The organism is Streptomyces sp. NPDC058812 (genome assembly GCF_042744565.1).
Taxonomy (GTDB): Bacteria; Actinomycetota; Actinomycetes; order Streptomycetales; family Streptomycetaceae; genus Streptomyces; species Streptomyces thinghirensis.
In genome coordinates this window covers 178918-236588 of record NZ_JBHYOB010000011.1, presented here as the reverse complement: position 1 = coordinate 236588, position 57671 = coordinate 178918, and the positions used below count along the sequence as shown (strand labels likewise).

The 57671-nt window shown below is 68.5% G+C and carries 44 protein-coding genes, 1 tRNA gene and 3 pseudogenes; 24 read left to right on the top strand and 24 right to left on the bottom strand.

Annotation, left to right across the window (positions count from 1 at the left end; translation table 11 throughout):
* Nucleotides 1-312: 312 nt before the first annotated feature.
* The 3 genes from ACFW48_RS23845 (at nt 313) to ACFW48_RS23835 (ending at nt 13779) form a co-directional block, all read left to right on the top strand.
* The gene (locus tag ACFW48_RS23845; RefSeq protein WP_386317656.1) at nt 313-6624 is read left to right on the top strand and encodes a protein kinase; all 6312 of its coding nucleotides are present in this window, start codon (nt 313-315) and stop codon (nt 6622-6624) included.
* Between the two features lie 67 nt (nt 6625-6691).
* A complete protein-coding gene (locus ACFW48_RS23840; protein WP_386317654.1) occupies nt 6692-9613 on the top strand; it encodes a DEAD/DEAH box helicase in 2922 nt (973 codons plus the stop codon).
* Nucleotides 9613-13779, top strand: coding sequence for an Eco57I restriction-modification methylase domain-containing protein (locus ACFW48_RS23835; RefSeq protein ID WP_386317652.1), 4167 nt, complete (start codon nt 9613-9615; stop codon nt 13777-13779). Before ACFW48_RS23840 ends, ACFW48_RS23835 begins: the two co-directional genes overlap by 1 nt.
* A gap of 47 nt (nt 13780-13826) precedes the next feature.
* On the opposite strand, the gene ACFW48_RS23830 is transcribed toward ACFW48_RS23835, so the two are convergent.
* The 4 genes from ACFW48_RS23830 to ACFW48_RS23815 form a co-directional block, all read right to left on the bottom strand.
* The gene (locus tag ACFW48_RS23830) at nt 13827-14018 is read right to left on the bottom strand and encodes a hypothetical protein (protein ID WP_386317650.1); all 192 of its coding nucleotides are present in this window, start codon (nt 14016-14018) and stop codon (nt 13827-13829) included.
* A 14-nt stretch (nt 14019-14032) separates the two neighbouring features.
* A complete protein-coding gene (locus tag ACFW48_RS23825; RefSeq protein ID WP_386317648.1) occupies nt 14033-14881 on the bottom strand; it encodes a helix-turn-helix domain-containing protein in 849 nt (282 codons plus the stop codon).
* A 428-nt stretch (nt 14882-15309) separates the two neighbouring features.
* On the bottom strand, nt 15310-15789 hold the full coding sequence (locus ACFW48_RS23820) for a hypothetical protein (protein ID WP_386317646.1): 480 nt from the start codon (nt 15787-15789) through the stop codon (nt 15310-15312).
* A gap of 148 nt (nt 15790-15937) precedes the next feature.
* A complete protein-coding gene (locus tag ACFW48_RS23815; RefSeq protein WP_386317644.1) occupies nt 15938-16645 on the bottom strand; it encodes a hypothetical protein in 708 nt (235 codons plus the stop codon).
* A 260-nt stretch (nt 16646-16905) separates the two neighbouring features.
* Between ACFW48_RS23815 and ACFW48_RS23810 the strand changes: the two genes are divergently transcribed.
* Together ACFW48_RS23810 and ACFW48_RS23805 are read left to right on the top strand one after the other, a co-directional pair.
* On the top strand, nt 16906-19338 hold the full coding sequence (locus ACFW48_RS23810; protein WP_386317642.1) for an AAA family ATPase: 2433 nt from the start codon (nt 16906-16908) through the stop codon (nt 19336-19338).
* Complete coding sequence (locus ACFW48_RS23805; protein ID WP_386317640.1) at nt 19335-19883, top strand: hypothetical protein; 549 nt, start codon at nt 19335-19337, stop codon at nt 19881-19883. Before ACFW48_RS23810 ends, ACFW48_RS23805 begins: the two co-directional genes overlap by 4 nt.
* Nucleotides 19884-19914: 31 nt before the next feature.
* On the opposite strand, the gene ACFW48_RS23800 is transcribed toward ACFW48_RS23805, so the two are convergent.
* A complete protein-coding gene (locus ACFW48_RS23800) occupies nt 19915-20511 on the bottom strand; it encodes a hypothetical protein (protein ID WP_386317737.1) in 597 nt (198 codons plus the stop codon).
* A gap of 146 nt (nt 20512-20657) precedes the next feature.
* On the opposite strand from ACFW48_RS23800, the gene ACFW48_RS23795 reads away from it, so the two are divergent.
* Together ACFW48_RS23795 and ACFW48_RS23790 are read left to right on the top strand one after the other, a co-directional pair.
* Nucleotides 20658-22523, top strand: a complete 1866-nt coding sequence (locus ACFW48_RS23795; RefSeq protein ID WP_386317638.1) for a DUF4357 domain-containing protein — start codon at nt 20658-20660, stop codon at nt 22521-22523.
* Nucleotides 22520-23731 (top strand): McrC family protein, encoded by a 1212-nt coding sequence (locus ACFW48_RS23790; RefSeq protein WP_386317636.1) that lies wholly within the window; start codon nt 22520-22522, stop codon nt 23729-23731. The genes ACFW48_RS23795 and ACFW48_RS23790 overlap by 4 nt, the downstream gene beginning before the upstream one ends.
* Before the next feature lie 16 nt (nt 23732-23747).
* On the opposite strand, the gene ACFW48_RS23785 is transcribed toward ACFW48_RS23790, so the two are convergent.
* The 3 genes from ACFW48_RS23785 to ACFW48_RS23775 all read right to left on the bottom strand — a co-directional run bounded on the left by ACFW48_RS23785 (nt 23748) and on the right by ACFW48_RS23775 (nt 27554).
* Entirely contained in the window at nt 23748-25406 is a 1659-nt protein-coding gene (locus ACFW48_RS23785) for an N-6 DNA methylase (RefSeq protein WP_328312102.1), read from the bottom strand.
* 434 nt (nt 25407-25840) lie between these two features.
* Complete coding sequence (locus ACFW48_RS23780) at nt 25841-26323, bottom strand: NUDIX hydrolase (protein WP_328312104.1); 483 nt, start codon at nt 26321-26323, stop codon at nt 25841-25843.
* A 10-nt stretch (nt 26324-26333) separates the two neighbouring features.
* Nucleotides 26334-27554: a helix-turn-helix domain-containing protein gene (locus ACFW48_RS23775; protein WP_386317633.1), complete on the bottom strand. Its 1221-nt coding sequence runs from the start codon at nt 27552-27554 to the stop codon at nt 26334-26336.
* 215 nt (nt 27555-27769) lie between these two features.
* Here ACFW48_RS23775 and ACFW48_RS23770 point away from each other — a divergent pair, with 215 nt between their 5' ends.
* The 7 genes from ACFW48_RS23770 (at nt 27770) to ACFW48_RS23740 (ending at nt 34934) form a co-directional block, all read left to right on the top strand.
* Complete coding sequence (locus tag ACFW48_RS23770) at nt 27770-28663, top strand: aminoglycoside phosphotransferase family protein (RefSeq protein WP_386317631.1); 894 nt, start codon at nt 27770-27772, stop codon at nt 28661-28663.
* A gap of 80 nt (nt 28664-28743) precedes the next feature.
* A complete protein-coding gene (locus ACFW48_RS23765) occupies nt 28744-29994 on the top strand; it encodes a methionine adenosyltransferase (RefSeq protein ID WP_386317629.1) in 1251 nt (416 codons plus the stop codon).
* Nucleotides 29994-30920, top strand: a complete 927-nt coding sequence (locus tag ACFW48_RS23760) for a phosphotransferase (RefSeq protein ID WP_386317627.1) — start codon at nt 29994-29996, stop codon at nt 30918-30920. The genes ACFW48_RS23765 and ACFW48_RS23760 overlap by 1 nt, the downstream gene beginning before the upstream one ends.
* A complete protein-coding gene (locus tag ACFW48_RS23755) occupies nt 30917-31627 on the top strand; it encodes a histidine phosphatase family protein (protein WP_386317625.1) in 711 nt (236 codons plus the stop codon). Before ACFW48_RS23760 ends, ACFW48_RS23755 begins: the two co-directional genes overlap by 4 nt.
* A complete protein-coding gene (serS, locus tag ACFW48_RS23750; protein ID WP_386317623.1) occupies nt 31620-32912 on the top strand; it encodes a serine--tRNA ligase in 1293 nt (430 codons plus the stop codon). Before ACFW48_RS23755 ends, serS begins: the two co-directional genes overlap by 8 nt.
* A 1-nt stretch (nt 32913) precedes the next feature.
* Nucleotides 32914-33936: a glycosyltransferase gene (locus ACFW48_RS23745; RefSeq protein WP_386317621.1), complete on the top strand. Its 1023-nt coding sequence runs from the start codon at nt 32914-32916 to the stop codon at nt 33934-33936.
* A 188-nt stretch (nt 33937-34124) separates the two neighbouring features.
* Nucleotides 34125-34934, top strand: coding sequence for a hypothetical protein (locus ACFW48_RS23740; RefSeq protein ID WP_386317619.1), 810 nt, complete (start codon nt 34125-34127; stop codon nt 34932-34934).
* A 1003-nt stretch (nt 34935-35937) separates the two neighbouring features.
* Here the strand turns inward: ACFW48_RS23740 and ACFW48_RS23735 are convergent.
* The 3 genes and pseudogenes from ACFW48_RS23735 to ACFW48_RS23725 form a co-directional block, all read right to left on the bottom strand.
* Nucleotides 35938-36334: pseudogene (locus ACFW48_RS23735) on the bottom strand (hypothetical protein).
* Nucleotides 36335-36373: 39 nt separating this feature from the next.
* A pseudogene (locus tag ACFW48_RS23730) lies at nt 36374-36601 on the bottom strand (hypothetical protein); the annotation flags it as partial.
* A 7-nt stretch (nt 36602-36608) separates the two neighbouring features.
* Nucleotides 36609-37505, bottom strand: a complete 897-nt coding sequence (locus tag ACFW48_RS23725) for a hypothetical protein (protein ID WP_386317617.1) — start codon at nt 37503-37505, stop codon at nt 36609-36611.
* A gap of 74 nt (nt 37506-37579) precedes the next feature.
* Here ACFW48_RS23725 and ACFW48_RS23720 point away from each other — a divergent pair, with 74 nt between their 5' ends.
* Nucleotides 37580-37915 (top strand): hypothetical protein, encoded by a 336-nt coding sequence (locus tag ACFW48_RS23720; RefSeq protein WP_252545243.1) that lies wholly within the window; start codon nt 37580-37582, stop codon nt 37913-37915.
* Nucleotides 37916-38355: 440 nt separating this feature from the next.
* Here the strand turns inward: ACFW48_RS23720 and ACFW48_RS23715 are convergent.
* The 3 genes and pseudogenes from ACFW48_RS23715 to ACFW48_RS23705 all read right to left on the bottom strand — a co-directional run bounded on the left by ACFW48_RS23715 (nt 38356) and on the right by ACFW48_RS23705 (nt 39923).
* A pseudogene (locus ACFW48_RS23715) lies at nt 38356-39156 on the bottom strand (IS5 family transposase).
* Between the two features lie 254 nt (nt 39157-39410).
* On the bottom strand, nt 39411-39650 hold the full coding sequence (locus tag ACFW48_RS23710) for a hypothetical protein (RefSeq protein WP_386317615.1): 240 nt from the start codon (nt 39648-39650) through the stop codon (nt 39411-39413).
* A gap of 9 nt (nt 39651-39659) precedes the next feature.
* A complete protein-coding gene (locus tag ACFW48_RS23705; RefSeq protein WP_386317613.1) occupies nt 39660-39923 on the bottom strand; it encodes a TnsA-like heteromeric transposase endonuclease subunit in 264 nt (87 codons plus the stop codon).
* A 431-nt stretch (nt 39924-40354) separates the two neighbouring features.
* On the opposite strand from ACFW48_RS23705, the gene ACFW48_RS23700 reads away from it, so the two are divergent.
* From ACFW48_RS23700 to ACFW48_RS23685, 4 genes are all read left to right on the top strand, one after another.
* Nucleotides 40355-41041 carry a DUF317 domain-containing protein gene (locus tag ACFW48_RS23700; protein WP_386317611.1) on the top strand — a complete coding sequence of 229 codons (687 nt, stop codon included), beginning with the start codon at nt 40355-40357 and terminating at the stop codon, nt 41039-41041.
* A gap of 321 nt (nt 41042-41362) precedes the next feature.
* Entirely contained in the window at nt 41363-41590 is a 228-nt protein-coding gene (locus ACFW48_RS23695) for a hypothetical protein (RefSeq protein ID WP_386317610.1), read from the top strand.
* A gap of 93 nt (nt 41591-41683) precedes the next feature.
* Nucleotides 41684-42382: a hypothetical protein gene (locus ACFW48_RS23690; protein ID WP_252545247.1), complete on the top strand. Its 699-nt coding sequence runs from the start codon at nt 41684-41686 to the stop codon at nt 42380-42382.
* A 24-nt stretch (nt 42383-42406) separates the two neighbouring features.
* A complete protein-coding gene (locus tag ACFW48_RS23685) occupies nt 42407-42874 on the top strand; it encodes a hypothetical protein (RefSeq protein ID WP_310433218.1) in 468 nt (155 codons plus the stop codon).
* A gap of 145 nt (nt 42875-43019) precedes the next feature.
* On the opposite strand, the gene ACFW48_RS23680 is transcribed toward ACFW48_RS23685, so the two are convergent.
* The 5 genes from ACFW48_RS23680 to ACFW48_RS23660 form a co-directional block, all read right to left on the bottom strand.
* Complete coding sequence (locus ACFW48_RS23680; RefSeq protein ID WP_386317608.1) at nt 43020-44729, bottom strand: relaxase/mobilization nuclease domain-containing protein; 1710 nt, start codon at nt 44727-44729, stop codon at nt 43020-43022.
* 1 nt (nt 44730) lies between these two features.
* Nucleotides 44731-45369: a plasmid mobilization protein gene (locus ACFW48_RS23675; protein WP_386317606.1), complete on the bottom strand. Its 639-nt coding sequence runs from the start codon at nt 45367-45369 to the stop codon at nt 44731-44733.
* A gap of 32 nt (nt 45370-45401) precedes the next feature.
* Nucleotides 45402-46733: a hypothetical protein gene (locus ACFW48_RS23670; RefSeq protein WP_386317604.1), complete on the bottom strand. Its 1332-nt coding sequence runs from the start codon at nt 46731-46733 to the stop codon at nt 45402-45404.
* 88 nt (nt 46734-46821) lie between these two features.
* Nucleotides 46822-47520: an ATP-binding protein gene (locus ACFW48_RS23665; RefSeq protein ID WP_386317735.1), complete on the bottom strand. Its 699-nt coding sequence runs from the start codon at nt 47518-47520 to the stop codon at nt 46822-46824.
* A complete protein-coding gene (locus ACFW48_RS23660) occupies nt 47517-48437 on the bottom strand; it encodes a hypothetical protein (RefSeq protein WP_386317602.1) in 921 nt (306 codons plus the stop codon). Before ACFW48_RS23660 ends, ACFW48_RS23665 begins: the two co-directional genes overlap by 4 nt.
* 484 nt (nt 48438-48921) lie before the next feature.
* Here ACFW48_RS23660 and ACFW48_RS23655 point away from each other — a divergent pair, with 484 nt between their 5' ends.
* From ACFW48_RS23655 to ACFW48_RS23640, 4 genes are all read left to right on the top strand, one after another.
* Nucleotides 48922-49179: a helix-turn-helix transcriptional regulator gene (locus tag ACFW48_RS23655; protein ID WP_256904143.1), complete on the top strand. Its 258-nt coding sequence runs from the start codon at nt 48922-48924 to the stop codon at nt 49177-49179.
* Between the two features lie 74 nt (nt 49180-49253).
* Complete coding sequence (locus tag ACFW48_RS23650) at nt 49254-49634, top strand: helix-turn-helix domain-containing protein (protein ID WP_386317733.1); 381 nt, start codon at nt 49254-49256, stop codon at nt 49632-49634.
* Between the two features lie 48 nt (nt 49635-49682).
* Entirely contained in the window at nt 49683-51218 is a 1536-nt protein-coding gene (locus ACFW48_RS23645) for a LacI family DNA-binding transcriptional regulator (protein ID WP_386317600.1), read from the top strand.
* Between the two features lie 152 nt (nt 51219-51370).
* Nucleotides 51371-52213 carry a PE-PGRS family protein gene (locus ACFW48_RS23640; protein WP_386317598.1) on the top strand — a complete coding sequence of 281 codons (843 nt, stop codon included), beginning with the start codon at nt 51371-51373 and terminating at the stop codon, nt 52211-52213.
* Here ACFW48_RS23640 and ACFW48_RS23635 read toward each other — a convergent pair.
* The 5 genes from ACFW48_RS23635 to ACFW48_RS23615 all read right to left on the bottom strand — a co-directional run bounded on the left by ACFW48_RS23635 (nt 52143) and on the right by ACFW48_RS23615 (nt 56950).
* Nucleotides 52143-53642, bottom strand: a complete 1500-nt coding sequence (locus ACFW48_RS23635; protein ID WP_386317596.1) for a PE-PGRS family protein — start codon at nt 53640-53642, stop codon at nt 52143-52145. The two genes, ACFW48_RS23640 and ACFW48_RS23635, sit on opposite strands and share 71 nt — an antisense overlap.
* A 230-nt stretch (nt 53643-53872) precedes the next feature.
* The gene (locus ACFW48_RS23630; protein WP_125514183.1) at nt 53873-54661 is read right to left on the bottom strand and encodes a DUF1883 domain-containing protein; all 789 of its coding nucleotides are present in this window, start codon (nt 54659-54661) and stop codon (nt 53873-53875) included.
* A gap of 258 nt (nt 54662-54919) precedes the next feature.
* A tRNA-Pro gene (locus ACFW48_RS23625) sits at nt 54920-54993 on the bottom strand.
* A 67-nt stretch (nt 54994-55060) separates the two neighbouring features.
* The gene (locus ACFW48_RS23620; RefSeq protein WP_386317594.1) at nt 55061-55810 is read right to left on the bottom strand and encodes a Pr6Pr family membrane protein; all 750 of its coding nucleotides are present in this window, start codon (nt 55808-55810) and stop codon (nt 55061-55063) included.
* A 213-nt stretch (nt 55811-56023) separates the two neighbouring features.
* Entirely contained in the window at nt 56024-56950 is a 927-nt protein-coding gene (locus ACFW48_RS23615; protein ID WP_386317592.1) for a metallophosphoesterase, read from the bottom strand.
* A gap of 111 nt (nt 56951-57061) precedes the next feature.
* On the opposite strand from ACFW48_RS23615, the gene ACFW48_RS23610 reads away from it, so the two are divergent.
* Entirely contained in the window at nt 57062-57526 is a 465-nt protein-coding gene (locus ACFW48_RS23610; RefSeq protein WP_386317590.1) for a GatB/YqeY domain-containing protein, read from the top strand.
* Nucleotides 57527-57671: the final 145 nt, after the last annotated feature.

Below are 57671 nucleotides of genomic sequence, written 5' to 3'. Positions count from 1 at the left end.
CCGGTCGCGGAGGCCGTTGACCTGGTACCGCTGCGTCGGCTCCCTCCCCTGTCGCGACACATGTGTGAGGCAGGGATTCTGCTGGTCTGAGCCCGTTTCGCCGAACGCTCGTGGTCGTACGGGGGTGGCTCGTGAAGCCGAAATGGCCCGCACGAACAGTCGATGTGTTGACGATGCTAACAGGCTGACACTTGTTCATTTCCTGACTTTCGTGTACGTTCCTTCTGTGGGTGCTCCGTCTGTCACGATGAGCACGCCCACCACATGGGGAAAACGCGTGCCCTCGGCGGGGCCGCACGGGGAGGCAGCAGCATGAGTGAAGGTTCCGAGACGGTCGCCGGGCGGTTCCGCCTGCTGAGCTACGTCGACTCGGGAAACATGGGTGAGGTTCACCGCGCCGAGGACCTGGACGAGGCCGAGGACTCTCCCGACCGCTTCGTCGCCCTCAAGCTCATCCGCCGCCGCCGCTCGGGCACGCTGGTGGAGACCCGCACCGACCCGAAGGCGGTGGAGCGGTTCGCGCGCGAGGTGCGCATCATGCATCTGCTGAGCCACCCCAACCTGCCCCGCACGATCGACGGCGGGGTGGACGAGACCAACGGCGACCTTCCCTTCCTGGTCATGGAATTCCTGGACGGGCATCCACTCGCCGACCTCGTGGCGGAGGAAGGGCAGCTTCCGGTGCCCTGGGTCGCCGCCATCGGGGCACAGATGGCCGACGCCCTGGCCGCCGCTCACGTTGCCGGCGTGGTCCACCGGGACCTCAAGCCCCGCAACGTGATGCTCACCCGTGGTGGCGCAGTCAAAGTCCTCGACTTCGGTATCGGCCGGATTGTCGACGATCCCGACGGCACCAAGCTGACCAGCACGGGAGTGACCGTCGGCACGGCCCGCTACATGGCGCCGGAACAGTTCGAGGGCAGCCTCGTCACCCAGGCCGCCGATCTGTACGCCCTTGGGTGCATGCTGCACGAGACGCTGCTGGGGAACCCGCCCTTCATGGGCAACACCGCCTTTGATTTCCGCGACAAGCACGTCAATCAGGAGCCGACGCCGGTACGTCTGCTTCGTTCTGATGTGCCGGAGGCGCTGGCCCGCCTTGTGGACCGTCTCCTTGCGAAGAACCCCGCCGACCGCCCTGCTGACGCGGTCGCCGTCCGGGATGCGCTGCTTCCTTTCGTGGCGGAGGGCAGCACTCTTCCTGTCTGGCAGGACTTCGACCCGGTGAAGTGGCTGCTGCGGCCGGCCGACGAGGCCGTCTCGGTCACCGAGCCGCGGTCTTCCGAGCCGGCGGCACCGGAGCCCGTGAAGCGTTCCTTGTCCGGCTCGGGCATGGACGTCTTCGGTGTGCACGAGCAACTCATCAAGGACTACCGCTCGTTCACCGAGGGCGGCACCGTGATCCGGGACGAACGCATCAAGGACTTCGTGAAGAAGGACCTCGATGACAAATCGCAGTGGCCCAACCCTTGGCTGTCGCTCAATCCCTTCTTCGCTTCCGCCGGAACGGTCGCGGAACTCGCCGCGCAGAAGGTCCTGCAAGAGGAGTGCGCGAAGATCTTCCAGGCGGGGAAGTCCGAGAACTCCACCGTGTGCGACGGCCGCTCGCTCACCCTGCACCGTCACCAGCGTGCGGCGATCGACGCGGCCGCGGCCGGCGTCTCCTACGTCCTGACCACCGGCACCGGTTCCGGCAAGTCCCTCGCTTACATGGTCCCGATCGTCGACCGGGTTCTCAAAGAGCGGAAGCAGGCCGGGCCCGATGCGCCCAAGAGGGTGCGGGCCATCATCGTCTACCCGATGAACGCCCTCGCCAACAGCCAGCTCAAGGAGCTGGAGAAGTACCTGCGCAACGGTTACGGCGTCGGCAACGAGCCGGTCACCTTCGCCCGCTACACGGGCCAGGAGGACGACGAGACCCGCAGGAAGATCCGCAAGAACCCCCCGGACATCCTGCTCACCAACTACGTGATGCTGGAGCTGATGCTCACCCGGCCCGACGACCGCGACAGCCTCGTGGCCATGGCCGAGGGACTGCAGTTCCTCGTCTTCGACGAACTGCACACCTATCGGGGTCGGCAGGGTGCGGACGTCGCCCTGCTGATCCGCCGGGTGCGTGACGCCTGCCGCGCCGACGATGTGCAGTGCATCGGCACCTCCGCGACGATGTCGACCGAAGGCAGCCTGGAGGAGCAGAAGAACGTGGTGGCCGACATGGCGACCAAGCTCTTCGGCACGAAGGTCAGCCCCGAGCACATCATCGGCGAGACCCTGGTCCGCGCCACCGGCGAGACCCCGACCGTCGTACCCGCCGCGCGCCTCACGGAGACCGCCGCCCCGCGCGCCTACGCCGACCTCGTGACCGATCCTCTCGCGCGCTGGATCGAGACGTACTTCGGTCTCGGCACCGACGAGGCCACGGGGCAGCTTGTGCGTCAGAAACCCCGGAAGATCGAGGAGGCCGCCGTCGTACTCGCGGCGCAGAGCGAGGTGCCGGAGAAGCAGTGCGCGGACGCCCTTCGGGCCACGCTGGAAGCGGGCTCGCAGGCGTACCACCCTGTCACCGAACGCCCCTTGTTCGCTTTCCGGCTCCACCAGTTCCTGTCCAAGGGCGACACCGTCTACGTCACCCTGGAGAACAAGGCCGACCGCCACCCCACCCGTGACTACCAGCGGGTCCGTCCGGGCACCGACGGACACGTCCTGATGCCGCTCGCCTTCTGCCGTGAGTGCGGTCAGGAGTACCTCACCGTGTGGCGTACGGAGAAGGACGGCGAGGTCCGCTACGAGCCGCGCCGCGACACCTCCGCCACCGGGGGCCGCGCCGGTGACGGCTACCTCTACCTCGACACGGACCGCTATCTGCACACCCCTCCCTGGCCCCAAACCCCGGAAGAGGCCATCGCTGACCGGCGGCTGCCCGAGTCCTGGCTGGAGATCGACGACAGGGGCCAGGAGGTCGTCAAGAAGTCCTACCGGGACCGGCTGCCGCGGGCGGTCACCGTCGATCCGTACGGAATCGAGTCCAAGGGCGAACTGCACGTGGCGTTCATCCCCGCCCCGTTCCTGTTCTGCCTGCACTGCTCGGTCTCCTACGAGCAGACCCGCGGGAAGGACTTCGCCAAGCTCGCCACCTTGGACCAGGAAGGCCGCTCCTCGGCGACCTCGCTGATCTCAGCATCCGTCGTGCGCTCGCTGGACAGCGTGCCGGAGGCGGCGCTCCCCAAGGCGGCACGCAAGCTCCTCACGTTCGTCGACAACCGGCAGGACGCCTCCCTCCAGGCCGGCCACTTCAACGACTTCGTCCAGGTCACCGAATTGCGCGGAGCGCTGTACCGGGCCGCCGTCGCCGCGGGCACGGACGGTATCCAGCATGAAGAGCTGACCTCCCGGGTCTCCAACGCCCTCGCCCTGGAGCCCGTCGTGTACACGGGCGAGTCCGACCTGCCCCCGCGGCTGGCCGCCGCCGCGGCGAGGACCCTGCGGGATGTGATCGCTTTCCGGCTCTACCTCGACCTGGAGCGCGGCTGGCGTGTCACCATGCCGAACCTGGAGCAGACGGGACTCCTGGAGATCGACTACGCCGACCTCCAGTGGGTCGCCGAACGCCAGGACCGCTGGGAACAGGCGCACCCCTCCCTGCGTGAGGCAGACGCCTCCCTGCGCGCCGAGATCATGAAGGCGCTACTCGACGAGATGCGCCGGTCTCTCGCCATCGACGTCCAGTACTTCCGTGACGACTTCGACTCGCTCCAGAGCGCCAGCGAGGAGAGGCTGGTCGACCCGTGGGTCCTCTCCAAGAGCGACACGCCCAAGGTCGCCACCGCCTATCCCCAGCCCTCGAAGCCCGGGATGGACCGGGCGGGACTGTTCCTGTCCGCGCGCGGCAAGTACGGAAAGTACCTGCGCCGCACGCATCGCGGGTTCGACAGGAACATGGACCCTGCCGACCTGCAGACAGTCATCGAGGATCTGCTGAAGGTCCTCAGGAACGCCGGGCTCGTGACCGAGGTGCCCGTGGCCCCGCAGAAGGCCGGGCGCTTCCGCAAGCCGTCGACGACCGCCACCGGTTACCGGGTGTCGGCCGCCTCCATCATCTGGCGGGCCGGCACGGGCGAAACCGGTGCCCATGATCCCCTCACCCGTACGTACGCCAGCGGCGACGGCCCGCGCGTCAACGCCTTCTTCCGCCAGCTCTACCGCGAAACGGCCGACGGCCTGTCCGGCCTGTTCGCGCGCGAGCACACCGCGCAGGTCGACCCCGAGGACCGGCAGAAGCGGGAGGAAGCCTTCAGCAAGGCCGAACTCAAGCTGCTCTACTGCTCCCCGACGATGGAGCTGGGCGTCGACATCTCCTCGCTCAACGCCGTCATGATGCGCAACGTCCCTCCCACTCCGGCCAACTACGCCCAGCGCAGCGGCCGTGCCGGGCGCAGTGGCCAGCCCGCCCTCGTGACCACCTACTGCGCCACCGGCAACAGCCACGACCAGTACTACTTCCGCCACTCCGCCCGCATGGTGGCCGGCGCCGTCGTCCCGCCACGCCTGGACCTGGCCAACGAGGACCTGGTCCGCTCGCACCTCCAGGGCATCTGGCTCGCCGAGGCCGGACTCACGCTGGGGCGGGCCATTCCGCAGATCCTCGACATCGCCCACGGCGAGACCTCCGGGAGCCCGGCTCCTGGCCTCGCTCTCCGCGACGACATCCTGGCCGCCTCCCACGAGCCCGGCGCGCAGTCCCGCACGGTGGACGCCGCCCGGCGCATCCTCGGCCCGCTGCTGCCCCAGTTCGGTGAGACCACCTGGTGGGACGAGCGGTGGATCGAGGACGCCGTGCGCAAGGCGCCGCGCAACTTCGACCGGGCCTTCGACCGCTGGCGCGACCTGTACCGGGCGGCCCTCGTCGACCAGTACGTGCAGAACAAGCGGGTCCTCGACCACACCCTGACCGAGGGCGACCGGAGGCAGGCGTTCCGGCGCCGCACCCAGGCCGAGACCCAGCTCAACCTGCTCAAGAACGAGAGCCCGGACAACCGCTCCGTCCTGTCCGACTTCAACCCCTACCGCTACCTCGCGTCCGAGGGCTTCCTGCCCGGCTACTCCTTCCCCCGGCTGCCGCTGGCCGCCTTCATCCCCACCCGGGGTGGCCGTCAGGGCGACGGGGACTATCTCCAGAGGCCCCGCTTCCTCGCGATCCGCGAGTTCGGCCCCGGCGCGCTCATCTACCACGAGGGCGCCCGCTACCAGGTCACCCGCATCCAGCTGCCGCCCGACTCCTCCGGCGACATCTCCACCAGCGAGGCCCGCCGCTGCGCCCACTGCGGCTACCTCGACGAACCCGAGCAGCGCCGGGACAAGTGCGAGATGTGCGACAAGCCGCTGGGTGCGCCCACCTACAACCTGCTGCACCTGCACACCGTCTACACCCAGCGCCGGGAGCGGATCTCCTCCGACGAGGAGGAGCGCCGCCGGGCCGGATTTCGGCTGGAGACGTCGTACCGCTTCCGGCGGCACGGCACGCGCAGGGGGCGGCAGGATGCCCGGGTCGCCGACTCCGCCGGTCCGCTCGCCACGCTCACCTACGGTGACTCCGCCACCGTCCGCATCACCAACGTCGGCAGGCTGCGCGCCAAGGACAACGAGCCGGCCGGCTACTGGCTCGACCCCACCGACGGGCGTTGGATGAACGAGCGGGACGCCTCCGACGCATCAGGCGACTCCAGTGAGATGCCTGTCATCGACGAGGACGGCAAGGAGAAGCGCCGCAAGAAGCGGGTCATCCCGTTCGTCGAGGACCGCCGCAACATCCTCGTCGTCACCCTTGACGAGCCGCTGCCGGACCCGGTCGCCCTGACGTTGATGTACGCCCTGGAGCGCGGCATCGAGACCGCCTTCGAGCTGGAGGACTCCGAGCTGACCAGCGAACTGCTGCCGCCGGCCGACGGACCGCGCGACCGGCTGCTGTTCACCGAGGCCGCCGAGGGAGGCGCGGGCGTCCTCCGGCGGCTCCAGGCCGAACCGCAGGCTCTGGCCAAGGCAGCCCGGCAGGCTCTCGCCATCTGCCACTTCGATGAGCACGGCGGGGACGAGAAGGGACCGCACCCCGACCGGCCCTGCGCCCGAGGCTGCTACGAGTGCCTGCTGACGTACGGCAACCAGCTCCACCACGGCGTGATCGACCGCGGCTTGGTCACCGCCCTGCTGCTACGGCTCGCGTCCGCCGAGGCGACGAGCGAGAGGCGCGGCGAAACGACCACCGATCAGCACCAAAGGCTGGTGGCGGCTTCCGCCGCCGCGACCACCAGTGCGGCCCCACAGCTCACCTCGGTGGAGACGGAGTTCCTGACCTGGCTCAGGGAGCGCGGCCTCCGGCTGCCCGACGAGGCGGGGATCACGGTCCCCGAGGCCGACGCCCGCCCGGACTTCGTCTACCGGATGCCGGGGGTCAACCTCGCCGTCTTCCTCGGCGGCGCGGACGCCGAGGAAGACGCGGCGCGGGATGAGGACGCCGAGGAGCGGCTGTACCTCGCCCGGTGGGACGTCATCCGCTTCCCGGAAGGAAGCGACTGGGACGCCATCGCCGCCGAGCACGCCCGTTACTTCGGCCTCGGCCCGTCCTCATGACAGCCCGCCCGCACCGTCCGCCCCGCCCGGCCGTGGAACCGGCTGACACCTCCGCGAGGAAGCCCCGATGAAGCACACCTACACCCCCGGCTCCCTGGTCACCGCCCGTGGCCGCGAATGGGTCGTCCTTCCCGACAGCGAGCCCGACCTGCTGGTGCTGCGTCCCCTGGGCGGCTCCGACGACGACATCTCGGCCGTCTTCCCCGCGTTCGAGCAGGTACGGGACGCCCAGTTCGCGCCCCCGTCCCCGGCCGACCTCGGCGATCAGCGGGCGGCCGGGCTGCTGCGCTCCTCCCTGCGGATCGGCTTCCGCTCCGGCGCCGGACCGTTCCGCTCCCTCGCCGGCATCGCCGTGGAGCCCCGCGCCTACCAGCTCGTCCCTTTGCTGATGGCCCTGCGGCAGCACACCGTACGGATGCTGATCTCCGACGACGTCGGAATCGGCAAGACCATCGAGGCGGGCCTGATCGCGAAGGAACTCCTGGCCCAAGGTGAGGCCAAGGGCCTGGCCGTGCTCTGTTCGCCCGCCCTGGCCGAGCAGTGGCAGGAGGAGCTGCGGACCAAGTTCGGCATCGACGCCGAACTAGTCCTCGCCTCCACGGTCTCCCGCCTCGAACGCGGCCTGGACCTCGGCCAGTCCCTGTTCGACCGGTATCCGCACGTCATCGTCTCCACGGACTACATCAAGTCCACCCGGCACCGCGACGACTTCGTACGGCACTGCCCCGACCTCGTCATCGTCGACGAGGCCCACACCTGCGTCGCCGCCGACGACACCGTCTCCACCCAGAACCAACTCCGCTACGAGCTGCTGCGGCGCATCGCGAAGGACCCGGACCGGCACCTGCTGCTCGTCACCGCGACCCCACACAGCGGCAAGGAGTCCGGCTTCCGCAACCTCCTCGGCCTGGTCCGTCCGGAACTGGCCGACGTGGACCTGGAGACGGACCGCGGACGACGGCTCCTCGCCCAGCACTTCGTGCAGCGCAAGCGTGGCGACGTACGCCAGTACCTCACCAAGGAGAGCGGGCTCGCCGACGACAGCCTGGCCGAGAAGACCGCGTTCCCCTCCGACCGTAAGTCCAAGGACGAGAAGTACAAGCTGTCTCCCGCCTACCGGGCGCTGCTCGACGACGCCATCGCCTACGCGAGCGAACGCGTCCAGGCTGCTGGTGAGCAGGGGCGGCGCGAGGCGCGTATCGCCTGGTGGTCCGCGATCGCCCTGCTGCGCTCCCTGGTCTCCTCGCCCCGGGCCGCCTCCCAGACCCTCTCGACCCGCTCGGCCGCGGCCGTCGCCGCCAGCGCCGAGGAGGCCGACCGGCTCGCCGCCCCGCTGACCCGGGACTCCGCCGACAGCGACGCCCTGGAGGGCCTGGACGCGGCTCCCGGCGCGGAGACCGACGGCGCCGGAGCCCGCCTGGCCGACCTCGCCGAACGGGCCGCCGCCCTGGAGGGTCCGGAAGCCGACCTCAAGCTCGCGGCTCTCGTCCGGCACCTCAAGGTGCTCCTGAAGGACGGCTACCACCCGATCGTCTTCTGCCGGTACATCCCGACCGCCGAGTATGTTGCCGAGCACCTGGAGAAGAAGCTCGGATCCAAGACGGTCGTCAAGGCCGTCACCGGCACCCTCTCCCCGCAGCAGCGCCTCACCCGCATCGAGGAGCTGGCGACACTCGCGGGCGACGACCCCGCCGCCCGCCGCGTCCTCGTCGCCACCGACTGCCTCTCCGAAGGCGTCAACCTCCAGCACCACTTCGATGCCGTCGTCCACTACGACCTCGCCTGGAACCCCACCCGCCACGACCAGCGCGAAGGCCGAGTGGACCGGTACGGGCAGAAGCGCGACGAGGTCCGCGTCATCACCCTGTACGGCATCGACAACGGCATCGACGGCAAGGTCCTCGAAGTCCTCATCGCCAAGCACCGTCAGATCCGCAAGGACCTCGGCATCTCGGTCTCCGTCCCCGACGAGGCGTCCTCCGGCGTGACCGACGCCATTGTCGAATGGCTCCTGATGCGCGGCCAACAGCCCGAGCAGGAAGGGCTGTTCGCCGTTGAGGAACTGAAGACGGTGGATGCGAGGGCCGCCGAGTTGGAACGCGAGTGGAACTCCGCCGCGGAACGCGAGACGACCTCCCGCTCCCGCTTCGCCCAGCGCGCCATCCACCCCGAGGAGGTCGCCCGCGAGGTCGCCGCCATCCGCGACACCCTCGGCCGTGCGGACGAGGTGAGCGGCTTCGTCCGGCACGCACTGGCCGCCCTCGAAGCACACGTCGTCGAAGCCGGCGACGGATCGGGCGACTTCACCGCCGAGGTCAGCGGAGTCCCTGCCGGACTGCGCGACGCCCTCGCCCCCGTAGCGGGCGCCGAGGCGGTCGAGTCCGGGCGGCCCATCCCGTTCCGCACCACGGCGGCCGTGGCCCGCGGCGAAGCCGCCCTCGTCCGCACCGACCCCGTCGTCGGAGCGGTCGCGGCCCACGTCCTCAACGCGGCCCTCGACACCGAGGCCGCCGGCCGTCGCCCCGCCCGGCGCTGCGGGGTGGTCTCCACGGAGGCCGTGACCGTCCCCACGACTCTGCTCCTGGTCCGCTACCGCTTCCACCTCACCCTGCCCTCCCGGCAGGGCAAACAGAGGATCGTCGCCGAGGACGCCCGCCTCCTCGCCTACCAGGGATCGGCGAAGAACCCGGTCTGGCTCCCCGAGGAACAGGCCCTGGACCTGCTCACCGCTGAGGCCGCCGAGAACACGGACGACTACTTCCAGGAACGGACGATGCGCCGCACCCTCGGACAACTGGACGCGGTACAGGACCACATGACGGCCTACGGCGACGAACTCGCCGCAGAGCTGCACGAGTCCCACCGGCGGGTCAGGCGCGCATCCGACGAAATCGTGCAGGGCCTGAAGGTGACCGCCCAGCAGCCCGCCGACATCCTCGGCGTCTACGTCTACCTGCCCCCGATCACCGCAGACGGAGAGGCCGCCTGATGTCCGCCACCACCCGCAACCAGGTCTTCTCCGCCGTCCACACCGTCGGCGGCCTGCTCCCCGCCGACATGCTCGTCCGCATCTCGGAGAGCAAGGAGGGCAGGGACGTCCCGGGTTCCGGCCCCGCCGACTACCACGTGACCGGCCCTCGGCGGTCGGTGCGCGACGAGGCCGAGCGCCACTGGGACTACCTCAAGGCCGTCTGGCGCGAACTCCGAGAGAAACTGCCGGTCAGCGCCGAGGCCGACCTGCCCGCCGACCCGACCGGCCTCGCCGTCGGCCAGTGGCTGGAGCCGCTCTTCAACGAGCTGGGCTTCGGCCGGCTCACCACGGTCGCGGTCGGCGAGTACCGGGCCGACAGCGACCCGGAACGCGTCTTCCCCATCAGCCACAGCTGGCACCACGTGCCCGTCCACATGGCCGCCTGGAACGCCCTGCTCGACAAACGGCCCGGCGGCGTGGGCACCGTACCCCCGCACTCCCTCCTCCAGGAGTGCCTGAACCGGCGGGAAGCCCACCTGTGGGGCGTTCTCACCAACGGCCGACAGCTGCGCCTGCTGCGCGACTCGAACGCCCTGGCCACCGCCTCGTACGTCGAGTTCGACCTCGAAGCCATCTTCGACGGTGAGCTGTTCAGCGAGTTCGTCCTGCTCTACCGGCTGCTGCACGTCTCCCGCTTCGAGACCGGCGAAGCGGGGGTGCCGTCCGCGTGCTGGCTGGAGCAGTGGCGTACGGAGGCGATCGCCTCGGGCACCCGGGCGCTCGACCACCACCGCGACGGCGTCCAGCGGGCCATCACCACTCTCGGCACGGGCTTCCTGCGCCACCCGGCCAACGCGGACCTGCGCGACAACCTGGACGCCGACCGCTTCCACGCGGCCCTGCTGCGCCTCGCCTACCGAATGATCTTCCTCTTCGTCGCCGAGGACCGCGAAGCCCTCCACCACCCCGACGCGAGCGACGACGCCCGCAAGCGGTACGCCAAGTACTTCAGCTCCGCTCGCCTGCGCCGTCACGCCCTGCGTCGCCAGGGCACCGCGCACGCCGACCAGTACGCCGCGCTGCGCATCGTCCTGGACGCCCTGGGCCGTGAGGACGGCCGGCCCGAGCTGGGACTGCCCGGCCTCGGCGGCCTCTTCGACGACATCGCCGCCGACGAACCCCTGCGGGACTGCGCCCTGTCGAACGCCTCCCTGCTGGAGGCGGTGCGCCACCTCTCCCGCGTACGCGACGAGAAGACTGCGCGCTGGCGGCCGGTGGACTACCGCAACATGGGCTCGGAGGAGCTTGGCTCCATCTACGAGTCCCTGCTGGAACTGGTCCCCAAGCACAGCGCCACCGAGCGCTCCTTCGAGCTGGTCAACCGGCTCGGCAACGACCGCAAGAAGACCGGCTCCTACTACACCCCCAGCTCGCTCATCGAGACCCTGCTCGACTCCACGCTCGACCCGGTGATAGACGATGCCCAGAAGCGTGGGGAGCAGGCCGCCACGGCGGCGGGCGAGCCCGACCCGTCGGAAGCGATCGTCCGCGAGCTGCTGTCGCTGACGGTCTGCGACCCGGCCTGCGGTTCGGGCCACTTCCTCGTAGCGGCGGCCCGCCGCATCGCCAAGCGGGTGGCGGCGGTACGCGAGAGCAACCCGGAACCGCCCCCCGTCGCCGTACGCACCGCCCTGCACGAGGTCGTCGCCCGCTGCGTCTACGGCGTGGACCTCAACCCGATGGCGGTCGAACTGGCCAAGGTCTCACTGTGGTTGGAGGCCCTGGAGCCGGGGAAGGCGCTGGGCTTCCTGGACGCGCACATCAAGCACGGGAACGGTCTGGTGGGCACCACGCCCACGCTGATGCTGGGCGGCATCCCGAACAAGGCGTTCAAGGCCGTCGAGGGGGACGACGAGAAGTACGCCAAGTTCCTGGAGAAGCAGAACGACCAGGAGCGCAAGGGCCAGAGCGGCCTTTTCGAGGTGGTCGTGGAGACGAAGGTCTCCAACACCGCCTTCGCCTCGGGTCTCCGCCGGATCATCGCTGCCCCGTCGGGCAACTTGCGGCAGGTACACGCCCAGCAGGCGGCGTACGAGAAGTGGCAGGACGAGAAGGAGTACGTCCACGCCCGGCACATCGCCGACGCCTGGTGCGCCGCGTTCATGTGGCGCAAGACCAAGGACGCCCCAGCCCCCGTCACCCACGAGGTGTTCCAGGCCCTGCGGGACCCCGAGGCCCGGTCGGCCTCGAAGGCGACCCACGACGAGATCGATGCGCTGCGCGACCTGTATCGCTTCTTCCATTGGCACCTGGAGTTCCCGGAGGTCTTCACGGTCCCGGAGCAGGCCGACGCGGCGACGGGCGACGCCGTGGACCCGGCCACGGGGTGGGCGGGCGGCTTCTCTTGTGTGGTGGGCAACCCGCCGTGGGACAAGGTCGACTTCGAGGACAAGAAGTACTTCAGCGTGGTCGAGCCGGCGATCGCGGCCATCGCGGGCACGGCGCGGCGTACGCGGATCGCGGAGTGGGAGGCCGAGAACGAGGAGGCCGGGAACGAGGAGGCGGGGAGGCGCTACCGGACGGCGCGGCGGGCGGTGAAGTCCACGTTCCTGTTCGCGGGGGGCTCGGGGGCGTTCCCGCTGTGTGCGAAGGGGCTGACGGCCAAGGGGGTCAACTCCCTTCAGACGGATCAGTTGTTCGCGGAGCGCTTCGCGACGATCGCCGCGCCCAGGAGCCGCTTCGGCTGCATTCTTCCCACGGCGATCGCGACCGGCGCGGGGTCGCAGTACCTGTTCAGCGACTTCACCCGGCGGGGGGCGGTGGCGGCGCTGTACGACTTCGAGAACCGCAAGCCGCTCTTCGTGGGGGTGCACGCCAGCTACAAGTTCTGCCTGCTCTCCCTGGCCGGAAGGGACCTACGCGAGCCTGCGGCCCGCTTCGCGTTCTTCCTGGAGGACCCGGCGGATTTGGATGATGCGGAGCGGGTGTTCGCACTCAGCCCAGAGGAGGTCGCCCTCATCAATCCCAATACGGGGACGCTGCCGATCTTTCGGACGCGGCGGGACGCGGATCTTACGGCGGCGATTTACCGGCGTATTCCGGTGCTGTGGAACGAGACAGAGCGGGGTGGCAATCCGTGGGGGATCACCTTCAAACGGCTCTTTGACATGACCGACGACTCCGACCTCTTCCGTACCCGCGAGAAGTTGGAGGGGGAGGGCTGGGAGCTGACCGGCAATGTGTTCGCGCAGGACGGGAAGCGGATGCTGCCCTTGTACGAGGGCAAGATGGCTCACCACTTCGACCACCGCTGGAACAGCTACTACGACACGGGCAACGAGGATCGCCGACGCCTCAACCTGGCGGAGAAGCAGGAGGCGTCGGCTGCCGCCATGCCCCGGTACTGGATCGCGGATGAAGGGCTCATCCCGACCACCAGGAAGGGCAAGGAGGTCGAGGTTCCTGGGATCGAGGTACGTCTGAATGAACTGGGCTGGGAGCGGGATTGGCTTTGCGGATGGAGGGATGTCTGCCGATCGACGGATGAGCGCACGGCAATTGCAACGTTCCTGCCGCGTACTGCCGTCGGGCACAAGTTCCCATTGATGCTCTCCACTGCATCGTCTGCCCTCGTCGCCGCGCTGATCGCTGCTCAGAGTTCTCTCGTTTTTGACTACGTGAGCAGGCAGAAGATCGGCGGCACCAGCATGGGGCTCTTCATCTGGAAGCAGTTGCCGGTACCGAGTCCAACCACAGTTGAGCCGCACACGCGATTTCTTACACCGAGAGTGCTTGAACTCCTTTACACAGCGCTTGACATGGGTCCTCTCGCCCGCGACCTCGGTGATACGGCCGAGCCCTTCCGCTGGGATGAGACCCGCCGAGCCCAGATCCGTGCCGAGTTGGACGCGTACTTCTTCCACCTCTACGGCGTCAGTCGCGAGGACGCGGACTACATCCTGGAAACCTTCCAGACCGAGCCCAAGGGCGGGCTCAAGCACAACGAGATCGCCAAGTACGGCCACTACCGCACCAAGGATCTCGTCCTCGCCGAGTACGACCGCATGGCCGCAGTCGGCGTAAGCCTCACCGCGCCCCTCGTGGACGGTGAGAACTACACCTCCACGCTCACCCCGCCGCCCGGCCACGGCCCGCGTCACCCCGCCGAGGTCGAGGTCGCTTGACGAGCGCGGTCCGGGCGGGCCCCATCGCTGATTGCCTGCCCGGACCGCTACAGCAGGTGATCGGCCTTGCCGGCCTTGATGTCCCGGATGAGGGTGCGCAGGGCCTCCCGTGTGTCCGTCAGGTACGTCTCCTCCTGCCCCGCGACCGCGATGTACGCATTGTCGTCGGCGTCGATGCCGACGCGGAAGCAGTTGGAACTCTCCGCGCAGAAGGGCTCTTCCCACGTGATGTCGGACACGGCGTGTTCTCCTGTCAGGCTTTGGCGAGGCCGAGTATGAAGTCGCGGGACTTGCTGGAGCTGAACGATGTTGCTTCCATCCAGTCCAGTTGGGCACGGTACTTGTCGAGTTGAGCGGGGGCATGGGTGAACCCGGGTCCGTGAGCGGAGTCGAGCTGCACTGTGTCGAGTTGGGGAACGATCCCTTCGGCGTAGACGAGCGCCTGCCCCGCTCCGGGGAACGCCCCGGAGGAGAACGGCACCACCCTCACGTCCACATGGCTCAGCTCGCTCATCTCGCACAGATGGTCCAACTGCGCTCGCATGACCTTCATTCCGCCGAACTCGATCCGCAGCGCCGCCTCATGGATATACGCGGTGTAGGAGATCGGCTCGGGTCGGTGGAGCACCTGCTGTCGTTGCAGGCGCAGCGCGACCCGAAGTTCGATCTCATGGTTCGACAGCGCTGGCAGAGCAGCGTTGCCCACGGCCCTCACGTACCCGTCCGTCTGAAGCAGGCCGGGCGCATGGAGGAATACTCCGGCCCGAACGGAGGCGGCATGCCACTCCAGTTCGGTGATATCGAGCAGCCCCGCCGGTAGTTGCCCTCGGTACGTCTCCCACCAGTCCTTCGGCCGTGGCTCGGCCATGGAGACAAGGGCTTCGACGTAACGCTCGTCGTTGCAGCCGTAGTTCGTCGCGAGTGTTCGAACTCGCTCCGACGTGACGGCGCGAACGCCGGACTCGATGTTCGAGATCTTCGCTCTGTCCAGCCCGAGCAGCCGAGCTGCGAACTCGGTGGTCTCGCCGGCGTCGTTCCTCATCCTGCGCAGTTCGGCACCGAGTCGCTTCTGGCGTTCACTGGGGACACTCCTTGGTGGCATGCGGTGATTCTTCCGGGTTGGCGAGGGGTCGGTGTGCCTGGGGTGCGGCCCGACGAGCACCACCAGGGGGCAATTCTCCGAACTGAGTGGTAAATGCCACCCATCGTGCTCTACCTTAAGTCACGCGACGCTCACGCAAGGCGAGAACGAAGAGCATCGCGCGAGCGCGCCCGTGTCCTCCTGCCCTGGGAGGGGGTGTGCCCGCGCCAGGGAGACGAGCCACCGCCCCGCCGCGTCGATGAAGCGTCCATGTGCCCGCGCAAGTCACCACCTCGTCGTTCTCCGACACCCCACTACCGAGCGGAGTCGTCATGCCCGAAAACCCCTCCAGCCCTGTACCGGCCACGTCTGGCGAACCTGCCGACCATGGTCACCCTGTTCCGGTCGGAGTCGGGGTGCGGTTCGCGTCCCCCGCCTACGCCCTCGGCTCACCGTTCGCGCTCCAGGCCGCTTCGAGGGTCACCCAGTGTCCGCCTCCCCCATCGAACCTCGCGGAGCCGTCCGCCTCCCACTTCGTCTACGGACTGACGCTCCCCTCGGCCGTCGGAACTCCGGTGGTCGCTCAGGAGGCGGTGGAGATCGTCCTTGACGTGCACGGTGTCGAGGATGCGCTGGTCGATCCGATGCTCGCTGTCGTCCACGAACTGGCCATCCATGCCTGCCGGTTCACCGGTGCGGGAGAGATGATCCATCTCGTGCTCCGTCGAACCGATGACACCCTCCAAGCCGTGGTGCACGACACGCACGCCCTTCACGCCCATCCCCGCCTCGCCGACCAATGCGCCGAACGGCGGAAGGTCTCTCTCGCGGTGGTCCGCGAACTGTCCGCGAGGCATCACGGGGAGTGGGGTTTCGCTGCCGCGCAGCCACCCGCTTCCGGTGGGTGTACCTGGGTCACGCTCGTGCACGTCCCGCGAATTCCTTCGGGGCCGGACGCTATCCCTGAGCGAGCGGCCTGACGCCACGCAGCCGTTCCGCCGCCGCCCTCGACGTCGTGGGTGCCCGCACGCGCCTCCGGGCACCAGTCGGCCGAAGGCGGCGCGGCGGCCGACGGAATCAGTTGTCGTCCCGCCGCCGTTCGTCCGCACACGCGAGCCACAGCGCGTAGGAGTGCCGCAGCTCGGCGAGGGCTTCCTCGTTCAGTGCCGGGTCGGAGACCGAGACGTTGGCCAGGCGCATGACGATCTCCGTCATGTGTTCGGTGACGACGGCTGAGCGGCGGGCGTGCGCGGCGGCGCGCTGGGCGGCGATCTTCTCCCGGGCGGCCATCATGTCGGTCAACGTGCCGTAGCCGGGCTGTTCGGCGTCGTACAGGGAGGGCACCCGAGGCAGCCCGGCCGCTGTGAGCGTGGGTACGGGATCGCGGTCGTCCGCCGGCGTCCGTACGCCCTCTGTCCCAGCGTCCTCCATGCCCAGGATGCGCAGAACGACCTGCCGCTCAGCCTCGGAAACGGCCACCTTGGCCGCCAGAGTGTCGAGTTCGTCGAGGATGCCGGGCACGGTACCGGAGTCCCCCTCGGTGAGGTGGTCTTCGAGTTCCCGCGCAAGGGCGTGAGCACGCTCGGAGGCCGCGTCGAGCAGCGAGTTGCATGCGTCGATCTCGGCGAAGGCGCGCTGGGCTGTCTGTAAGGCCATGTCGAGGACGTCGCCAGGCTCGCCCGTCAGCATGCGGGTGTGGTGGAGCAGGGAGCGTACGTGTGTACGCGCTGTCTCCAGCGGGTCGTGCTCCAGCTCTTCCTGCACCCCCTGCCATTCATCGGCCATGAGGTCTTCGGTTCCGTTCGGTCGGGTGGGCTGCACTTGTTGACCCCTTCTCGTACTTCGGTTCAGACGGGTTGCATTCGCGGGTTCTGGGCGAGTGGACCGCCTACGTGGCCACGTCGGGATCCATACCGTACACGTTTTCGAGTTTCTGAGCATCACGAAGTCTGTTGACATCGCCAACGTGCATCATGGAAGATCGGGGAGTGAACAGCGCGGCGGTCCCGTCGTGCTCTCCGTCTGATCGTGCAAGGAGCACCGCCATGACCGACGACACCCCTCTGCGTCAGCTGCTCGACGACCGCCTCACCGCGGGCCTCGCCGCCTCCGAACTGGCCCCGGAGGCAGCCGACCTGCTGCGCGGGATGCTTCCCGAGCCGACGCCGGAGAGCACCGGACGCGCCGGGCCCGTGTACCTGCGCTCCATCACGGCGGCGGGCTGGCGGGGCGTCGGCCCCGAGACCACGCTCGACCTTCCGCCCGGCCCCGGGCTGACCGTCGTCGCGGGTCGCAACGGCACCGGCAAGTCGAGCTTCGCCGAAGCCGCCGAGATGGCGCTGACGGGCTTCAACGCCCGCTGGGACGGGAGCAACGGCAAGGCTCGTACGGCGGTGTGGAAGGAGGGGTGGCGCAACCTGCACGACTCCACGGTCCCGACCGTCTCCGTACGGCTCACCCTGGACGACACCGGCGACCCGGTCACCGTGCGCCGCACGTGGTACGGGGCGAAGGTGGACGAGGCGCGCACGACGGTGGAGCGGGCGGACGGCACGGAGCAGAAGCTGGAGGAGAGCATCGACGCCTCGACGCTCTCCCTCTACCGCCCGTTCCTGCCGTACAGCGAACTGGGCTCGATGGTCGACGGGACGCTCAGCGCCCTGCACAACACCCTGGCCCGGTTCATCGGGCTCGGCCAGCTCGGCGACATCGACGACTGGCTCGCGGCCCGCATCAAGGAGTGCAAGGACGTCGAGAAGCGGCCCAGCGCCCTCAAGACCGCGGCCGTCGACGCTCTGACCGGACTCGACGACCAGCGTGCCGTCGAAGCTGCTCGGGCACTCGGCGGACGTACCCCCGATGCGGACGCCGTCCGCGCCCTGCTCGACCGGGACGCGGTCACCGACTCGGGTGCGGACGTCCGCCTCCGGGCACTCGCCACCCTGACCGGCCCCGACCAGCAGGAGGTCGCCGGGGCGCTGGCCCGGCTGCGGGAGGCGGCTGCCGCAGCCGAGGACGTACGGCACTCCGACGCCGAGGACGCGCGGCGGCTCGCCGGGCTGCTGGAGAGTGCCCTCGAACACCGTCGCCGCTCCCAGAGCGCCGACTGCCCCGTCTGTGGCACCGCGGACCGTCTGGACCGGGCCTGGGCGGACGGCGCGCGGGCGGAGATCGAGCGGCTCCAGTCGGAGGCGGCCGGGGCCGAAACGGCCCGCCGGGCGCTCGGCGCCGCGCGGCGTGCCGTCCACGACCTGGTGCAGCCGGTCCCCGACCTGCTGCGGGCGGAGGAGTCGGAACTGGCGGGCCTCTGGCGCGAATGGGCCCTGTGCCGGAGCCTGACCGACCCCGCCGAGCTGGCGAACCGCGTCGAACGCGTCGCCCCGACGCTGGGCGCGGCATGCCGGCAGACCAGCGAGGAGGCCGCCCGCAGGCTCACCGACCGCAACACCGCCTGGCGGCCCGCGGCCGTGCGGCTCGCCGAGTGGCTCGACGCGACGGAGAAGGCCGCGGAGGCGAAGGAGCAGCGCACGGAGACCGAAGCGGCCCGCTCCTGGCTCAGGAAGCTGACGGACGAGCTGAGGGACGAGCGGATGGCGAAGTTCGTCAAGCAGTCGCAGGGCGTGTGGAAGAAGCTCTGCGAAAGCAGCAGTGTGTCGCTCGGGTCCATCACGCTGAAGGGCACGGCCCGGCAGGGAAGTGTGCAGCTCGGCGTCTCCGTGGACGCCCACGAGGCGCCCGCATACAGCGTGATGAGCCAGGGCGAACTGCACTCGCTCGCCCTGTCGCTGTTCATCCCGCGCGCGACGCACGACGACAGCCCGTTCGGCTTCCTCGTCATCGACGACCCGGTGCAGTCGATGGACACGCAGAAGGTGGAAGGGCTGGCCACCGTCCTGAGCGAGTGCGCCCGCCACCGGCAGGTGGTCGTCTTCACCCACGACACCCGGCTGGAGCAGGCCATCTCCCACCTCGGCATCGAGGCGACGATCCTCCACATCTCCCGCGAGAGCGACTCCGTCGTCACCGTCGAGAAGAGGAGCGATCCCGTCAAGCAGGCGTTCCAGGAGGCCCGTGACCTCTCCTACGATCAGCATCTTCCCCAGAGCGTCGCCGACCGGGTGATTCCGGCGATGTGCCGGCTCGCCCTGGAAGTCGCCTGCATGGAGACCGCGCGCCGTACCCTGCGGGACGACCACGGCCTTGGCCTTGCGGAGATCGAGGAGCGTATCTCCCCGCTGGTGCGCACCAAGGAGCATGTGGCCCTCGCCCTCCTCGGTGACTCTTCCGGGAGGCCGCAGACGGTGGTCGAGAGCCTGTACGCCGGAGGATGGGCGCTGATCAACGAGCTCAACGAGGGCTCTCACCCGGGGCTGCCGACCCTGGACGACCGCAAGCAGCTCGTGACGCGTACGGAGAGGCTGGCCGGGGCGATCCGGCGTGGCCGGGGAACGGTCGTGTCGCAGGGCGGTGCCCGATGAAGGACAACGCCCGCGAACTCGTCTCCGCCGCCGAGGGCCTCCTGCGGCCTCCGGCGGGCACGGCGGGACCGCTCAGCCCCGGCGTACGGGCCCGCGCCGCCGCCATGCTGCTGCGCCTTGCTCTCGAACAGCGGCTGGACGACTTTTGGCACGGTGTGGCCCCTGGCATGACGCGCACCTCCAAGCACCGCATGCTGTGCCTGGAGGCGTACACGGACCGGGGGACCGCCCGGCGCTGGCGCCTCACCTGGTCCGCGCTCAGCGGTGTCTGCCACCACCGCGTGCCCGAACTGCCTCCCATGCCTGCCGAGATCCAGGCGCGTCTGCTGGAGGTGAACGCCCTGCTGGACGGACTCGACGGGGCGCCCACCGCCACGGCTGCCGTGGTCATCCCGGCTCCGGTCCCCCCGACCGTCCGGACCACGACACTGGCCGCGACTCCCGCCGTGCCCCCGGCGGGGGACCTGCGGGCGGGCCGCCCCGTACCGAAGCCCTGCCCGCCGCCGGGACGGCGGGTCGAACCTCCGGTCGTTGGCGGCCCGTGAACGTACCGGGAGCCGTCCGCGTCGTCTACGGCTACGACCGGACGAGATCCGGCAGCCAGCCGATGTGGCGCAGTGTCGGCGCGACCCGACTGAGCAGGAAGAACACGGCCGGCGTCTCGTCATCGTCCTGCGGGAAGAAGAGAGCGTGCTGAACGGAATCCGTGTCCTGCGGCTCGTCCAGGTCGATGAGCAACGGGTCCGGCCGCTCGAAGGCCACGTCGAGCACCACGCCGGGGCGATCGGTCAGCTCACGCAGATCGTCGAGACCGCACAGATCGACGAAGTCGGCAGTGGTGAACGTCTTCTTGAAGCTTGGGCGGTCGCCGGGGACGGCGACCCAGCCCATGATTCGCAGTTCCCCGTCGCGAAACCCGGACTCCTGGATACCGGCACGCCGCCGGTTGTGCAGGTTGGACAGCGGAGCAGGCATCTCCGGCACGACGGCGGGCTGGTACAGGACGAGATCACGCTCCCCGTTCTCCCACCGCGTGTCGTGGATCGTCAGACCGGGCCGGCCGGCCAACTGCACCCGCCACACCCCCGCCACGCCCCTGGACTGCACACCGGAACACGTGGCCGCGTGATCCTTCGGCGTCGTGCCGTCCCGTCGCAATGTGAGCTGATCCATGATGGTCACGGCGACTGTGTCCCTCCACCCGTGGGGTGACACACACCGTGCTCCCCTGGCGGGAGATTATGCGCTTAACTGCACCGAAAAATAGGGTTATTGGGAAAGGTGGCAATGCCTGTGCCGCCCGGAACGGGGGAGCGGACATGACCGAGACCGAAGACGGGACTCCCGGTTCGGGAGAGCCGCCGCAGTTCCTGCTGCGACTGCCGGGGTCGAGCGGGGTCGACCGGGCACGAGGGGTGCTGCTGGACGAGGTGGGGACCAACGGAAGCCGGAAATTCCGCATCCTGGCGGGCTCGCCCGCCCGGGACCGCGAGATGCCGTCCTTCTCCAAGCACTTCTCCGCCACGGCCAGGGTGCGGGAGATGATGAAGAAGACGGGTGTGCTGCGCCCGTCCACTCGCTGGCCAGGGTGGCTGGAGCTGGCCCAGGACGTCGACTGCGGGTCCCCGTCCTTCGCTGCGGGCGTACTGGTCGGGGCGCCGCGTAACGGCTGGGTGGACTGGAAGACGGAAGCGGGGGCGCCGCTCTCGGACTTCATGGAGGGGGTCTGGCCGGGTTCTGCCAGGGCCTGGCTCGTCCGGGGCTCCAATGTGTCCGGGGCCGATCTCGTCCAGAAGCTGTGGCTTCCCGAGGAGCGGGTTTCTCTCGCCGCCCCTCGCCTGCGCCAGGGGATCGGCCAGGGAACCAGCAAGGAGCGCCTGCGCACGGTTGTCGAGGAGGACTGGGGCACCACGGCCACGTACAACCAGAAGCTGGAACTCGTCGAGGAACTCCACGCGTTCCTGTCCCGGATGAAGCCCGGTGACACCGTGTGCACACTGTCCGGCGGCCGGCTCTACGTCGGTGAGATCACCGGCCCCGCCGAGCAGACCGCCTCCGACAACGGCCGGTCCAATCTGCGGAGGCCCGTCGAGTGGCAGAGCACTGGCCACCCGTACGACGTGCTGCCCGAGGAGATCCAGCAGCGGCTGTCCGTCCAGCACGATGTCGTGGACCTCACCACGGTTCAGCCGCTCATCGAGGGGCTCGGCCTCTCCGACGAGGAGCTGGCTGACGAGGCCGAGGCGATAGAACGCGACCCCAGCGGCACGACGCCCGCCCTCACCGCCCGGCGTGAGCTGGAACTCCCCGTGCCGGAACAGCCCCTCGCCGACGAACTGCTGGTGCACGACGTGGCCTGGCTGCGGGACATCCGCGACCTGCTGTGGGACGAACGGCAGCTGATCCTTTACGGCCCGCCCGGAACCGGCAAGACGTACACGGCCCTCAAGCTGGCCGAATACCTCGGCGGCGGGCCCGAGCAGGTGAAGCTCGTGCAGTTCCACCCCTCTTACGCCTACGAGGACTTCTTCGAGGGGTTCCGCCCTCGTGAGGACCCGGATACAAGGGAAGTCGCCTTCCGTCTCACCGCCGGCCCCCTGCGCGAGCTCGCAGACCTGGCGTCCCGCGAGGGTAACCGGCACATCCCGCACTTTCTGATCATCGACGAGATCAACCGGGCCAATCTGGCCAAGGTCTTCGGCGAGCTGTACTTCCTCCTGGAGTACCGCAACAAGTCGGTACGGCTCACCTACTCCGGCGACGACTTCGCGCTCCCGCCGAACCTCTTCGTCATCGGCACGATGAACACCGCCGACCGGTCGATCGCACTGGTCGACGCGGCGATGCGCAGGCGCTTCGCCTTCGTCGAGCTGTCACCCCGCACCGAGCCCACCAGCGGCCTGCTACGGCGCTGGCTCGACCGGGAGGGACTCGACACCCGGGCCGCGGACCTGCTGGACGCGCTCAACTCCCGTATCGAAGAAGCGGACTTCCGTATCGGTCCCTCCTACCTGATGAAGAAGGGGGCACACCGGCAGGGCGGTCTGGAGCGCACCTGGCGGACCAAGATCCTGCCGCTGCTGGAGGAGCATCACTACGGGGAGTCCTTCGACATCGAGAAGCGCTACGGACTCGATGCGCTGGCCCGGTCCATCGGCGACGGCGAATACGAGCCTTCGCCGTGACCACTGTCGAGTTGGCCGAGTACGGGCCGCCCGTCACTGTGCCTCTCCCGGACGAAGTCGGGCGCTCGCTCGCTGCCTCCAGGATCGTCGAAGCCGCACCCGATCCCTACCGGTCGGGCTGCTGGCGGCTGCGCGCCGGCGGCAAGGTCGGCGCGGTGGCCCTGAGGTCACCCGGGCACAGCGCCGTCACCCTCCGCATCGCCCCCAAGGTGCCGGTGGCGCGGCTGTTCTTCCTCATCGGTTACGCATCGAACCCCCACTTCCACCGGGACGGGGAGGTGAGTGTTGCCGAGCAGGACGAGCTGCTTCCCGCGCTGGCGCAGGGATTCGAGAGATCCCTCGAACGTGCCCTCCGGCAGGGAGTGCTCCAGGGATACCGGCACACGGAAGAGGCCGCACCGGTCGTCCGAGGACGTATCAGAGAAGCGGACCAGGTCAGGCGGCACCATGGGCGGGCGTTCCCGGTCGAGGTCGCCTACGACGACTACGGGACCGACATCGCGGAGAACCGGCTGCTGCGCGCTGCCACGGAGCGGCTGCTGACCCTGCCCAGGGTGCCCGACCGCGTACGCCGTCGGCTGCGCCACCACCGTGGCCGGCTGCTGGACGCACAGCCGCTGATCCCCGGCAGCCGTGATCTGCCGCAGTGGAGGGCGAGCCGGCTCAACCTCCGCTACCAGCCCGCGCTACGGCTGGCCGAGACGGTGCTGCGCGGCTTGTCCGTGGAGCATATGGACGGCCGGATCACCATCGACGGGTACCTCTTCGATACGCACAAGATCTTCGAGGACTTCGTCTGCATCGCACTGCGCGAGGCGCTGGCGCAATATGGGGGGCGCAGCGCACTTCAGGCGCAGGGCGTGCACCTCGATGAGGCCCAGGCTATTCGGATGCGTCCGGACCTGGTCTGGTACGGCAACCAGAGCATCCCACGAGCTGTCGCGGACGCCAAGTACAAGGCGGAGAAGCCCGAAGGATTTCCGGACGCCGACCTTTATCAGATGCTCGCCTACTGCACGGCGCTCGGACTCCGCGACGGTCATCTCGTCTATGCGAGGGGCTACGAGCCGAGCGCGACTCATCGGGTGCGGCACGCGGGAATCCGTATCCATCAGCACGCCCTGGCCCTGGAACAGTCGCCCGACGAGCTGCTGGCCGCGATCACGTCCATCGCCCGCTCGATGGTCGAAGGCGCGGTCGCGACGTGACCTACCCAGGAATCCGTCAGGCACCGTCCTCGGGAGGCAGAAGTGCCCCATTGGTGAGGCCGTCACGGGCAAGAGCGCTGACTTGTTCTGCCAGCCGGGTCACTTCGCCGATGTGCTCCTCGAACTCTTTGAGCGCACGGAAGGCGGCACCGTAACGGCGTTGCTCTTCCACGGCCATCTGCGGGATGCGCGCTCCCTTGACGTCGAGGCGATAGGAGCCGCTGCCACTCGTCGAACGACGATTGTTGGAAGCGCTGCGCAGGAACCCCCGTAGATACTCGGTGTCCAACTGCTCACTGGTAGAGGTTGGTTCAGCATCGGCGAGGTCGACGAGCCCAGCACGGGAGAGATCGGCCAGACTGATCGTCGCGCTGTCCAGTGTTCCCGGTCCTTCGCCCGCTGTGAGGGCGGGCAGCAATGCGGCCAATCGGTTGAGCCGCTCCTCGATGCCCCGTTGCAAGGCGCGGTACTCGGCGGGGAAGTCCTGCCGGGAAGCGTCCACGTGCGCGCTCGGCGTGAGGTCGACAGAGTCGTTCAGGAGATCGATCAGTGGTACGTCGGCGACTTGCTCGGCTGTCGGCTCCATGGGGCCATCGGGCGCATTGGCGGTGAGATCCACCATCCGCACTGAAGTCGCGCTGTCAGAGGGGCCGCTCGGGCGCTGCAGCACCCACAGATGCACCGGTTGAGCGTGTGATGCCACCATGCCGGGCGGGAGTGCCACGATCTCAGTAAGGAGGCCGCGCCGGACGATTTCGGCCCGAATGCGCCTGCCGGCCTTGCGGTAGGCCACGGAAGCGGGCATGACGACCACGGCCCGACCGCCTGGAGCGGTATGGGCGTAGCAGTGCTGGAGCCAGGCCAGATCCCCCTCCGCCTTGGAAGGCGTGCCCAGTTCCCAGCGGGCATCGAGGAGCAGCTCCTCCCGGCCCCAGTCCGGGCCGGCGGCCGGGGGGTCGCACAGGACAAGGTCGGCGCGCAGATCGGGCCAGCGGTCCTCGCGGAGAGAGTCCCCGATCTCGATGACGGTGTCCTGTGGCCCTGTGAGCTCGGCTCGCGCCTGGGCCAGCTCCCCAGCCGCTGGATCGATCTCCTGACCCCGGCGTACAGACCCCTTGGTGAGACCAACGGAAAGGAGGAGCGTGCCGATACCGCAGGCCGGATCGAGAATGACAGAGTCGTCGGGCACTGGTCCCACGAAGTGCCTCACGGCCTTGACCAGCCGCAACGACGTGACCTGGTCGGAGCCAGCACGTCGTGAGGAGTCCAGGAAGCGTTCGACCAGCTGGTCGATGACTCGGGCTGCTGATTCCTTAGCCGCCACCCTCGCAGCCAGATCGACCAGGTTGTCGTCCAGCCTGGAATCATCCTCGTGTGCGAGGAAGCGGGCAGCGCCCGCGATGCCTGCGACCATGTCGTCACCGAAGGCACCCCGCAGTGCTTGCCACAGGCGGACGTCGTCTGAAAGATCGGTGCCCTTCTGCTGCTTGGCCAGCCAGGAACGGACCTCGGTCAGCGAAAAGAGGGGCGTGCTCGTTCCACCGTCAGCAGGTGCTGGGAAGTCGCTGTACCGCCGCCTCCAGTTGGAGACAGCAGCACGTGTCACTCCCGCCAGCCTGGCAATCTCTGCACCAGTGATCAGTGAGTCGGAAGCCGGGGGAGTCGATTCCTTCATAGCTCCACCGTACACGCAATCGGGATAGAATCCGATAGTGCATGCGTTGGCGATGTCAACAAATCCATGGGGTGACTGGATAGGCGAGCGCTCGGCTCCCTGGCGCGACTTGCGTCCCGCGTGACCCCTCTTCGGCAGTTCCACCGGGTCTCTTCGGCTATCCGCCGTTGGATGGACTGCCCTCCACTGGCCTGGCAATCGAGCGGTGTGAGCGGTCACGAATTACGTGATCGTTCACACGGGGGCTTCCTTCATGAGGTGGACTCTCCCTACGACATCCCCAGGCCCCGAAGGGGCTCGACAGAGAGAACTCCCGCTGGCCGGCGACCGTCAGGGCATGTTCGAGATCGAACTCGGCCATCCTGATCAGACCGACGAGCCGAGGTCGCTTCGAGGTGAGCACGTCGCGCGTGCTGAGGCCAAGCGGCCCCTGGTCAAGCCCCTGTTTCTGGCGACACTCCTTGTTCCAGGTAGGCAGTCAGGTCAGCTGCACGGGCCTGGATCCCGGCGGTGATCCGGCGTGCGAGGCGTGGAATGGTGAGTTCTGGCAGTTGCTGGGCGTCGTGGAAGTCGTAGCTGCGGAGCTCGTCGGCCTGCAAGGCGATCTGCTGGCGCTGTTCCGCACTGAGACGGCCACCGTCGAAGAGGTAGAGGACCTTGTCTCCCTCTCCCGGATTCGGTGCCCAGTCCACGACGAGTAGGCGGCCGATGTGGGGCTTGATACCCAGCTCTTCGTGGACTTCGCGCATGCAGGCTTGTCGCGGAGACTCTCCGTGCTCGACGTATCCGCCGGGGATGTCGCGGTAGTCCTTGTACGAGGGTTCGACGAGCAGGACCCGGTCGGCGTCGTCGAAGAAGAGTGCGCCGGCTGCCATGCGCGGGTGGGCCATCTTCGCTTCGTGCTCGTTCTCGCTCACGGGACGGACTCTAACCGCCGACGACGCCGAGCCTGCGTGCCAGGTCTGCCACCGGCTGGGACGGGCGGCCTCGGGTACCTCGGATCCAGCCGATGACCAGTTCCCGGCTCAGGTAGTGGTGGCGCACCTGTTCGGGGGCAGCCTGTTCGGCGTCCAGCAAGGTGGCCAGGGCTTCGTCGGTCCGGTTCCAGGCGCTGAGTGCTCGGGCGACTTCCAGGTTGTGCCTCACTCGGCGTTCCACCGGCAAACCGCTGGTGTCGATGCGTTGTCCGAGGTCCGCGGCTATCTGGATGTCTCCGAGCTCTCCGGCGGTGGCGACGCAGTGGATAGCCACGTTCGTCGGGCCGAAGGCCGTCCACAGGTGGTTGGCATCGGTGCCCAACCGCTGTGCGGCTTCGTCGGCTTCTCGAAGGAAGGTCTGCGTCGTCGCCCGGTCCTCCGCTCGGGCGGCCGCCATGGCGCCAGCGAGGAAGAGGGTGCCGTAGACCGAGAGGTACTCGTCGTTCGCGGTGCGCAGGCCAGGCTGCATCACGGCTGCCGCATCGTTCACAAGCTGGACCGCCGGGGTGAAGCGCCCGGTGGCCAGCAGGCAGTGTGTGACTGCCCGGAAGAGCGAGCCCGTCACCGCGCTCTGGCCGCTGTGCTGCGCGGCCGTCAGGCCGCGGTCGGCGGCGATCCATGCCAGCTCCGACTCCCCGACCTTGCCCAGCACCATGGCCGCGCCTTGGTAGGTCAGGGCGAGCAGGGTATGAGCCTCCTCCCTCTTACGCCCCGAGTATGCGCGGGATGCGGCGAGGGCATCGGCCAGTACGAGGGGAAGGCGTCGCGTGGCGAAGCCGTAACGCGACGCCTGATAAGCGTCGAGGATCTCCTTCACGTTGGCCCGAAGGTCCTTCAGAGCGGGCGGTTCGTCATCGGGCGGAGGTACGAGCAGCGGCGTGAGCTGCTTGTAGTCCATGAGCGCTTCGCGCAGAGCGGGCACCGTGCGGCGGCCGCTGTCGTTCGACCAGTCCATGAGGGTCGGCTCGGCGAGCAGGTCTCCGAGGGAGACGTCGAGGGCCTCGGCGAGTGAGGTGATCACCGAGAGCCGGTCGAGCTCGATCCGATTGTTCTCCGCTTTGCTCAGCCAGTCCGTGGTCCGTCCGACAAGGCCGGCCAGGACTTCTTGGGAGAGGCCGCGTCGGCGCCGGTACCAGGCGACGCGCTCGCCGATGGTCAGGTTCTCTGTCATCCCTCGCATGTCCTGAGCATCACCTCGTGGCCGGAATCGACCCCGGAAGGATTTTCCGGGGTGCGGCGGGGTGCCGTACCTACTGTCGCAGTAGATCGAAAAAGCCGCCGGGCAATGTGGTCAACTCCCTCCGCCTTGGCTGGCTTTGGTGATCGGTCCTGCTCCTCGCGCCGGAGCAGGGCACGGCTCGCTGATACGGACTGGAGGTGTGGGGGGTGCGCAACACGAAGACGGCGGAGCCGTGGATCGAGCAGGGTCTCGGCCCGTTCGGCCCGGCAGCTCTCAAGCCGTACTCCAGAACGCGATTCGCCACGGACGGCAGCGCCTTGCTGAAGATCTACGTGGGCATCGACCCCGAGGGTCGGCGCCAGCGTGAGGTCGCGACGGTCGAGCGGGCTGCCCTGTGGGGTATCTCGGTCCCGGCCGTCCTGGCCACGGGAAATGATGAGGCAGGGTCTTGGACGGCATTCCGGGTGGTGGATGGGACGCCGTGCTCGGTAAGCACGCACTCAGCGATTGAGGAGTACATCGGTCACGTCGTGGCTGTGAGTCGCAGGCTGCACCGGCCTGTTGCCGACGCCACTCCCGGATCTGGCTGGGAAGCTCGACGAGCCGGTGTCGTTTCCTCGCACCAGTTCCTGCTCGATCAGTTCTCTCCTCGCTGCCGGTCGCTGCCCTGGTGGGCGGTGCTGAGTGAGGCCCTCCAACCGATCGATTCCCATCCGGTGGTTCGCCTGCATGGTGATCTCAAGCCCGAGCACCTCCTCGTCGACGGCGAGTGCCTGCACGTCGTCGACTGGGAGGCGAGCGCCTGCGGACCGGCCGTCCTCGACTACACCGATGTGGTCTTCCACCTCGTACGCGACCTGCTGTACGGGGGCGTGCCGCCCGGACGCATCCCGGTCGATCTCCTGACCCGGTTGCCGTTCAGTGGCCCGGCCCTGGCCTGGCGCCCGCTCCTCTGGCTCGATCGCCGTCGGACGCAGGACATCGACCTCATCACCGCCCACGACGTCTATCGACTCGCTGCCGAGGAACAGGCTGCCTCCGCGTACCGGTCGCTTGCTCAGTCGGTCGCGCTCCTACGCGCTGCCGGCGTCCCTCGCTGAATCCTCCGCTCCACCGCTCGTCCAGGCGTGCTGACGCCTGCACTCATCCCCTTCTACCCACCCCTGAACTGGAGTTCGTGATGCCTCGTACGAGCACGACCATCGACAACAGCCACATCGTCATAGACACCGGCATGGCCCAGCCGGACGCGACAACCATCGTGGAACGCAAGGGCCTCGGCCATCCGGACACCCTGGCCGACCATCTCGCCGAGCGGTTGTCCCGCGCCTACAGCCGGTACACCGTTCAGCACTTCGGCGCCGTACTGCACCACAACTTCGACAAGCTCGCCCTCCTCGGTGGAGCCAGCGAGGTGCGGTACGGCGCCGGCCGGATGACGTCGCCGGTGCGGGTCCTGGTCAACGGGCGGGCCGCGCCCATGTGCGGCGGCGAGCCGATACCGGTCACGGACATAGTGGAGACCGAGGTCCGGGCGTTCTTCGCCGAGCGACTGCCCGAGGTCTCGGACCACCTCGACATCGTCTTCAACATCACCAGCAACTCGAGCCCGGGTGCCGTCCTCACCGGCGACGGGGTGCCCGACCGCACCCGCTGGTTCAACCCGCGCTCCGTCGAGGATCTCCGCGAGCGGCGGGTACGGCTCTCCAACGACACGTCCCTCGGCACCGGCTGGGCGCCGGAAAACCCCTTCGAGTCGTTCGTACGGGAACTGGTGGACCACTTCTCCGGGAAGAGCGCGTTCACGCTCGCCCACGCCTGGTGCGGCTCTGACGTCAAACTCATGGGCTACTGGGACGGAGCCCAGGCCGACATCGTGTTGTGCGTCCCCCAGAAGTCGCGTCACGTCGCCAGCCGGGCGGAGTACGTCCGCAACGCGGAGACCGTCCTCGCCGAGTGCCACCGTCTCGCTGGCCTCCGGCTGCCTGGAGCGGAGGCGCGCTTCCGGCTGAATGCTCGAGACGTTCCGGAGAAGGACGAGCTGTACCTCACCTACACCGGCAGTTCGATCGAGTCCGGTGATGAAGGCGTTGTGGGGCGAGGAAACCGGGTCAACGGGCTGATCACACCGTTGCGGCCGATGAACCTTGAGGGCGCCAACGGCAAGAACCCCGTCTACCACGTCGGCAAGCTGTACAACGTTGCCGCGCAGCGACTCGCCACCTGGCTCCACGAGGCGACCGAGGGGCACGCCGAGGTTCACCTGGTGAGCACGACCGGGCAGCGACTCGACCAGCCCTGGCGTGTCCTCGTCCGCCTGTCCTCTCCCGACGCCGAGGTGGACAAGGTGCAGGCCCTGGTCACCGAGGCGCTCGGCGAGTTCCCGGCCCTGACGGACGAGCTGGTTTCCGACGGGATCGTGCTGAGCTGATGGTGCTGCGGACGCTCGGAGAGGTTCCCGCAGGGTGCCGACAGCGGCTACTCGCGCACTACGGGCCGGAAGCCCAGGCGTGGCTGGACGCAGCCCCGGCCCTGCTGGAACAGGTCGCCGAATGCTGGCAGTTGTCCCTCGGCGACTATCACGACGCCGGCCACGCCTCGGTGATCGCGACAGCGACCGCCCTCGACGGGCGTCCGCTACTCCTCAAGGCATGGACCGACCCCACCCGGTATCGCCACGAAGTGAGTGCACTGCGGCTGTGGGCCGGCGGACCGACGGCGGACGTCGTCGAGGCCGCTGACGACTTGGCGGTGGCCGCCCTGGAGCTGGTGGGAGGGCGCCCTGGTGGCGCCCAGCGGCCAGAGCGCGAGGTTCAGATGGTGGCGGCTGCCCTTCAGGGGCTGCACATCCTCGGCCAGCGCCGAAGGCGACCGAACAGCTTCCTGCTGCTCACCGACCACCTCGGCACGGAGGTGCTGCCGCGGATCCGGCGACGGATGGAGACGCTCGACCTCGACGCATGGCATCCCCTCGTCGACGCCGCGCTCTCGGCGCTCGCAGGACTGCAGGAAGACCCAGGCAGGACGACCGTCCTGCACGCGGACTTGTATCGGGAGAACGTGCCGTTCGACTGTCTGGGGCACCCTCGCCTACTCGATCCGCTGCCCATGCTGGGCGACGCGGCATTCGACTGGGCCTTCTGGACCGTCTACTACGACCTTGGGCACGGGACCGACGGGCGGCTGGCCGCTGCCGCCCGGATCTCGCGGATCCCCGTTCCCGTACTCGCGCCGTGGTGCAGAGCGCTGGCCCTCGACGGACTCCTCTACTACCTGGAGGCCGGGGACCCGAGAGCACCGCAGATGGCGGGAGTGCTCGCCGGCCTTTCCGCGTCGACCTCGAGGAGGGGCTCGTGACCACCTACGTCCTCCGCCACGGCCAGACGAACTACAGCAAGCGGTACCTTGTCAACGGCGACCCGTCCCAACCCATCCACCTGACTGAGGAGGGTCGGCAATCGCTGAGCCTGGGCTGGTCCACCCTCCCCCTCCACACCGTGAGGACGTGGCTGACCAGCGAGTTCCCGCGTGCCCAGCAGACGGCTTCTCTGCTGATGGGAGTGCCGGCGGCGAAGCTGGTCATCGATCCTCGCCTGAATGAACTCGACTACGGAGAGTTCGAGGGCCGCCCGTTCTTGGAGTACGCGGTCTGGCTTGACGGCCAGGGTCCGAACGAGCGGCCTGCGGGTGGCACCGAGTCCCAGCGCGCCGGCATCCGGAGGATGCTCACCGGATTGCTCGCCACCCTGGAGCGACCCGGACCCCGCGTTCTCGTAGGCCACGGCCTTTTGGCCTCCATGCTCCTCTGGCATCAGAACCGATCTCCGAAGGAGGCCATGCCGCTCTTCTTCCCCGAGGCGCCGTACGTCGAGCCGATCGCCATACCCGACGACGAGCTGCCGGACTGGATCACGGCGCTGATGAGTGATCTCGACAGGGACGTTCCCGGAGGTCGCGCCGACCGCAGTGGCGCGGACATATTCCGGATCGGTGAGGGCTCGGCGGTTGCTACCGTCGATTCCGTATCCCACCAGCCGGATCAAAAGGATCTTCCTCATGCATGATGCCCGCGCCCTAATCGAAATGGGTGCCGAAGCGGTTCGTCGGCTCGCTCGTCGCGGTTACTCCCTGGACCTGTCCGAGCTGGAGTCCCTCCAGTCTCGGCGCAACCAGAACATCCGCTCGGCCGACGAGCTGCGGGCTGAGTCCAAGCGGGTGGCGAGTGAGGTCCAGCAGACGGCCAAGCAGGGCGGCGGCATCTCCAAACTGAAGGAGCGCGCCCGCGAGCTCAAGGACCAGATCCGGGACATCGAGGCCGGGCAGGTGCAGGTCGAGGAACAGCTCCGCGACCTCCTCCTCAGCATCCCGAACCTGCCGGACGACGCGGCCCCCGACGGCGACTCCGAGGATTTCGCGGAAGAGGTCCGACGGGTCGGCACTCCGCCGGCCTTCCCGTTCGAGCCGAAGGACCACGTCGACCTCGGCGAGGCCACCGGCATCCTCGACTTCGCTCGGGCGACGAAGCTGTCCGGCCCGCGCTTCGCGGTCTCGCGCGGCGCCGGAGCGGCGCTGGAGCGTGCCCTGGCCACACTCTTCCTCGACCTGCACACCCGTCGTCACGGATACGTCGAGCACGCGGTCCCGTACCTGGTCACCCGCAAGACGATGACCGGCACGGGGCAGCTGCCGAAGTTCGAGGAGGACCTGTTCAAGACCGGCGTCGCCGACCGCGAGCTGTTCCTGATCCCGACGGCCGAGGTGCCGCTGACCAACCTCTACGCCGACGAGATCATCCCGCCGGCTGAGCTGCCGCTGGCGCTCACCGCTCACACGCCGTGCTTCCGGTCCGAAGCCGGGTCGTACGGGCGCGACACCAGGGGCCTGATTCGTCAGCACCAGTTCGCCAAGGTGGAGATCGTCCAGATGGTCGACCCCGCGGACGCGGACACCACGCTGGAGACGATGGTCGGCCACGCCGAGGCGTGCCTGAAGGAACTTGGCCTCGCCTACCGCGTCGTCAAGCTGGCAGCTGGTGACACGGGCTTCTCCGCTCAGCTCACGTACGACATCGAGGTCTGGATCCCGAGCCAGAACACGTACCGAGAGATCTCCTCGGTCTCCAACTTCGGCACCTTCCAGGCCCGCCGGGCGAACATCCGGACCCGCGGTGAGGGCGGCAAGCCCAAGCTCGTCGCCACGCTCAACGGCTCCGGTCTCCCCGTCGGCCGCACCCTGGCCGCTCTCCTCGAGCAGTGCCAGCAGCAGGACGGCTCCATCGTCCTGCCCGAATCGCTCGTCCCGTACCTCGGCTTCCGCCGTATCTCGGCGGACGGAACACCGGAGGCATAACGTGCTCGTCGGCGTCTGCGACTTCCCTGGTAGCTACGCCTTTCCACCCGCCGGCTACGGCGGGATCGAACGATGGCTGTGGGCGGTCGCCGTAGGCGCCCGAGCCGCAGGCGCCGACGTACACCTTCTTGGGCCGGGCTGGCTCACGGACCTGGAGAACGACTGGGTTCGTCGGCCGGTCCGACTGGAGGACATCACCGCCGGATCGCTCGCCGAGCGCGAGCTTCGCGACACTGGATACGACCTCCTGGTCGTGGGGCACGAATACCCGTCCCTGCCGGCCTGGACGCGCAAGTGGAACGAGCTGGACTGTGACGTCGCCACCTTCCAGCACTCGCCCGTCTTCCAGCACGCCGACGCGGCCTTCGATGGCAGGCGGTCACGGCTCTACTGCTATTCGCCCGAGATGATCGAGCGGTACGCGGAGCACCAGCCGATCACCGAACTCGCCGTTCACCTCGGCCTGGATGAGGAGGAGCCGTCGGCCGTTGCTGGCAGCGACCTTGTGTGGCTTGGCCGAATCGACGAGGAGAAGGCACCGCACCTCGCTGTCCGAGCAGCCCAGATCCTTGGCCGCCGGATACGGGTAGTCGGCCCCGTCTTCGACGAGGCATACGTACGACGCCATGAACGTCTCTTCAGTGCGGACCACGTGAAGTGGATTGGCGAACTCGGCGGCCCGGCCAAGACCGCCGCCATCCGTGACGCATCCGTCTTCGTCTACACCTACGCCCGTACGTACGTGGAAGCCGGCGCAGCCGTCTTCGGTGAGTCCCTCCGCGCCGGTACCCCCATAGCCGCGCTCACTTGGCGCGAAGGGACCTGCGCCGAGGCGGCCCTGTGCGATCGGACGGGCGTGGTCACGGTGGCTGATCCCGCAGAGGACGACGAGACAGCAGCGGAGCTTCTCGCCGTCGCGATCGAGCAGGCCCAGGATCTCAACCACAAAGAGGTCCAGGAGACCGGGATGCATCGCTTCGATCCAGCCCGCCACTTCACGGCGATGTCGACCCGGTCATGCTGAGTAGCCCCGGAGAACTCGTGCTCGGGACTTCGTCCCATTCGGAAGCCCGCTTACTTGCAGCCCTCCGTCAAGCCATTGGATCCCACTGGGAGTTCACTGTTTCCGAGGGGAGGGTCGCGATCGAGCATCCCCACAGGGCGTCGCCGTACTCTCCGCCTCGTCGGTCCCCGTCCTGGGAGGAACTGCTGGTGGGGCTCAAGGTGGGTTTCGCGGCCCAAGGCGCCCCACAGGAGCCCTGCCTGCCAGTTCGGTGGGGCCGTGAGACCGAGCTGACGATCTCGGCCGTCCAAGCCCTTGACCCCTTCCTCAAGGACGGGCGTCCGGTGACCTACCGCAGTGGCTTCCTGCCCCAGCCTGTTGTCCGTTTCACCGGGCAACGTGACGCAACGGGCGATCTCCGGGAAGGGTTTCTGACCTCGTTCGTCAACGTCTCCCGTGTCCAGCCGATTCAGTGCATCGACGAGTACGGGGGGATCCTGGACGGCTGGCTCAGCGTGCTGTCGCGACTGGGTTTCCACGCGCGCCACATCAGCATCAACGGCAAGCTGGCAGCATGGCGGCGCCGCCACGTCGAAGGCATCACCCTTCGCTTCAACCACCTTGATCTGCCTCTCGGCGACATCGTCCTTCTTTGGAATGCCGACAACCCCGCGCGCATGGCCGTAGACCTCGGCACCGGGCTGGAACGGCTGGCCTGGGCGAGGACGAGGCTGAGGTGGAGGGAGCTCGTCTTCGGCCAGTTCGCGTCCCTGGCGCCCTCGCCGACCCTGGACGCCGTCCGCACGGCCACTCTCCTCCTTGCACACGGTGTCCGTCCCGCAGCGCGCGGAGCCGGCGGGATCACCCGCCGGGTGATCGGAACGATCGATCCGGGTGCGGCGAGGCTGGGCGTCAGCTCCCTGGTTCGCGCGTCGTACCGCTATTGGCGACTGTTCGGTGAACCGAAGGTCCCATGGCCAGCCGTGACCATGGCGATCGAGGAGGAACTGGGCATCTGAAGGAAGACCTCCAGTGAGTCGAGTCCGCTTACCGGGGCAAATCTGTCCTTCGCCAGTTGTTCCCGGACAGCGGTCAGTCCAGCGGAACGCCGTGACCTGCGCGGACTCATTTCACTGGCAACGCGGTTGCGTGGCACCGCCCGCCTTGCGAGTGCTGCGACCTGCGGCGACTGGATTGGATGGCAAGGAGAGCCGCGGACTGAGTTCGCTGTCGACGGACACCAGTTGTCCGTTGACATCGAACCCAGTCGTTTTGCCATCGAACCGAGTCGTGCCGCATCCGGCGTGCCCAGAACCACGAAACGAACGAGGGCCAACGGCAAGCCGTCGGTCCTCTGGTCAGCTATCCCACAGCACAGCACGCTCTGCAGCTCATCAGCCGCCGAGAGTCCCCATGCACGTCATGCACCGGCTCGTCGCCCGCAGCTGCGCGTTCCCCTCAGTGGCGATGGCTGGGCTGCTTTCGCTGATACGGCCCCAATCTCCGGGGGACGGATCGAGAATCCAACCCCACTTCGGAGGCCGCACCTCGTCTTCTGTCATGTGATCGCAGGCGCCTGGAACGTGCGCCTTACCATTCTGTTTGATCAAGATGGCGTTGCCGGGGAACCGCCGCCACTCCTGTCGAACACACCTTTCCTCCGGGTGCGCCTTGGGCACGCTGCCATCAGGAGGGCAGGCGCACCCCATGCCGATGATGTTGTCGCATCGCTCGCAGCGGACATCTTTCATGTAACCAAGTGTCCCATCCGAGAGCGTGCAGCTCACGCGTAACGGCATGGCGGCGGTGTCCATTGCGGCGAAACCGAGAGATCACCGCGATTCGACTGGGTTGGATGGCAAAGCGGCTGACTTCGTTGATGTAGGTTCTCACTTTCGGCGTCATGTGCCGACGCTGCGACCTGGACGTTCCCCCTCAGTCTCACGACATGTCGGCAGGCGGCTGTCTCAGAGCGGTGTCATTTCCTCAGGCTGTCCAGCCGCCTCCACCCGGTCCAGGGCGTCACGAACCTGCATCGGCAACCATCCGTTCCACCCACTCATGCACCTTCACTGCTCGCTCGATGCGGCTGAGGATGTCCTTCTTGGACGCCGTGTCCCAAGGTCTCCGGGATCTTGTCAAAGGTGTCGGGAAGAACGTTGAGGAGACCCCAGATCTGTTCGCCGGTGCTGACGGTCAGCAGTTGCTGGCACCTCCACTGCAGCGGCGTCTCGGGCCGGTGCGTGAGCCACTGCACGAGTGTCGGGAACAGGTAGTGCGTCGCATCTGCGGCGAGGTGCTCTCGAAGCCAGTCGACCGGGAGCCGCTGGCTGAAGCCGTGCATGGCGGCATCCTGGGCCAGGTCCAGGAGCTGAGCGGTGTCGACGGCTCGGACGGTGCGGGGAAGGGTCGGGGGCATGCCGAGATGATCCCAAGAAGCCTCCGCGGCGCCGAGAGGTCAGATTGGCCGGGACGCGATCTGCGGATGGGCAGAAGCCCAGACTTCCTCGAACTCCTCGGAGGCGAGTTGTTCGGGGTCGTGGCCTTCCCATTCCGAAACGGGCAGCTCGGCTGTGATCCCGAACCTGCAGTCGTACTCACCGAGGCGGCCTGCGTCGCGGGCCCGCTGCCACTCGGCGAGGGAGGCAGCTGTAATCGGGATCAGCTCAGGCCCTTCGAGTTCGACCGCCGAGTCACCCGCGGGTGTCCGTGCCGGGCCAGGGCCGCACGGGAGGAACAGTAGGGCCGGGCTCGGACATCGCCGAGTCGCTGCCGTCGGTGTCGTCCGGGTACAGGCGGCGGTTGAGGAGGCGGCCGAGCGTGTGCACGGCGGTCTGGATCGCCAGGCGGTCGGCGGCCGTGAGCTGGGGGCCCAGCTGAGGGTGGTCGCTGCTCACGGCGGTCCATCCGGCGGGCTCGAAGGGATCGGGGTCGAACCTGACGCTGAAGGTCTCTCGGGAGACTGACAGGCCGAGGGTCAGCTCGACGCCGTGGATCACGGCCTGGCCCTCGCCCCCGACGGGGACGGCGGTCCGAAACGCCGTCAGATGCTCTTTGTGGGGGGTGTCCAGTTCCGCCCAGTGCTTCTGCGCGGCCTCCTGGGCAGCAGCCAGTAGCGCGAGAAGGCTCTCGCCCGCGTCCACCTTCCGGTCGGGGTTGGTGGAGTCCTCCAGCAGGATGCCGATGCGGTCCAGGGCGATGCTCAGGTGCCAGGCGGCCCAAGTCGCCCAGTCGGGCCGGCAGGTGAGCATCGCGGGCCGGACCAGGGACCATGCGTGCTGGGCGAGTTCCCGCACGGGCTCGGCGGTGAGCGGTGCGTAGGGCGGAAGGATGCCGACGCCTTCGGCTGTCTTGTCGGTGGGTTCGACGCCGCGGGCGCGCAGGTCGTCGTAGACGGTGTCGCGGGAGACGTCGGCGGCGCGGGCGAGTTCGGCGACGGTGCGGGTGCCCGCCCACCAGGCGGCGGCCATCAAGTCGGCGCGGTTGTCGGCGAGGCGGTCGCGGCGGGTGGCCCAGCCGCGCAGAGCGGCCAGCGCCGCGCCGCGCACGTCTGTCGGTTCGGTGTCGAGTGGGTCGACAGTGGAATCCATGCCCCTCACGGTATGTCGAGCGATTCGACATGTCGACTGGTTCGACGCTTTCGGGGCCTTTCAGGGAAGCAGAGTTGACGATTCGTGACCTGTTCTCACCGGAGTTGGGCCGTGTCTCACTGAAGATGGACGGAGGCTGGCCCGTCTCACCGAAGGTGGACAGCAAGCGCGCGACCAGCTCGAAAGTGGAAGGGCCAGAGTGCCCTCGTCTGGGGAAAGCGCCGTCCGTGCGGTACGTGTCGCGCTACTGTCACCACCTTGCGGCACTGACATGTTGGGAGATGACGATGGACCGGACAGAGCTAAAGGCCAAGATCGACGAGCTGATGCGCCAGTACGACGAGGAGGAGATTGACGGCGCAACCTACGCCCAGGCGATGATGGAGTTGACCACCTCCGCCCAGGAGTGATGACCGGTCCGCAGTGGATCCCCTCGTCATAGGTGAGCAGCCGACCCATCTCACCGAAGGTGTACAGATGCGCGGTAGCGCTGGTCACGCCTGATCTATCGAGTACTTGGCCAGAGCCTCGGCGTCAGCGCGAGGCTACGGTCGTCTCACCGGCAGGCGCCTCTCCGGTGTCGGCGCACCATCGACGGTGAGTTCCGACTCCGGCTCCACTTTCGAGTTGGTCGCGCGCCTGCTGTCCACCTTCGGTGAGACGGACCAGCCTCCGTCCATCTTCAGTGAGACACGGCCCAACTCCGGTGAGACAGGTCAATTCGCGGCCGGTCGAGATCAGTTAAGAAGACCTGCGTCCAGAGCAAATGGTGGATCGCAGCACGGGCTTGAGGTTCAGAACGATCCGGCAGACACTCCATGGCCTGCCTTAGTGCCTGGTTGAGAACCGGTCACGGGCTGGTGGGTGTGCGTGGTGTGTGTTGTGCGAGGCGGCGGGTCATGAGGATGATCATTGACCACTTCACCATGGCTTCGTGATGCTCTGACAGTCGTTCGTAGTCGCGGACACAGCGTCGTCTGCGGCAGATCCAGGACAGGCTGCGCTCGACTACTCAACGGCGGGGCAGGACAACGAAGCCCTTGACATCGTCGGTGCGTTTGACGATGGCAAGGTTGAGGCTCCATCGCTCTTGTGCCCAGGTCACGAGCTTGCCGGCGTATCCGCCGTCCGCCCAGATCAAGGTGATGCGGTGATGGAGCTGGCGTAGACGGGAAATCAGCGGACGGGCGCCGTCGCGGTCCTGCACCGAAGCCATGGTGACCAGGACCACCAGCAGCAGACCGCATGTGTCGACAGCGATGTGCCGCTTGCGGCCGTTCACCTTCTTGCCCGCGTCCCACCCGCGGCTGTCCAGGGCGACAGTCTCGGCGGCCCGCACGGACTGCGAATCGATGATGGCAGCGCTCGGTTCGGTGTCGCGGCCCGCGTGACGCCGGAGTCGGTCGCGAAGAGTGTCGTGCAGATCGTCGACGTACTGGGCCCGTTCCCACCGTACGAAGAACGCATACACGGTCTGATAGGGCGGGAAGTCGACGGGCAGGGCCCGCCACTTGCAGCCGTTGTCCACCACATACCTGATCGCGTCGACGATCTTTCGTCGGCAGTGCTTCTCCGGTCGGCCTCCCCAGCCCCACCGCCAAGCGGCCAGCGGCAGCAACGGCTCGGTGACCAGCCATTCTGCATCGCTCATGTCCGACGGATACCGCTGCGGACGCCCGGCACACACACCTCCCTGGCCGTACCGGCAGGCCACGCAACAACACGATGAAGAAGGAACAGAGTTGGCATCGCACAGCTCGGAACGGTACAACGGCATGGCAGGGCTCCTGGGACAACGGTTTGGCTTCGCAACCGCTGTTGTTACGGGAGTCCTGCTCTGCTTTCACCGCACTCATCACCACGCCACCCGAACGTGACACTCCACTTACCGTCACCGGTTCTCAGTCAGGCACTTAGAACAAGCCCATCGACATCCGCATCACGCAGCTCTTCCAGAATCTCTGGGCTGAACAGCCAATCCCTGCGGTAACCCGCGAGGAACCGGATGTTCTCCAGCTCTGCGGCCGGAGGCTCGCTCCAGACCTCGTACTTCCATCCCCGTGATTCCACTGCCCTCCGGGTCCAGTCGAAGGTGAACGCCACCTCAGGCTTGGACAACCGATGCAACGGCTTGACGTCGACCACCACCGGCACCTACCCGGTGAAAAGGAGATAGTCCGGAATGTGTCGACGCGCCCTCGCCTCCAGCACCGTCTGTAGCAGAAAGGGCTGGGCCACGATGGCGCGTACGGACGGATCAAAGTCGGCGAAGAGCAAACGCGACAGCTCAAGTCGTGACTCGTAGATCACGTGGTCGCGCATCGTCGCCGACCAGTAGGTGCCCGAGTAGTGCTTCTGGTCCCTGTACCAGCGGAACGTTCGCCACGGGTGAGCCGTCTGCAGCAACGCCGGTGCCACAGACGCTCAGGAACACTCTTCAACCCCGCCACCGTGCCCACGAAAGCTGACGGTCGCTTCCATCCCCACTCCCGAGTTGGAGGTGCCCCCGGCAGCACGATGCTCCCGCCCAAGACGCCGACAGGAGCACACCCGCAACGCTTCCACTCGAATGAGGTGCAGCAGCGACCTGCGAATCTCATCTCGGTGTCGGATCCGACTTCCATCCGACATCGACCGTGAGATTCCGACACGAAATTTGAGACCCTACAGTTGACAACAGACACCAGTTCGCCGGGGGCAGACAGGAAAGATCCCGAAAGGACTGGTGCGCTGCGGCACAGCATGTCAACGTACAACGCCTGCCGGAAGAATTGACGTCCGAGCCCACGGAGGCGCCCCTGCACCCGCACCACCCTGGTGACCCTTCTCGTTCCGACTTGCCAGACCCGATGTACTGGGTTACTCCGCGCCACCTGGCCGGTGACGACGGCGCGCTCGCCGAGCGGATCGGCGACACCCTGACCGGCCTCGGCTGGCATATGTGGCCCACCTCCCGCCACACCCTGCTGTATGTGAGCCCGGACGGGCTGCGCGGCGCCGAGTGGATCCTCGCGGCCTACCCGTTCGAGCTGGGCGGACTGTCCGTAGCTTGGCAGCTGAGTGCCCGCCCGCATGCTGCCTCCGCGATGACGGAGTGGAACGCGTACTTCACTGCCGGCGTCCCGTACGAGGCGCTCGCTGATCTCATTGTCGCGCTCGACGCCCGTGAGGTGCCGGACGCTGGCTTCGAAGGGCCCGAGACGGTCCTCAACGCAGTCGGTGCCCAAGGCTGGATCCGTGACGTGGACTGCCCCCACGCCACCGCCATGGACCCCGGGTTCTCCGCCACCGTCTCCCTGGGACTGCAGCCGCCGCTTGTCCAGGACGCGGATCCGCACCCTGACTTGATGGGGTGGCAGGCGTGGGCGGAACCCGTTCTCGGCACCCCATATCTGTGGTGTGCCAGCTTCAGCGCCAGTGTCCCGCATGACCTAGTCGCGGCATTCGCCTCCTCGCTCGCCTCACCGGTCCCGGTGCCCCGTCGCACCGTGCCCAAGATCGCGGAGGGCCGGCTCAACTTCGTCCGCCGCAGCTGACGATCCGCGCCCTGCAGTGCTTGTTGTGCTGTTCGTCGCCAATTCCCCTGAGTACACGTTCCCCTGTGTCCGTCAGATGACAGAGATGGAGACCGTATGTTCCGACGACGTGCTCGCGCAGACCGCGAGTTCCGTGAGGCCCAACGTGAGGCGTTCGCGGTGCTGCGGATGCATGCACCCGAGCTTCTGCCATTCGACATCGTCCGCGCTGAGGCGCCGATGTCGACCGGATCGGCCTCGGCGACCACGATGCCGGATTTCCCACCAGCCGATCTGCGGGCGCCGTCCCGACAGGACGTCGAGGGAGCGATGATGCGGTGGATGCAGCCGCTCGTCATCGGCGGTGAGATCCGCGCGTGCCCGACGTGCGGCGCGTACCGGGACTGGATCGTCTTCTGCCTGCGCGACGACTCGGTGGGGCTGCGCTGCCGGGCCGGCCACCAGGTGATGGAGCCCCGTCTGGACGCGGCCTGGTACAACCGCAACTCCGGTCCGGTCGATCACTGGCACCCCACCCTTGAGGACGGGTTGCGCCACCTCGGCCACTGACCCCCGAAACCCCACTCCATACCCCTGCATTTCGCCGGCGCCGGAGGCCCGGCTGGTCAGACCGTTCGTTCCGTAGCGATTTTGGGGTTCCGCATGCGCCTTCACACCACGACCGTTCGCAGCCTGAGCGCCCTCGCCGTCCTGGCCCTGGCTGGCTGCACCACAGGCAGCACGCCCGCCGACGATCCGGTCTCCTCCGACTCCGCGCCCACACAGCAGGAGGGCAAGCACTCCCCGGTGCCCGAGCTGTTGTCCTCGGCGGCGCTGAGCAAGCGCCTGTTGGATGAGAGTGATCTTGGCGAGGGTTACATCCGCAAGCCGCAGCAGCCCAGGCCGCAGGACGATGTCGTCGTTTCCGGTTGCCCGGCGTTGGAGAAGCTCGGCGGTGACGCGGCTGTCGGCGACAGCCTCGACTTCCCCCGCAGGGCGAAGGCGTCCTTCACCTATACGGGCGGCAGTGACTCGGAGGTGGCTGAGGAGCTGTACAGCGACTCCGCCGCAAAGCTCTCCAGGGGCGTGAGCCGGATCTTCGACGCAATGATCTCCTGCCCCACGTACCAGGTCTTCGTGGGCAGCACCTCCGTCGACATGGGCACCGAGGAGATGGCCGCGCCGCCTCTCGGCGACGAGCAGTGGAGCCAGCTGCTCACCTATTCCGTCGGCCGGCAGCGCAGCGTTGTCCAGCAGACGGCGATCCGTATCGCCAACGTTCTGGTGGTCGTTTCCGGCTCGCCGGGTGTTGTCGACGCGCACTTGGCGAAGGCCGTTGACAAAGGACAGCGCACACGGTGACTGCAGGGGACACGAAGGGGGCCGGTGACCGGGATGGTTTCCCGGTCACCGGCCCCCTTCCTCATCTGGGGGTGCGGTCGGTGCCGTCGTCTGTCAGAAGGTGTACGGGGTGAACGGACGGACCGGTTCGGCCGCCGCGTTGACCAGCCGCTGGAGCTTCAACCGCTCGTTCTTGTTCATGATGTCGATGGCCTTGCCGAAGGACTGCTCGTCGAGCTGGTCCAGGAAGGGGGCGAGGAAGCGGTCCAGGACCTCGGGGGCTTCGAGCCAGGTCTGCAGGTACTCGTGATACCGGTCAATCTGCTTCTTCGCCTCTTTGACCTCGTTGATGGTGGGCGCGAGGGCGGCGGCCTGTTCCGCCTTGGTGAAGGGGCCTCCATCGTCGTGGCGCCAGGTCTTGGTGCTGGCGTGGTACTTGAAGTACGCGCCGCACAGCTGAGCGACGACGTGTCGGCGGGGTTCGATGAGGAGGATGCGGGTGCTCCTTGTTGAGGGGTGGGGCGGTGGGGCAACACATAGGGTCCGGAGAATCCCCGGTTTCGGTAACCGGGGATGTGCAGCTACAGTCCGTCGGCTTCGTGCCGGTCCGTGGCTGCGCGTGGTGTCGTTTCTCGTGGCCCGCGCCAGGGGCTCCGGCTCAGCGGGACCGTCCGGCGTGGGATGTAGGCGGCGTGTACGCGCCCGGGAGCCCGGGATCGGTCTGCGGGGCGGTCTGAGCGGGAAGGCGGCGGGCCTGCGCGGCTCGTGCGCCGGGGCCGGGTGCATGCCGGTCGCCGAGGCGTTGGATGCGCCAGACGAGGACCTCGGATGCTGACTTCGCGTCGTCCAAGGGGCGGTGCTGGGCTGCCTGCTGGAGGACGGTGGCCGGGTTGTGGCCAGCGGCTTCGGCGGCGGCGAGGGCGGCGGTGAGGGCGGACCAGGCGTTCTCCGTGAGGATCTGTTTGGCGTGGCGGGGCAGGACCTCGTGCAGGGCGCGGACGTACCGGTGCACGGTGTTGTCGGAGGGATAGTGCCTGCCGAGTTCAGTGAGGCTGGTGGGGGCTATCTGGTCGTAGGCGGCTTGCAGGTGGGTGAGCGTCTGACGGGCGGCGGCCACCTGCCGGTCGTGGTGGTGTAGTGCGCTGCGGCGCTGGACTGCGAGGACGACGAGGATGGCGGCATCCAAGAGCATGGCCAGCCCGGTGTGGTCCGCAGGCTGGTAGCGCATGGCCTTGAGCGCGCCCCGTAGTGCGCGGGCGTGCTGGTGGTCGGCGCGAGCGCGGGTGTGGGCGGCGTGTTCGAAGGCGGCAGCCGCACGGTGGAGTTCGGCCTGGAGTCGGGCAGGGGCGTGGGCGGGTAGCGCGTACAGGACTTCACCGAAGACGGTGAGGTGGGCCTGGACGGCGCCGTCGTCGGCGTGGGCGAAGTGGTGGGGGATGCGTTCGGCGGCAGCGGTGGCCACGTGCCATGGGTTGGGGCGGTGCCGACGAGCTGATGAGGCTGCGGTGGGCTGTGTCTCGGTGGCGGCCAGGCGCTGTCGGATCTGGGGGAGGGACAGGTCGGTGGCGAGGCTGGAGCCGGAGTACCAGATGGGTGTGCTGTCGTCGGACAGGGCGACCTTGTAGCCGCCGAGGTCGCCGGAGGGCAGTGTGCGGGTCTCGACCTGAAGGCCGGCATCGGCGAGCAGGTTGAAGAACTCCTCCAGATCCTTCGCGTGGGACAGCGCGGTACGCACGATGTGCCGCAGCCGCTCACGCGCGGTCTTGTCGTGGCCCCGTCGCTTGGCCTTCTCCTCCTCGGCCCGGGTGGAGCGCTTCACCGCCGAGGTGCCGGCAGCAGCTTCGGGGCCACGTGCAACCCGGGTGAGACCGAAGTCCTCCTCGACAGCTGTGAGTTCGTTCATGGCGCGGCGGTAGTCGTTCCAGTTCCGCGGCGGGCGCAGATCACCGCGCACCTTGGTGGCGACGATGTGGATATGGTCCTCCGCGTGACGCACAGCAACCCAGCGGCAGCCGTCCGGATCGCCGTCGGGTGCGATGCCGGTCGCGTGCACCATGCGCCGGGCGATGGTGGCCCACTCGGCGTCGGTGAGGAAGCGGTCCTCGGGCGCGGCGCGGATCGAGCAGTGCCACACGTGCCCCTCCGGTGCCTTGTCGCCAGCTTGCTTGACCCGCAGGTCCAGGGCCTGGGTGAGCTGGCCGAGCCGTTGCTTGTGGCCAGGGCTGTCCCAGGGGCCGGGCTCGGGGATGAAGTCGTCCCAGGAGGCGACGATGTGCTGGTCGGTGTGTTCGTTGGCGCGGCCTTTGTCGAAGAGGTAAGCCAGCACGCCGTAGGTCTTGTTGCCCGGCTTGACGATGTTCGCGATCACCTCAGACCGCCCACTTCTGCTCGGCTGCCCGGAAGGCGGCGTCGTCGATCGCCCGGACTGCGTCGTGGGCTGTGGCGAGCAGGCGGTCCGCCCGGTGAAGGATCGCGGCGTCCACAGGGTGTGGATCGCCGTCCGCGTTGAGGCGGCGGGCGATCTGGTTGACGTTGTTACCGATGCGGGCGATCTGCGCCCGCATCGCAGCGAGCTCGTCGACCGCATCGTCGTAGACCGTGCGCTCGGCGGCGACGGTGATCTCACCGCAGACGCGGGCCATGGTGGCGTCGGCAATGTAGCGGGCCATGGTCACGTGAGCGGTCTTCGCTGACGACTGGATGTCGTGCTTCTCGTGCGGCGCGAAGCGCGCGGTGACGTGCTCGGAGCGCTGCGCATCGAGGTTCGCGCGGCGGTACGGCGCGCGCTGCGTGGCCCCAACGGAGGGATCGGGCGGCTGCTCGCCGGCGCCCACCCGCTCCTGCTCCGGCACGCCCTCGTGCCGGAGCTGCTCCTCCGCCACCCCCGGGGCGGAGGAGTCCGCGATGGACCGGCCTATGGACGGTCCATCGCCATTGCTTGCTGCGCTGCCGAGGTCGGTGATCATCTCTTCCTGGGAGGTGGAGAGTTCGTGGTGCGATTCGTGCATTGAGTGGTTTTCCTTGGGCGTTGGGGGTGGTCTCAGTGCGGGTGGCCGACGGGCGCCGTGGGCAGCTCGGCCTTGATGGTGCGGACCACCTCGCCGGCGGTGTCGCTGGCCACGCTGTAGCCGTCCTTGCGTACGGCCACCTCCAACAGGTCGCGGGAGAGACGTCCGTGCTCGCGGAAGAGGTCACGGGCGTATTCGTTGAGGAGGTCCCGTGTAGCGCGCGGTTTGGAGCTCGGGCGCTTCGACTCCGCCTGCGAGGCGGTGCGTGGGTCGTTGCCCGGCGTTTCCCCGCCCGGTTTTGGTTCCGGGCCGACGGTGGTGCGGGCGGGCTGTTGCGGGCGGTTTTCGGGCAGGGGGCGGGCTGCCCGGTCGGCGGCGTCATCGCCCGCGACCTTGTGGGGCGGGAGGCCCGAACTTTCTGCCCGCTCTCTTGCCGTAGCCCGCGGGCGGGCCGTTGCGGAGCCGCCCCTCGTGCGTGCGGCGGCGTCGGGCCAGCGCGCGGGCAATGACCTGGAGGCCAAAACATTGACCTGTTGGCGGGTGGCGAGCTTGCGCAGCAGCAGCTCGTCCTGGCGTTCGTCGCGGTCGACGTCAGCCTGCTCCAGGGCCTGGTGCAGGCGGCGGGTGAGGCGTCGGCCTCGCCACTTGGTGCGCTTGTCGGCTGTCATGGTCTCTGCCCGGAGGATCAGCGTGACGGCCCGGTCGAGGGCGCGGTCGCGGATGATCCGGGCGGCATCCGCGTCCCGGTCGGCAATCCCCAGACGAGCCAGCATCCGTTCGCGTGCCTGTCGGGTGAGGAGGGCGGCCAGGCTGCGGGAGTCGACGTGCGGGCTGCGGTGGCGCAGTTCGATGCCCATGGCCAGGTGCCAGAGCACTGCCGCCAGGACCGGGCCGACGAAGGCCCGCACAGTTCCGCCGACCAGGCCGGACTCGGCGTAGGCGGGCACGATCTGCACGCAGGTGATCACCCAGGTGAGGGTGCCGGGCACCCCGGGCGCCTGCTTGGAACCGTTGAGGTTCGCCCGCGCCATCAGCGCGGTGGCGAACAGCGCTAGTTCGGCGGCGGCGAACATCGCGGCGCGCTCGACGGCGCTGCCCATGTCGAGGTAGTCGGCGGCGAAGCGCCAGCTGGTGTCCGCGCTGTAGGCGGTGCAGCCGATCGCGGCGACGGCGGCGACCGGGATCGCGGCGGTGCTACGGCGCTGTCCAGCGCTCGGCTTCCGTCGGTACTTCCACAGGGACCATGCGGCGGACAGTACGACGACGAGCAGAGCCGCGATGGCAGCAGGCGCAGGGAACCAGTGCGGCAAGGCGGGCATGCCGATGTCGTTGGCGCTGATGAGCGTGATGGGGCCAGGGGTCATGCAGAGGCTCTCCAAGGGACCCGGGCGCTCGAGGGCAGGCGGAAGCCCGGGCGGGTGAGGTGGTGGGACGGGAGGGGCCGCGGGCCGTTCAGATCCTGGGCGCGGTGCGGCGTCGGTCGGAGCCGGTGAGGATGACCCGCTCGGTCATCTCGGCGAGGCGGGAGGCGACGCGGTCGCCGAGCGCGGTGCGGAGCTCGGCGGTGGGGAGGTTGGTGGTGATGAGGGTGGGGAGCATGTGCTCGTACCGGTGGTTGATGAGCCGATAGGTGAGCTCCTCGGTCCATTCGCTGGTCTTGGCTGCGCCGAGGTCATCCAGGAGCAGCAGGGGGCAGCGGGCCAGTGTCTGCAGTTCCCGTTCGCCGTCGTGGCCGGCGCGGGGGCGGAGCCGCGCGTGGAGGTCGGCGGAGGTGGTGGCCTCCCAGCGCAGGCGGACGCCTCGGGTGAGGAGGGCCCGGACGGCGCCGTACGCCTGGTGGGTTTTGCCGGTGCCGGTGGGGCCGGCGATCAGCAGCGACGGGCCCTCGGCGATACCGGGTCCGGTCGGGCCGGGGCGTCCGGCGCGGGCGATCTGGTCGGCCCAGGAGGTGATCTGGGGATGGTCGGCCAGGGCGCGGCGGTAGCGGGCGGGGATGCGGGCGTCGGCGAGTTCCAGGGCGGTGACGGTCTCGGGCGCCGGTTCCTGGGCGGCAGCCGTGGTGGGGTCGATGCCGCGGTTGGCGAGGATCGTGTTGAGCCGGTCGGTGATCGCGCCGACGGGCTGGGGTGCGCGGGTGAGGGTGGCTGTCAGAGCTCATCTCCGTAGGCGGCGACGACGTCGGTGGGGTTCGTCCACGCCCGGTGGGCGGCGGGTGTGGTGGAGGATGCGGCGTTCATGACCTCGTGGACGAGGCTGGGCAGGACGCCAGGGGACAGGCCCTTGACCCGGTGGCGTTCGAGGGCGGCCCGGAGGTGTGCGGGGGCGATGCCCTCGTCGAGCAGCTTGCGCACCTGTTTGCCGAGATGGTTCAGGAAGGCATCTGGCGGGCGGTGGTTGCACGCGGCGATGTACTCGCCGAGAAGCTGCTTGGCCGAGACGGTGTCGGGCGCGTGGGCGCTTGCGCCCCCCGAAGGGATATCTCCTAGATCCACGGTCCTAGGTCCTAGATCCGGACCGTGAGACGTCACTGCTGCCTCACCGAGCGCTCCCTGATCCCTCGCGGAGGACTCCGTGAAGCCCTCTTGACCTGCGACTTCGCCCTCAAGCCCCGGATTCAGCGCGGACTCACGGACCTCGCCGGAGCCCTCAGTGAGGACTGCGTGAGGCGGTAGCGAGTACTCCGTGACACCGGCGCCCACGGCAGGAGCCGACGCGACCGAAGCGTCGTGAACCGGGCAGCTCGGGAGGCGGCTCTTGCTCGCCCGGTTGATCTTCTGATGCTGGTGCCAGGTCACGACGTGCAGGTACCGCTTGTGATCCGGCCCCTTGTAGCGGCAGATCAGTCCCGCGTCGGCGAGCTGGGCGAGGTCCGTCTCGACATCGGACGGGGTGTGCTCCGGGCGCAGCACCCACAACTGCCCGGCGATGATCGCGGCGTGGTCGCGGTGGCGGCCCTGGTCGTCGGCCTGGGTGAGCAGGCCGAGGAAGGTGCGCTCGGCGGCCAGGGAGACGACGGCCAGGGACTCGGAGACGAAGGCTTCGGGCTTGATGGTGCGGATTCGTGCCAAGTGCGGGGCGGTCCTCACTCGGTGGCCTGTGCGCGGGCATCACGGCTCACCGTCGGTCGGGGCGGGATTCGAGGGGGTGTTGGCGCGGACGCGCGCCGGGAAGCGATTGCGTTTCCGGGGGTGTCGTCAACATAGCCACACCCCAGTCGCGCAAGTCCAGCCCTATCCGGCGCAATCTCTCACGGCAGAAAGGCCGCAAGAAATGGGGCTCGGTGACGGGCGGGAGGAAAACCGTAAGGCACGATCCGCTGTTGACCAAATAGTTGCCCGGACCGCAGAGCCAGAAGGATTACATCGGCAAGCCGTTGACGGGCCGCCGACGGGGAAGCTACAACACAACACCGCACTTCAGAGCCATGATCGTCGTGCTGGTCCGTGCCCATTCCCGACTCCCTGGAACCGCATCTCGGCGAACGACGCGAGCGCAACATAGACCACGATCGCCGGTTACCCAAACCGGCGAATGCACCTTTCAATTGGAGCCATGCCCCCACGCCCACTGGAAGTCGGACCCGCAGGAATGCAGGCGGCCCGCACCATCGAAATACTCCGAACCGAACGCGGCCTGTCGCAACGCCAGTTGGCCGACCGCGTGACCGCTTTCGGCCGTCCGATGTCCAACACCATGCTGTCCCGCATCGAACGCGCCCAACGACGATGCGATGCCGACGACCTTGTCGCGATCGCCGACGCCCTCCTGGTGTCGCCTCTCGTGCTGCTGCAGGGGCCGACCGCCACGTGACGACGACCGCTCAGCACCGCTGACCGAGCACGCCCCCACCCAGTAAGGACCCGCCCTTCTTGCACCACTCCGACATACCCCCTGCCCTCGTACGACGCCTTCCCGGCACCGAGGGCGGAGCCCCCTTGCCTCGTCTCTACCGCCCCGAAGAAATCGCCGAAGCCCTCGGCTGCTCCGCCTGGTGGGTCAAGGACCGGGCCCGACGCGGACTCATCCCGCACACCCGCGTCGGCCGCGCCTACCGCTTCACCGCCGCGCACCTCGCCGAGATCGTCCGCCTCCACGAAGAGCGCCCGAAGCGATCCGTCAGCAGTGCGCCGGCGAGTCGGGCAGCGACAAGCCCTCCCTCGGCACGAACTCGTGCCGCCCGGCCGCCTGAGCCGACTACGGCCCCGAGGCCAGGGCGTCTGCGGGCTCGACCGCCGCGCCGCACCCAGTACGAGACCGTCGCGTAGCGCGCCCGCACCCAGTCACAAGCCGAGAACAGGGGAGGAAGACGGAAGTTGGGTTTCGCGGAGAAGCGCGGAAACTACTGGCGCGGCCGGTACAAGACCGCGCCCGGCAAGCACCTCACGGTGGTCGACGACAACGGCAAAGCGATCCGGTTCGCCACCAAGGGCGAGGCCCAGCGCGCCGCGAGCGAGGCCGAGAACAAGTATCGGCGCGGCGACTGGCGCGACCCGGCACTCGGCCAGGAGACCTTCGGCGAGTACGCCAACCGCTGGTACGAGGCCCAGGACCTGGCCGCCTCGACCATGCAGAACTACAAGCGCCACATCGAGGAGCACCTCCTCCCCGACTTCGAGGACAAGGCGCTCGTCGGCATCCTGCGCACGGACGTCGACCTGTGGGAGAAGAAGGAGAAGGCCGCTTACGCGGCCTCCAGCGTCAAGACCTGGCGCTCGACGCTCCACCTGATCTTCGAGGACGCGATCGACGAGGGCCTGATCACCTCGAACCCGGCCGCCAGACGGCGCGGACGCGGCAAGCGCGCCGGACGCTCCCGCGACCGCGGCCCGGAGAAGGTCGTCACCGACCCCCTCGGCACCCTGCTGACCGCGGAGCGAGCCGCCCTGCTCTCCGGCCGCGACGACGAGTTCGTCGCCGTCGTCCTCAAGGGTTACACCGGCATGCGCTGGGGCGAAATCGTCGGCCTGGAGACGGAGTTCGCCCGCTCCGGGGCCGTCCGCGTCGAATGGCAGCTGTACGAACTCGACACCGGCGAGCTGGTTCGCTGCCCACCCAAGGACGACAGCTACCGCACCATCGACGTGATGGACTGGCTGTCGGCCCTGGTCGCCAACCACGTCGCCCGCACGAAGCCGAAACCCTGCTCGTGCCACGGCAAGACCTACGTCTTCCGGGGCCAGGGCACGGCCCGCACCGGCGGCCACCACGGCGCAAAGCTCGTCGACGTCGCACGCCGAGCCGAAGTCTCCACCGGCACGGTGTCCAACGTCCTCAACCACCCCGACCGCGTCACCGAAGCCAAGCGGGTCAGGGTGGAACAGGCCATCGCAGACCTGGGATTCGTGCGCGGCGGCGCGGTACCGCAGCGCGCAGCCCACTGGCGCCGAAACGGCTTTGCCACCTGGCTGTTCACCCCGGCGGTCTCCGGCTGGTACCCAAAGAAGGCGCCGCAGGAAGCCCGCCCCGTGCCTCTCCTCGGCGAGCCGTGGCCCGGCGTCCCAGCCCGAGGGCGTGGCGCCAGCGACCGTGCCGACGCCTGCTGGCTCCCGATCGCCAAGGGCCTCACACCCCACGGCCTCCGCCACACCCACCGGACCGTGATGGAGGACCTCGGCACCGAGAAGGTCCTCATGGACGACCGCATGGGCCACATCGACGGCTCGGTCTCCGCGCGCTACGCCCACGTCACACCCGGAATGCGAAAACGCCTCATGCTTGGACTGACCGAGCAGTGGGAGGCGGCACTCGACACCCGCCTGGCGATGAGCCCCACGTCACCCGTGCGCGTACTCGATGATCTCCTACGTGCGCGCAGGGAATCACGTAAGCCTGCGGAGTCCCAGCGGTGACTGCTGCTGCACCTCTGGTGGTCACCACCAGAGGCACAGCCGTCTCCGGCGACACCTTGCGGGGGCAGCGTCAACCTCGTGGAGGTCACCTCGCTCCGGAGGTTATGGCAAACGCCCGGTGAGAGGGCCAAGGGACCTGGCTCAATAGGCACATGGAGATTGGCGAGCACTGGGCGTACCGCGCGAGGCCGAAGGACCTGGGTAGCGAGGTCCGCCAGGTCGAGGTCGTACGCGTGGGCAGCTCCGGCAGGTCTGGCTGGATCCACGTGCGGTTTCTCGAAGGCGATGCCGCTGGCCTGCAGGAGTGGGTCAGTTCCGGCTCTCTCGTAGCGCCGTGGGCGGATGTTGATACGTTCCGCGCGGATGACGCGGCGGAGCTGGCGCTGGCGGAGTCCTCTCGCCACGTCCGGGGCAGCACGGATTTCGAGGCCGCCCGCATGATCCTCGGCTTCGTCCGTCCGAAGAACAGGCTCCGCCTGCGCCGAACAGTGGCCGACGCCGGGGTCCTGGAGCTGAGCCGCCTCGACGAGACGGCACCGCTCATCGGCATCGACGCAGCTGAACTCCGCGGTGACGCCATGGTGTACGAGAACCGCCACGGCATGTGTCTGGCTGGGTGGCCGGTCACCGAGCGCGTCGCCCGCCAGGTGGCCGGCCGTCTCGCCGACGAGATCCTTCCGGAGGTGGACCGCAAGCAGCAGGGCATCGAGCAGGAGCGTGCCCAGTCCTCCTGGTACTCCTACAGCCGGCGGGACGACCGGAAGCTGGACGCGGAGGCAGCTGTCCTGCGAACCGTCCGGGCCTGGTGTGGCGAAGACAAGGCCGACCGCTACGACGAGTTGGTCGCCCTGCGCGCCGAGGTCATCCGGCTCGGAGAACTCGTCGACAAGGCGGTCAAGGCCCTACGCGACCGAGGTCATGGCGTCATCGCCTCCACCATTGAGCGCGACCTTGGTGTCCATATCGCCACCCTTGATCCTGATGTGCGTCGATGACGCCGCGCCACGGGTCTGGCTCCGGCTTGGGAGGCGTTGGCTGAGCCGGAGGCTCCTTCTCCGGCCGGTCCGGCCGCCAGCCGTCGAGGAACGGTCGCAGCTGCTTCTTCGTCGGCTCCACGTTGAAGTCACGGGCGGCCAGACCCCTGCCATTCGTCGTGGGGTCGAGCTGATCAGCCTCTGTGTTCCCCCAAGCCGACCACTCGCGCAGCCTCTCAACTTCGAGGGCGTCCTCCGATGCGGCGGCGACGTCATCCAGCGCAGCACAGAAGGCCCGGATCTCACCGGCGGCCCGCCACTGCTCCAGGGCCGTGCCGAAGTGCTCGGCCCGTACCGCGTGAACCGCCTTGACCGAGGCCGCACTTACCGCGGCCTCCCACTCCCGCCGCTCGCGTTCCTCCCGCTCCGCTGCAAGTCGTCGGCGCTCGGCCTCCTGGTGCTCCCGTTCCTCTCGCAGACGCCGTTGCTCGGCCTCTCGTTCCAGCCGGGCCCGCTCCTGCTCCTCCGCGCGTGCTTTCAACGCCCGGAAGATTGAGGTGATCTGCTCCTCCAACGGCTTCTTGGCCGTGTCGGCCCATTCCTTCTTCCAGCCGTAGTTGTAGCTGTAACCCGAGTTCTCGCTGACCAGCAGCTCCAGTTCGCCGGACGGCTCGAACTTGTGGGCCGGCGTGACCCGCTGCCAGTCGTACGTGCGCCGACCTGGTTGCTTGGGGACGTAGCGGACCTGCTTCTGCCGCTCACGGAAGCCGACCTCGTACGTCCTGCCGTGGACAGTGAGCAGCGGCCTCGGCTGCCTGCGCTTCTTGGACACCGCGATCTCGCCGTACCGCGCGAGGGCCTGTTCGGCGAGCAGCCGGAGCAGCGCGAGCACCCTCGGTAGGACCTCGTCGGAGATCTCGAAGGCGCTGTGGTCCTTGGTGACCGCGGCGAGCACGTCCTCGACATCGGTGATCACTCGGCTTCGCGCCAGTCGGATTCGGTTCCACTCGGTGTCGTCCTCGCCAGACACCCTCAGCGGACCGAGGAAGAAGTCCCCCTTCGCCCGCCCGCTGTACTTCAGGTGGTACCCATCCGGAGCGCACTGCCGGGCTGCGTCGAACACCCTGCGATACCGAGCCCGTTCCTCCGCGCTGGGGTCAGGGATCCGAAGAAATCGTCCGGCCTCCTGCACCTGCGCGATGAGCGCCGGCCCGACAGCTGCTGGCGACGGGCGCGGAGGTTTCACAGCCCGTTTCGGGGCGGGCTTTGTCTCGGTCGGAGGATCGGCATCCTGCGACGGACCAGCGGCAACGGGCGCCCCGGCTTCAGACGCCGCCGCGCGAGGCTTGCGTGGAGCCAACTCCGGACGGTCGGGATGATGCCCGTGCTCCAGGTAGAAGCGTCCCACGTCAGTGATCTCCGCCTGCCACCTCCCCTTCTTCCTGGGCATGGTCACCAAGCCCCGGTCCCTGAGCGCGCGAGCCGTGACGGCGAGCTCGGGGCTGTTGGACGTGACGGGGTCGGCTCCGCCCCCGATGCGGGTGAGGAGTGCGAGCTGCCGGTCATTTAACGGAGACCAAGGGTGCATGGCGATCGTCGTACCGTCTGTGGTCTCTCCAGCACAAGCCCACGACTCGCTGGAACCGGTGCACACCGAAGCGGCGTGCTGGTGCTCTGGAGCTAAGCGGCGCTTTCCTCCTGAACCACGTCAGCGATCTGCTGCGCGATCTCCTCGATGGAGTAGTCGCTGGTGCTCATCGCCACTTTGTCTGCGAGGGAGGGGCTGTAGCGCCGGACGTCTTCTGCACTCAGGTTGTGCCAGATTGGCAGGAGTGATTGCTCCCCGGCCACATTACGGGTGACGAGTCCGTCGAGTTCGTGGTTGGTCCAACCCTTGGCGAAGAAGGGGGCCGAGAGCACTACGATGCCGAAGCGGCTCGCCCTGATCCCTTCATCGATCTTGCGGCGGAGGCTGTGGCCGATCCGCATCTGGGCTTCGTCGAGCCAGACAGTCACACCCAGCTTGGTAAGCGCGTCTCGAAGGGGGCGGGCAACAGCTCCTTTGTCCTCGGACGCGTGGGAGATGAAGACGTCCCAGGTCTGGCCACCAAGTATGTCGCCAGTAGGCTCCTCCGGTTCATGGACCGCGACGGAGCGGGCCGGACTGCCCTGTGGGTCGCGGGCCGGGGGCAGGAAGCCCCGCGGAGGTGGCTGGACTTGGACAGACGCAGAGATGCGACCGGAATAGCCGCCAAGGTCGATGGCCACGACCCACTGTCCGTTACTGGGGATGGTGATCTGGTGAGGCGAGCGAGTGACGCGACCGCCCAGGTACCGGTATCTCTTCCCCGACTTGTATTTGCTGTACTCGCTGCGCGTCATCACCTGGACGTTGGCTTGGTTGCGCAGGGTGACGATGACCGTGGAACCTCTCTTGAGGTTGCCGAGGTCTTTGTAGAAGTAGTCCACGGGTGCTCCTGGAGATGTGCGGCCGAGCACGTCTCAGAGTAAGGACTGCCACTGACAATCGGAGGCGACGATGTCTGAAGCGGGGTGGAAGCCCACGTCGGCTGGACGCTCGTCTCTCCCCTGGCGCTAGGACTCGGGGAGCCGTCCGGGAGCCGCTCACTGAGGTCGGCTCCCAAATGGCTCCCAAACTGGGCCCACAAAGCAAATCAGGCCCGGTTCTGATCTCTCAGAACCGGGCCTGACCTGGTGTTTCAGCTGTCGGGGTGGCGGGATTTGAACCCACGACCTCTTCGTCCCGAACGAAGCGCGCTACCAAGCTGCGCCACACCCCGATTGTCGCTGCTCGTCGCGGCGACGTCGTTTACTTTAGCCCACCGGCGGCCGGAGGCGAAATCCGGTTTACCAGCGGCGGCGGAGCGGGTTCGGGCGGATGTGGTCCAGGGCCACGAGGAGGACGCCCAGGGCGTAGAGGGCGAGGCCGAGGAGGAGGGCGTTGCCCAGGACGCCCTTGTAGCCGTGCTGGTCGACGTCGAGGAAGGGGTAGAGGTAGCGGCCCTGGGTGTCGGGGATGAGGAGCTCGCCGCGGGCCATGGAGAAGGCCAGGTAGGCCAGGGGGTAGAGGAGCCACGCGGCGGCCTGGCGCAGGTGCAGGCGGCCGGGGGTGGTGAGCAGGAGCCAGTCCAGGGCCGCGGCGACGGGGACGACCGTGTTCAGGAGGTAGGTCGCGACCGTGTGCCAGCCGGGGGCGGCGCTGTCCGTCACGGCGAACGGACTCGCCGCGTTGGCCAGGAGCAGGTGGTGGACGAGCCCGGCGGCGACGACGTAGAGCAGGGCCGCGCCCGTGAGGGCGCCCGAAAGGGGGCGGCGGGCGGACCAGGCGCGGCGGGCGGAGGCGAGCAGAACCAGGGCCAGCAGGATGCTGCTCTGCGTGGTGAAGTGGCTCAGGGGCCTGGTGACCGGCCCGGCCGCGAGCAGTTCGATGGTCACGCCCGTCAGCGCCAGCAGCGCGGTGACGAGGCGGAAGGCGGCGACCAGCGGGCGGCGCACGGGGGTCACGACGGCCGTGGCCGGGACGGGGGAGGGCAGCAGTCTGGGCGGTCCCGGGACCGCGGGGAGGTCCGGGATGTCCCTGGGTATCGGGGCTGTCATGGCCTCACGCTAGGCAGACCGGACATACCGGGCTATGCGGGTGGGCCATGTGGGCTACCCGCAGGCCTCCGGGCCTCCGGGCCTCCGGGCCTCCGGGCCTCCGGGCCTCCGGGCCTCCGGGCCTCCGGGGCCCCCAGCCCCCCCAGCCCCCCCCCAGACCCCAGGCCCCCAGACTCCGGGCCACGCCCCCGGCCCACCCGACTATGAGTTCCGCTACTCCCGCCCCACCAGCGTCAGCAGCGTCGCCTCCGGCGGGCAGGCGAAACGTACCGGGGTGTAGCGGTTCGTGCCGCAGCCGGCCGACACGTGGAGGTAGGCCGTTCGGCCCTCGGCCGTGTGCGTCGACAGGCCCTTGACGCGCTCCGTGTCCAGGTCGCAGTTGGTGACCAGGGCACCGTAGAAGGGGATGCACAGCTGGCCGCCGTGTGTGTGGCCGGCGAGGAGGAGGGGGTAGCCGTCCGCCGTGTAGGAGTCCAGGACGCGCAGGTACGGCGCGTGGACCACGCCCATCGAGAAGTCCGCCGTGCCCGACGGGCCGCCCGCCACCTCCGCGTACCGGTCCCGTTTGATGTGCGGGTCGTCCAGTCCCGTCAGCTCGACGGACACGCCCTCGACCTTGAGCGTGCCGCGCGTGTTCGTGAGGTTCTGCCAGCCGGCGGCGTTGAAGCCGTCGCGGAGGTCTTCCCACGGGTTGTGGACGACGCCCTCGGCGGGCGCGTTGCCGTTCAGGCCGTGGCGGCCCTGGGCCTTCTCGATCAGGTACCGGGCGGGGTTGCGCAGCTTGGGGCCGTAGTAGTCGTTGGAGCCGAAGACGTAGGCGCCCGGGAACTCCATCAAGGGACCCAGGGCGTCCAGGACCTCCGGGACGCCCTCCGGGTCGGACAGGTTGTCGCCGGTGTTGATCACGAAGTCGGGACGCAGGCCGGCCAGCGAGCGCAGCCAGCGCTGCTTCTTGCGCTGGCCGCCGACCATGTGGATGTCGGAGACCTGCAGCACGCGCAGGGGGCGCATCCCCGAGGGCAGGACAGGGATCGTCACCCGTCGCAGGCGGAACGAGCGGGCCTCGAAACCCGCCGCGTAGACCAGACCGGCGGCGCCAACCGCCGTGATTCCCAGGGGTACTCCGTATCGCGCGCGCATACGTCCATCGTGTCAGAAGCGGGGGCGGGGGCCGACCGCGCGAGCGGCTGGTCGCGGGCGCCCGCGAAATCAGCAGGCGCCCTTCCTCCCGTACCTGCGACAATCACTGCCATGACCACGCTCAAGTCGAAGCTGCAGGACGACCTCAACGCCGCGATCAAGGAGCGCGACGAGCTCCGCTCCTCCACGCTCCGGCTGACGCTCGCCGCGATCACCAAGGAGGAGGTCGCGGGGAAGGAGAAGCGGGAGCTCTCCGACGACGAGGTACAGAAGGTGATCACCCGCGAGGCGAAGAAGCGCCGCGAGGCCGCGGACGCCTTCGCCCAGGGCGGACGCGCCGAGAGCGCCGAGCGGGAGAAGGCGGAGGGTGAGGTACTCGCCGCCTACCTGCCGAAGCAGATGTCCGACGACGAGCTGAACGCGATCGTCGCCCAGGCCGTCGAGGAGGCGAAGGCGGCCGGTGCCGAGGGGCCGCGGGCCATGGGTGCCGTCATGAAGATCGTGAACCCGAAGGTGGCCGGGCAGGCCGAGGGCGGCCGGGTCGCCGCCGCGGTCAAGAAGCTGCTGGCGGGCTGAGCCCGGCCCCACCGCGGGCGACCGCACCGACGGCGAAGACCGGCGGCCCCTTCCGGTGAGGAAGGGGGCCCCCGGCGTAGCCGGCGCGACGGGTCCCACGGGGGCGGCGGGGGCCGCGGTCGCGGGGGGGGCCACACTGGGCGCG

Bases quoted from the DNA above. Each gene is read 5' to 3' on its own strand.
- ACFW48_RS23845 (WP_386317656.1), top strand. From the start codon at position 313: ATGAGTGAAGGTTCCGAGACGGTCGCCGGGCGGTTCCGCCTGCTGAGC.
- ACFW48_RS23840 (WP_386317654.1), top strand. From the start codon at position 6,692: ATGAAGCACACCTACACCCCCGGCTCCCTGGTCACCGCCCGTGGCCGC.
- ACFW48_RS23835 (WP_386317652.1), top strand. From the start codon at position 9,613: ATGTCCGCCACCACCCGCAACCAGGTCTTCTCCGCCGTCCACACCGTC.
- ACFW48_RS23825 (WP_386317648.1), bottom strand. From the start codon at position 14,881: ATGCCACCAAGGAGTGTCCCCAGTGAACGCCAGAAGCGACTCGGTGCC.
- ACFW48_RS23815 (WP_386317644.1), bottom strand. From the start codon at position 16,645: ATGGCCGATGAATGGCAGGGGGTGCAGGAAGAGCTGGAGCACGACCCG.
- ACFW48_RS23810 (WP_386317642.1), top strand. From the start codon at position 16,906: ATGACCGACGACACCCCTCTGCGTCAGCTGCTCGACGACCGCCTCACC.
- ACFW48_RS23805 (WP_386317640.1), top strand. From the start codon at position 19,335: ATGAAGGACAACGCCCGCGAACTCGTCTCCGCCGCCGAGGGCCTCCTG.
- ACFW48_RS23800 (WP_386317737.1), bottom strand. From the start codon at position 20,511: ATGGATCAGCTCACATTGCGACGGGACGGCACGACGCCGAAGGATCAC.
- ACFW48_RS23795 (WP_386317638.1), top strand. From the start codon at position 20,658: ATGACCGAGACCGAAGACGGGACTCCCGGTTCGGGAGAGCCGCCGCAG.
- ACFW48_RS23785 (WP_328312102.1), bottom strand. From the start codon at position 25,406: ATGAAGGAATCGACTCCCCCGGCTTCCGACTCACTGATCACTGGTGCA.
- ACFW48_RS23775 (WP_386317633.1), bottom strand. From the start codon at position 27,554: ATGACAGAGAACCTGACCATCGGCGAGCGCGTCGCCTGGTACCGGCGC.
- ACFW48_RS23765 (WP_386317629.1), top strand. From the start codon at position 28,744: ATGCCTCGTACGAGCACGACCATCGACAACAGCCACATCGTCATAGAC.
- ACFW48_RS23760 (WP_386317627.1), top strand. From the start codon at position 29,994: ATGGTGCTGCGGACGCTCGGAGAGGTTCCCGCAGGGTGCCGACAGCGG.
- serS (WP_386317623.1), top strand. From the start codon at position 31,620: ATGCATGATGCCCGCGCCCTAATCGAAATGGGTGCCGAAGCGGTTCGT.
- ACFW48_RS23725 (WP_386317617.1), bottom strand. From the start codon at position 37,505: ATGGATTCCACTGTCGACCCACTCGACACCGAACCGACAGACGTGCGC.
- ACFW48_RS23700 (WP_386317611.1), top strand. From the start codon at position 40,355: ATGTACTGGGTTACTCCGCGCCACCTGGCCGGTGACGACGGCGCGCTC.
- ACFW48_RS23695 (WP_386317610.1), top strand. From the start codon at position 41,363: ATGCAGCCGCTCGTCATCGGCGGTGAGATCCGCGCGTGCCCGACGTGC.
- ACFW48_RS23690 (WP_252545247.1), top strand. From the start codon at position 41,684: ATGCGCCTTCACACCACGACCGTTCGCAGCCTGAGCGCCCTCGCCGTC.
- ACFW48_RS23675 (WP_386317606.1), bottom strand. From the start codon at position 45,369: ATGCACGAATCGCACCACGAACTCTCCACCTCCCAGGAAGAGATGATC.
- ACFW48_RS23670 (WP_386317604.1), bottom strand. From the start codon at position 46,733: ATGACCCCTGGCCCCATCACGCTCATCAGCGCCAACGACATCGGCATG.
- ACFW48_RS23655 (WP_256904143.1), top strand. From the start codon at position 48,922: ATGCCCCCACGCCCACTGGAAGTCGGACCCGCAGGAATGCAGGCGGCC.
- ACFW48_RS23640 (WP_386317598.1), top strand. From the start codon at position 51,371: ATGGAGATTGGCGAGCACTGGGCGTACCGCGCGAGGCCGAAGGACCTG.
- ACFW48_RS23635 (WP_386317596.1), bottom strand. From the start codon at position 53,642: ATGCCCAGGAAGAAGGGGAGGTGGCAGGCGGAGATCACTGACGTGGGA.
- ACFW48_RS23620 (WP_386317594.1), bottom strand. From the start codon at position 55,810: ATGACAGCCCCGATACCCAGGGACATCCCGGACCTCCCCGCGGTCCCG.
- ACFW48_RS23615 (WP_386317592.1), bottom strand. From the start codon at position 56,950: ATGCGCGCGCGATACGGAGTACCCCTGGGAATCACGGCGGTTGGCGCC.
- ACFW48_RS23610 (WP_386317590.1), top strand. From the start codon at position 57,062: ATGACCACGCTCAAGTCGAAGCTGCAGGACGACCTCAACGCCGCGATC.